This window comes from Aquipuribacter aurantiacus (assembly GCF_051216895.1).
In the GTDB taxonomy this organism is placed as follows: domain Bacteria; phylum Actinomycetota; class Actinomycetes; order Actinomycetales; family JBBAYJ01; genus Aquipuribacter.
Map to the genome: position 1 here is coordinate 378,703 of NZ_JBPKAO010000002.1, position 57,671 is coordinate 436,373.

The 57,671-nt window shown below is 74.5% G+C and carries 47 protein-coding genes (2 of these 47 only partly in view); 22 read left to right on the forward strand and 25 right to left on the reverse strand.

The genetic code is table 11. The features are described from left to right. Positions 1–785, forward strand: partial view of a winged helix-turn-helix domain-containing protein gene (locus tag ACR80Q_RS04530; RefSeq protein ID WP_435376361.1) — the 3' portion only. The gene continues 520 nt to the left of window position 1, outside the view; only the last 785 of its 1,305 coding nucleotides appear in the window; the start codon falls outside the window, past its left edge; it ends in the stop codon at positions 783–785. 25 nt (positions 786–810) lie between these two features. Continuing rightward, positions 811–3,690 (forward strand): preprotein translocase subunit SecA, encoded by a 2,880-nt coding sequence (secA, locus tag ACR80Q_RS04535; RefSeq protein WP_435376362.1) that lies wholly within the window; start codon positions 811–813, stop codon positions 3,688–3,690. 24 nt (positions 3,691–3,714) lie between these two features. Here secA and ACR80Q_RS04540 read toward each other — a convergent pair whose 3' ends face one another. Next, positions 3,715–4,521 (reverse strand): Rv3235 family protein, encoded by an 807-nt coding sequence (locus ACR80Q_RS04540; protein WP_435376363.1) that lies wholly within the window; start codon positions 4,519–4,521, stop codon positions 3,715–3,717. Between the two features lie 10 nt (positions 4,522–4,531). After that, positions 4,532–5,458, reverse strand: a complete 927-nt coding sequence (locus tag ACR80Q_RS04545; protein ID WP_435376364.1) for a LysM peptidoglycan-binding domain-containing protein — start codon at positions 5,456–5,458, stop codon at positions 4,532–4,534. Positions 5,459–5,541: 83 nt separating this feature from the next. Here ACR80Q_RS04545 and ACR80Q_RS04550 point away from each other — a divergent pair, with 83 nt between their 5' ends. Next, entirely contained in the window at positions 5,542–6,102 is a 561-nt protein-coding gene (locus tag ACR80Q_RS04550) for a hypothetical protein (RefSeq protein ID WP_435376365.1), read from the forward strand. A gap of 26 nt (positions 6,103–6,128) precedes the next feature. Here the strand turns inward: ACR80Q_RS04550 and ACR80Q_RS04555 are convergent, their stop codons facing one another. Further along, complete coding sequence (locus ACR80Q_RS04555) at positions 6,129–6,353, reverse strand: helix-turn-helix domain-containing protein (protein WP_435376366.1); 225 nt, start codon at positions 6,351–6,353, stop codon at positions 6,129–6,131. A gap of 103 nt (positions 6,354–6,456) precedes the next feature. On the opposite strand from ACR80Q_RS04555, the gene ACR80Q_RS04560 reads away from it, so the two are divergent. The 6 genes from ACR80Q_RS04560 to ACR80Q_RS04585 are packed head-to-tail and all read left to right on the forward strand — an operon-like array spanning position 6,457 to position 13,767. Beyond that, positions 6,457–7,116 (forward strand): SAF domain-containing protein, encoded by a 660-nt coding sequence (locus ACR80Q_RS04560; RefSeq protein ID WP_435376367.1) that lies wholly within the window; start codon positions 6,457–6,459, stop codon positions 7,114–7,116. Then, positions 7,113–8,699 carry a CpaE/TadZ family protein gene (locus ACR80Q_RS04565; protein ID WP_435376368.1) on the forward strand — a complete coding sequence of 529 codons (1,587 nt, stop codon included), beginning with the start codon at positions 7,113–7,115 and terminating at the stop codon, positions 8,697–8,699. The genes ACR80Q_RS04560 and ACR80Q_RS04565 overlap by 4 nt, the downstream gene beginning before the upstream one ends. Positions 8,700–8,730: 31 nt before the next feature. Further along, positions 8,731–10,155, forward strand: a complete 1,425-nt coding sequence (locus tag ACR80Q_RS04570; RefSeq protein ID WP_435376369.1) for a WS/DGAT/MGAT family O-acyltransferase — start codon at positions 8,731–8,733, stop codon at positions 10,153–10,155. Then, positions 10,152–11,324 carry a patatin-like phospholipase family protein gene (locus tag ACR80Q_RS04575; protein ID WP_435376370.1) on the forward strand — a complete coding sequence of 391 codons (1,173 nt, stop codon included), beginning with the start codon at positions 10,152–10,154 and terminating at the stop codon, positions 11,322–11,324. Before ACR80Q_RS04570 ends, ACR80Q_RS04575 begins: the two co-directional genes overlap by 4 nt. Next, positions 11,321–11,806 (forward strand): DUF6912 family protein, encoded by a 486-nt coding sequence (locus tag ACR80Q_RS04580; RefSeq protein ID WP_435376371.1) that lies wholly within the window; start codon positions 11,321–11,323, stop codon positions 11,804–11,806. The genes ACR80Q_RS04575 and ACR80Q_RS04580 overlap by 4 nt, the downstream gene beginning before the upstream one ends. Positions 11,807–11,844: 38 nt before the next feature. Beyond that, entirely contained in the window at positions 11,845–13,767 is a 1,923-nt protein-coding gene (locus ACR80Q_RS04585; protein WP_435376372.1) for an alpha-amylase family protein, read from the forward strand. Here ACR80Q_RS04585 and ACR80Q_RS04590 read toward each other — a convergent pair. The 3 genes from ACR80Q_RS04590 to ACR80Q_RS04600 form a co-directional block, all read right to left on the reverse strand. Then, positions 13,737–15,257, reverse strand: coding sequence for an SDR family oxidoreductase (locus tag ACR80Q_RS04590; protein WP_435376373.1), 1,521 nt, complete (start codon positions 15,255–15,257; stop codon positions 13,737–13,739). The genes ACR80Q_RS04585 and ACR80Q_RS04590 overlap by 31 nt on opposite strands. Positions 15,258–15,326: 69 nt before the next feature. After that, the gene (locus ACR80Q_RS04595; protein WP_435376374.1) at positions 15,327–16,526 is read right to left on the reverse strand and encodes a mechanosensitive ion channel family protein; all 1,200 of its coding nucleotides are present in this window, start codon (positions 16,524–16,526) and stop codon (positions 15,327–15,329) included. A 22-nt stretch (positions 16,527–16,548) separates the two neighbouring features. Beyond that, positions 16,549–18,744, reverse strand: coding sequence for a prolyl oligopeptidase family serine peptidase (locus tag ACR80Q_RS04600; RefSeq protein ID WP_435376375.1), 2,196 nt, complete (start codon positions 18,742–18,744; stop codon positions 16,549–16,551). A 180-nt stretch (positions 18,745–18,924) separates the two neighbouring features. Here ACR80Q_RS04600 and malQ point away from each other — a divergent pair, with 180 nt between their 5' ends. Further along, a complete protein-coding gene (malQ, locus tag ACR80Q_RS04605; RefSeq protein WP_435376376.1) occupies positions 18,925–21,084 on the forward strand; it encodes a 4-alpha-glucanotransferase in 2,160 nt (719 codons plus the stop codon). A 10-nt stretch (positions 21,085–21,094) separates the two neighbouring features. Here malQ and pepN read toward each other — a convergent pair whose 3' ends face one another. Then, positions 21,095–23,668 (reverse strand): aminopeptidase N, encoded by a 2,574-nt coding sequence (gene pepN, locus ACR80Q_RS04610; RefSeq protein ID WP_435376378.1) that lies wholly within the window; start codon positions 23,666–23,668, stop codon positions 21,095–21,097. Between the two features lie 145 nt (positions 23,669–23,813). On the opposite strand from pepN, the gene ACR80Q_RS04615 reads away from it, so the two are divergent. Then, complete coding sequence (locus ACR80Q_RS04615) at positions 23,814–24,407, forward strand: mycothiol-dependent nitroreductase Rv2466c family protein (protein ID WP_435376444.1); 594 nt, start codon at positions 23,814–23,816, stop codon at positions 24,405–24,407. A gap of 33 nt (positions 24,408–24,440) precedes the next feature. On the opposite strand, the gene ACR80Q_RS04620 is transcribed toward ACR80Q_RS04615, so the two are convergent. After that, positions 24,441–25,244: a DUF429 domain-containing protein gene (locus ACR80Q_RS04620; protein ID WP_435376379.1), complete on the reverse strand. Its 804-nt coding sequence runs from the start codon at positions 25,242–25,244 to the stop codon at positions 24,441–24,443. Positions 25,245–25,253: 9 nt separating this feature from the next. On the opposite strand from ACR80Q_RS04620, the gene ACR80Q_RS04625 reads away from it, so the two are divergent. The 5 genes from ACR80Q_RS04625 (at position 25,254) to ACR80Q_RS04645 (ending at position 30,324) form a co-directional block, all read left to right on the forward strand. Continuing rightward, complete coding sequence (locus tag ACR80Q_RS04625) at positions 25,254–25,730, forward strand: ribose-5-phosphate isomerase (protein WP_435376380.1); 477 nt, start codon at positions 25,254–25,256, stop codon at positions 25,728–25,730. Beyond that, the gene (locus ACR80Q_RS04630) at positions 25,730–26,557 is read left to right on the forward strand and encodes an Fpg/Nei family DNA glycosylase (RefSeq protein ID WP_435376381.1); all 828 of its coding nucleotides are present in this window, start codon (positions 25,730–25,732) and stop codon (positions 26,555–26,557) included. The genes ACR80Q_RS04625 and ACR80Q_RS04630 overlap by 1 nt, the downstream gene beginning before the upstream one ends. Before the next feature lie 127 nt (positions 26,558–26,684). Continuing rightward, positions 26,685–27,797, forward strand: a complete 1,113-nt coding sequence (locus ACR80Q_RS04635) for a PP2C family protein-serine/threonine phosphatase (protein ID WP_435376382.1) — start codon at positions 26,685–26,687, stop codon at positions 27,795–27,797. Positions 27,798–27,811: 14 nt separating this feature from the next. Beyond that, positions 27,812–27,985, forward strand: coding sequence for a hypothetical protein (locus ACR80Q_RS04640; protein WP_435376383.1), 174 nt, complete (start codon positions 27,812–27,814; stop codon positions 27,983–27,985). 68 nt (positions 27,986–28,053) lie between these two features. Beyond that, the gene (locus tag ACR80Q_RS04645) at positions 28,054–30,324 is read left to right on the forward strand and encodes a catalase (RefSeq protein WP_435376384.1); all 2,271 of its coding nucleotides are present in this window, start codon (positions 28,054–28,056) and stop codon (positions 30,322–30,324) included. A 109-nt stretch (positions 30,325–30,433) separates the two neighbouring features. On the opposite strand, the gene ACR80Q_RS04650 is transcribed toward ACR80Q_RS04645, so the two are convergent. From ACR80Q_RS04650 to ACR80Q_RS04665, 4 genes are all read right to left on the reverse strand, one after another. After that, positions 30,434–31,714, reverse strand: a complete 1,281-nt coding sequence (locus tag ACR80Q_RS04650) for a sensor domain-containing protein (protein ID WP_435376385.1) — start codon at positions 31,712–31,714, stop codon at positions 30,434–30,436. A 400-nt stretch (positions 31,715–32,114) separates the two neighbouring features. Further along, on the reverse strand, positions 32,115–33,845 hold the full coding sequence (locus ACR80Q_RS04655) for a SulP family inorganic anion transporter (protein ID WP_435376386.1): 1,731 nt from the start codon (positions 33,843–33,845) through the stop codon (positions 32,115–32,117). Further along, positions 33,842–34,222: an ArsR/SmtB family transcription factor gene (locus tag ACR80Q_RS04660; protein WP_435376387.1), complete on the reverse strand. Its 381-nt coding sequence runs from the start codon at positions 34,220–34,222 to the stop codon at positions 33,842–33,844. The genes ACR80Q_RS04655 and ACR80Q_RS04660 overlap by 4 nt, the downstream gene beginning before the upstream one ends. Before the next feature lie 64 nt (positions 34,223–34,286). Continuing rightward, a complete protein-coding gene (locus tag ACR80Q_RS04665) occupies positions 34,287–35,105 on the reverse strand; it encodes a TSUP family transporter (protein WP_435376445.1) in 819 nt (272 codons plus the stop codon). A gap of 108 nt (positions 35,106–35,213) precedes the next feature. Between ACR80Q_RS04665 and ACR80Q_RS04670 the strand changes: the two genes are divergently transcribed. From ACR80Q_RS04670 to ACR80Q_RS04685, 4 genes are all read left to right on the forward strand, one after another. After that, the gene (locus ACR80Q_RS04670) at positions 35,214–35,759 is read left to right on the forward strand and encodes a hypothetical protein (protein ID WP_435376388.1); all 546 of its coding nucleotides are present in this window, start codon (positions 35,214–35,216) and stop codon (positions 35,757–35,759) included. A gap of 148 nt (positions 35,760–35,907) precedes the next feature. After that, positions 35,908–36,765 carry a DsbA family protein gene (locus ACR80Q_RS04675; protein ID WP_435376389.1) on the forward strand — a complete coding sequence of 286 codons (858 nt, stop codon included), beginning with the start codon at positions 35,908–35,910 and terminating at the stop codon, positions 36,763–36,765. Between the two features lie 113 nt (positions 36,766–36,878). Beyond that, positions 36,879–37,439: a hypothetical protein gene (locus ACR80Q_RS04680; RefSeq protein ID WP_435376390.1), complete on the forward strand. Its 561-nt coding sequence runs from the start codon at positions 36,879–36,881 to the stop codon at positions 37,437–37,439. 509 nt (positions 37,440–37,948) lie between these two features. Beyond that, entirely contained in the window at positions 37,949–38,758 is an 810-nt protein-coding gene (locus ACR80Q_RS04685) for an HAD family hydrolase (protein WP_435376391.1), read from the forward strand. Here ACR80Q_RS04685 and ACR80Q_RS04690 read toward each other — a convergent pair whose 3' ends face one another. The 12 genes from ACR80Q_RS04690 to ACR80Q_RS04745 form a co-directional block, all read right to left on the reverse strand. Continuing rightward, positions 38,759–41,164 (reverse strand): glycoside hydrolase family 65 protein, encoded by a 2,406-nt coding sequence (locus ACR80Q_RS04690; protein WP_435376392.1) that lies wholly within the window; start codon positions 41,162–41,164, stop codon positions 38,759–38,761. Positions 41,165–41,234: 70 nt separating this feature from the next. Then, on the reverse strand, positions 41,235–44,003 hold the full coding sequence (locus ACR80Q_RS04695) for a cation-translocating P-type ATPase (protein WP_435376393.1): 2,769 nt from the start codon (positions 44,001–44,003) through the stop codon (positions 41,235–41,237). Further along, positions 44,000–45,826, reverse strand: coding sequence for a pyruvate kinase (locus ACR80Q_RS04700; protein WP_435376394.1), 1,827 nt, complete (start codon positions 45,824–45,826; stop codon positions 44,000–44,002). Before ACR80Q_RS04700 ends, ACR80Q_RS04695 begins: the two co-directional genes overlap by 4 nt. Positions 45,827–45,928: 102 nt before the next feature. Next, complete coding sequence (locus ACR80Q_RS04705) at positions 45,929–46,906, reverse strand: cytochrome c biogenesis CcdA family protein (protein WP_435376395.1); 978 nt, start codon at positions 46,904–46,906, stop codon at positions 45,929–45,931. After that, positions 46,903–47,664, reverse strand: coding sequence for a DsbA family protein (locus tag ACR80Q_RS04710; protein ID WP_435376396.1), 762 nt, complete (start codon positions 47,662–47,664; stop codon positions 46,903–46,905). Before ACR80Q_RS04710 ends, ACR80Q_RS04705 begins: the two co-directional genes overlap by 4 nt. After that, the gene (lgt, locus tag ACR80Q_RS04715) at positions 47,661–48,641 is read right to left on the reverse strand and encodes a prolipoprotein diacylglyceryl transferase (protein ID WP_435376397.1); all 981 of its coding nucleotides are present in this window, start codon (positions 48,639–48,641) and stop codon (positions 47,661–47,663) included. The genes ACR80Q_RS04710 and lgt overlap by 4 nt, the downstream gene beginning before the upstream one ends. Then, the gene (locus ACR80Q_RS04720; protein WP_435376398.1) at positions 48,638–49,144 is read right to left on the reverse strand and encodes a hypothetical protein; all 507 of its coding nucleotides are present in this window, start codon (positions 49,142–49,144) and stop codon (positions 48,638–48,640) included. Before ACR80Q_RS04720 ends, lgt begins: the two co-directional genes overlap by 4 nt. Next, a complete protein-coding gene (locus tag ACR80Q_RS04725) occupies positions 49,141–49,806 on the reverse strand; it encodes an ArsR/SmtB family transcription factor (protein WP_435376399.1) in 666 nt (221 codons plus the stop codon). The genes ACR80Q_RS04720 and ACR80Q_RS04725 overlap by 4 nt, the downstream gene beginning before the upstream one ends. Positions 49,807–49,936: 130 nt before the next feature. Further along, a complete protein-coding gene (locus tag ACR80Q_RS04730; protein ID WP_435376400.1) occupies positions 49,937–51,670 on the reverse strand; it encodes an FAD-dependent oxidoreductase in 1,734 nt (577 codons plus the stop codon). 64 nt (positions 51,671–51,734) lie between these two features. Then, positions 51,735–51,896: a DUF8730 family Cys-rich protein gene (locus ACR80Q_RS04735; RefSeq protein ID WP_435376401.1), complete on the reverse strand. Its 162-nt coding sequence runs from the start codon at positions 51,894–51,896 to the stop codon at positions 51,735–51,737. A 100-nt stretch (positions 51,897–51,996) separates the two neighbouring features. Then, complete coding sequence (locus ACR80Q_RS04740; RefSeq protein ID WP_435376402.1) at positions 51,997–52,482, reverse strand: universal stress protein; 486 nt, start codon at positions 52,480–52,482, stop codon at positions 51,997–51,999. A 97-nt stretch (positions 52,483–52,579) separates the two neighbouring features. Next, entirely contained in the window at positions 52,580–53,014 is a 435-nt protein-coding gene (locus tag ACR80Q_RS04745) for an HNH endonuclease (protein ID WP_435376404.1), read from the reverse strand. 591 nt (positions 53,015–53,605) lie between these two features. Here ACR80Q_RS04745 and ACR80Q_RS04750 point away from each other — a divergent pair. Further along, on the forward strand, positions 53,606–54,316 hold the full coding sequence (locus tag ACR80Q_RS04750) for a hypothetical protein (RefSeq protein ID WP_435376405.1): 711 nt from the start codon (positions 53,606–53,608) through the stop codon (positions 54,314–54,316). Between the two features lie 136 nt (positions 54,317–54,452). Then, on the forward strand, positions 54,453–56,447 hold the full coding sequence (locus ACR80Q_RS04755; protein WP_435376406.1) for a cation:proton antiporter: 1,995 nt from the start codon (positions 54,453–54,455) through the stop codon (positions 56,445–56,447). A gap of 80 nt (positions 56,448–56,527) precedes the next feature. Here ACR80Q_RS04755 and ACR80Q_RS04760 read toward each other — a convergent pair whose 3' ends face one another. Then, a protein-coding gene (locus ACR80Q_RS04760) for a cation diffusion facilitator family transporter (RefSeq protein ID WP_435376407.1) crosses the window boundary here: on the reverse strand, positions 56,528–57,671 show its 3' portion. Its footprint extends 23 nt past the window's final position; only the last 1,144 of its 1,167 coding nucleotides appear in the window; its start codon lies beyond the right edge, outside the window — the gene reads right to left on this strand; its stop codon occupies positions 56,528–56,530.

The following is a 57,671-nucleotide window of genomic DNA, read 5'->3' on the forward strand; positions in this document are numbered from 1 at the left end:
GCTGGAACTGGAGCGACGTCAAGCGGGCCGTGGAGTTCGCGTTCTGGTCCGGACGGGTGGCCTCGGCCGGTCGGACCGAGCAGTTCGAGCGCCGCTACGACCGGCCCGAGCGGGTCTGGCCCGTGCAGGCGCTGACGACCCCGTGGCCAGGCCCCGACGAGGCCGCCGACGTCCTGGTCGACCTCGCCGGACGCGCCCAGGGCGTGGGGACGCTGGCCGACCTCCGCGACCACTTCCGGCTGCCGCCGGCCCTGGCCCGGGACGCGGTCACCCGTCTCGTCGAGGCCGGTCGGCTCCTGCCGGTCCAGGTCCAGGGATGGGGAGCGGGTGGCGGACCGGCCCCGGCCTGGCGCCACGTCGACGTGGCCCTGCCCCGGGCGTCGTCGGGCTGGGACGGCGCCGGCACCCTGCTCGCACCCTTCGACCCGCTCGTCTGGCACCGGCCGCGGGTGGAACGGCTGTTCGGGTTCCGGTACCGGCTGGAGATCTACGTCCCGGCCGCCCGCCGGGTGCACGGCTACTACGTGCTGCCGTTCCTGCACCGCGGTCGCCTCGTGGCCCGCGTCGACCTGAAGGCCGACCGCGCGCGGGGTGTCCTGCAGGTCCGTTCCGCGTGGGCCGAGCCCGGCGCGGACGGAGACGACGTGGTGGCGCTGGGGCGGGAGTGCGCGCGCCTGGGGCGCTGGTGCGGCTGCGACCGGGTCGAGGTCGAGCCCGTGGGGGACGCGGCCACAGCGCTCGCGGACGCCGTCCGGGCCACGGCGGGGGCCGACGCGTCGGTGTGATCCGCCCCCAGCCTCGGCGTCTACCATGCAGCCCGTGGGATTCATCGACCGGATGCTCAGGGTGGGCGAGGGCAAGATCGTCAAGCGCCTTGCCAAGACCGCCGACCAGGTCAACGCCATCGAGGACGACTTCGTCGCGATGAGCGATGCGGAGCTGCGCGAGGAGACCGACCGCTTCAAGCAGCGCCTCGCCGACGGGGAGACCCTCGACCGGCTGCTGCCCGAGGCGTTCGCCACCGTCCGCGAGGCCGCCCGTCGGACGCTGGGGTTCCGGGCCTTCGACGTGCAGCTGATGGGCGGCGCCGCGCTGCACCTGGGCAACATCGCCGAGATGAAGACCGGCGAGGGCAAGACCCTCGCGGCCACGCTTCCGGCCTACTTGAACGCCCTCACGGGCAAGGGCGTGCACGTGGTCACGGTCAACGACTACCTGGCGCGGTACCAGAGCGACCTGATGGGGCGGGTGTTCCGCTTCGTCGGCATGGAGACCGCGGTCATCCTCAACGGGCAGACCCCGGCCGAGCGCCGGACCGCCTACGCCGCCGACATCACCTACGGCACCAACAACGAGTTCGGGTTCGACTACCTGCGCGACAACATGGCCCAGAGCCTGCAGAACCTGGTCCAGCGCGACCACTACTTCGCCATCGTCGACGAGGTGGACTCGATCCTCATCGACGAGGCCCGTACCCCCCTCATCATCTCCGGCCCGGTCGAGCAGCCGCAGAAGTGGTACACGGAGTTCTCCCGGATCGCGAAGAAGATGGAGCGCGACGTCCACTACGAGGTGGACGAGAAGAAGCGCACCGTCGGCATCAGCGAGGAGGGCATCAGCCTCGTCGAGGACCACCTGGGCGTGGACAACCTCTACGAGGCCGAGAACACCCCGCTCATCGGCTTCCTCAACAACGCCGTCAAGGCCAAGGAGCTGTACCGCCGCGACAAGGACTACGTCGTCGTGGACGGCGACGTGAACATCGTCGACGAGCACACCGGCCGCATGCTGGCCGGGCGCCGGTACTCCGAGGGGATGCACCAGGCGATCGAGGCCAAGGAGGGCGTGGTCATCCAGCGCGAGAACCAGACGCTGGCCTCGATCACCCTGCAGAACTACTTCCGGATGTACGACAAGCTCGGCGGCATGACCGGTACGGCCCAGACCGAGGCCACCGAGTTCAGCCAGATCTACGGCATGGGTGTCGTGGAGATCCCGACCAACAAGCCCATGGTCCGCAAGGACCAGCCGGACTACGTCTACAAGACCGAGGACGCCAAGTACACGGCCGTCATCGAGGACATCGTGGAGCGCCACGGCAAGGGCCAGCCGATCCTGGTCGGCACCACCAGCGTGGAGAAGTCCGAGCGGCTGTCCAAGGAGCTGGCCCGGGTCGGCATCGACCACGAGGTCCTCAACGCGAAGCAGCACGCCCGCGAGGCGCAGGTCGTCGCCATGGCCGGACGGCCCGGTGCTGTCACCGTCGCCACCAACATGGCCGGGCGCGGCACGGACATCATGCTGGGCGGCAACGCCGAGTTCATGGCGGTCGCCGCGATGGCCGACCGGGGCCTGGACCCCAACGAGGACCCCGAGGCCTACGAGGCCGCCTGGCCGGAAGAGGTCAAGCGCGCCGAGGACGCCGTCAAGGCCGACGCCGAGCTCGTCCTCGAGGCGGGTGGTCTGTACGTCCTGGGCACCGAGCGCCACGAGTCCCGTCGCATCGACAACCAGCTTCGCGGTCGCTCCGGCCGTCAGGGTGACGACGGCGAGAGCCGGTTCTACCTGGCCCTCACCGACGACCTGATGCGGATGTTCAACTCGGGCCTCGTGGAGTCGTTCCTCACCCGGGCCGGGATCCCCGACGACACCCCCATCGAGTCCGGGATGGTGTCCAAGTCGATCGAGAACGCCCAGAAGCAGGTCGAGAGCCGCAACTTCGAGATCCGCAAGAACGTCCTCAAGTACGACGACGTGCTCAACATGCAGCGCACCGTCATCTACAAGGAGCGCCGCCGGGTCCTCGAGCGCGCCGACCTGGGCGAGGAGGTCCGTCACTTCGCCGGCGACGTCGTCGAGGGCTACGTCCGCGCGGCGACCGCGGGCTCGCACCCGGACGAGTGGGACCTGGAGCTGCTGTGGCAGCAGCTGCGCGCCCTGTACCCCGTGGGGGTCGAGGCGGAGGAGGTCGAGGCCGAGCACGGCAGCTCGCTGAGCACCGAGAACCTGGTGCAGGAGCTCGTGGCCGACGTGCGTCTGGCCTACGACGCCCGCGAGGAGGAGATGAGCCCGGCGCTGATGCGTCAGCTCGAGCGGCGCGTCGTGCTGGGCGTCATCGACCGCAAGTGGCGTGAGCACCTGTACGAGATGGACTACCTGCAGGACGGCATCGGCCTGCGCGCGATGGCGCAGCGCAACCCCCTGGTGGAGTACCAGCGCGAGGGCTACGACATGTTCCAGGCCATGACCGAGGGCATCAAGGAGGAGACGGTCCGGCTCGTCTTCGCCGCCCAGCTGACCGCGGCGGTCCCTCAGCCGCCCGCAGGGGTCACGGTGGTCGGCGGCGCCGAGGACGAGCCGGTGACCGCCGGCGCGCCGGCCGCGCCGGCCACTGCGGCCGCCGTCACGGCGTCGGCAGGGGCGTCGGCAGGGGCGTCGACGGCTTCGTCCGGCGACGACGACGTGCCGGACGAGGAGGCCCCGGTCGCCCCGTCCGAGGCGGCGGCGGCGTTCAAGGTGCCGGGCCTCGACCAGCGCGTCGGTGAGCTCGAGTACTCCGCTCCCTCGCTGGACGGCGAGGACGGGGCGCAGGCCGCGCCTCGGGCCCGCGGTCGAGCCGGTGGTGCAGGTGACGGGGTCAACCGGGCTCAGCGACGGGCGGCCGCCAAGCGCGACCAGAAGAACCGCTGACCCTCCGGGCGGCGGGTCGCGGCGTCAGCCGATGACCAGCGCCGTCAGGCGCCAGCGGGAGTCCTCCCCGTCGAGCCGGGCGGCCACGGCGCGGGCCCGGGGACCGTCGAGCACCACGGCGGAGACCTCGACGCCCCGCTCGCCCGACGGGCTGGTCCGCAACGACCGGACCACCGGGCGTCGGCCGCCGCCTCGCCCGGCCATCTGCTCCAGCCGGGCCCGTTGGCGCAGCTGGGAGTAGACCTCGGGGGTGGTCCAGCGCAGCAGCTGCGTGGCGGGGCGGTGCCCGCGGACCACGTCGACCGCGGCCTGCACCAGGCGACGGGCCAGCTGCTCGGGGCAGGGCAGGTCCGCCGCGGGGGTCGGCACGGGGTCGGAGAAGGACGGCTCGGCCGCCGCGACGGGCACCCCGTGCAGGACGAAGGCGTGCTGCCCGGCCTGGCCCGTCGAGCCGTCGTCGGCCCCGTCGCTCCTCCCGTCGGCCCCGGCGGGCACGGCGCGCAGGTGGCGGGTCGGCGCGGTGACGCCGGAGGGCGGGGCCCACGGGGCGGGCTGCGGCTGGGGGAGCGCGCGCACCCGCAGGCCGGTGGTGTCGTGGGCCAGGGTCGGCATGGCGTCTCCTCGGGGCTGGTCGGACGGCTGGTTGGACGGCTGGGCGGACGGCGGGGCGGACGGCGGGTTGGACGGCGAGTCGGACGGCGAGTCGGACGGCGGGGCGGACGGCGGGTTGGACGGCGGGGTGAACGGCGGGACCGTCGGTGGCGCGAGCGGTCGACCGGGCGGCGGGCCGGCCGGCGCGGGGTGCGCGCCGGGGGCCACGGCCGCGCTCACCCGTGGGTCCTCACGGCGCCGGGACGACGAGGCGTTGCCCCGGCAGCAGCAGGTCGGGGTCGTCGCCGACGACCGCTCGGTTGGCCTGCCACCACGACGGCCAGGCCCGGGCCACCTCGTCGTCGGTGGCACCCGGTCCCAGGTGCTCCGCCGCCAGGTCCCACAGCGTGTCGCCGGCGCGCACGACCACCTCGGGGTCCCGCTGCAGGGCCGGGCGGGTGGTGGTGCCGGTCACGAGGGCGGCACTGGCCGGGTCCACCCCACGGGGCGCGCGGAACGGCTCGACCGTGGCCGGCGCGGCGGTCGGGTCCGCCGTGGGGGTCGGGTCCGCCGCCGGGGGCGACGGGGCCGCGGTGGTCCCCGTCGTCGCGGCGCCGGTCGCCGGCGGCACGACGGCCTCGGCCAGCGCGGTCCACGTCCCCGGGGCGCGCCCGGCCCGACGGGAGGGTTCGCCCCCCGGGGAGGGTTCCGACGCCGGCGACGTGGCGGTCGCGACGGCGACGGGCGGGGCCCCCGTCGCCGACGCGGTGGCGGGGCCGGCGGAGAGGGCCGCCACCACGAGGGCCGCGACCGTCGCCGCGACGACGTGACCCCCCGTGGGTCGGTGGTCCGGGCCGGACGGCCCGGCCGCGCGGGATCCGGACCCCGGCGCCGGGCCCCGGACGGGCGCCGTCGCCGCGGTCGGACCAGTCCGGCCGGTCGCGGCGGTGCGCCAGCCGTCACGGACGCCGGCGACCGCGGCGGCCGTGCCCCAGACCAGCAGGGCGACGCAGCCCAGGCAGGACAGCAGCAGGAGGGCGTCCGCCCAGTGCGCGGCCGCCGCCCCCGACGCCACCAGCTGCGTGGCCTGCCACCCGGCGGTCAGGGCGCCGCCGGCCGGGGCGAGGACCGCCACGACCGACACGGCCACCGCTGCTGCTCGTCGGTCCGACCTCATGAGACACCCCTCTCGTCGATCAGGAGCATGTTTGATGCAGTTTGACGCTGTCAAGGGTCCTTGGTGCATCTGAGGACATCTGAGTGCCTGCGGCTACAGTGGCGCTCATGCGCTGGGACGACCTCTTCGCGGACCTGGAGGCCCAGCTAGCCGGTCAGCAGCGGGAGGCGCTGGACGCCGAGGTGGCCGAGCGGGTCCGCATCGAGCGCTCGGCGGTCACCCTCGTCGACCGGATGCGGGCGCACGTGGGGGCGAGCCTGACGCTCGACGTCGGCCCGGTCGTCGTGCGGGGTCGCCTGCAGGACGTCGGGGCCGACTTCGTGCTCGTGGACGACGAGGGCGGCGGGCACAGCGTCGTGCCGGTCGCCTCGCTGGTGTCGGTGTCCGGGCTCGGCCGGGCCGTCGCCCCCGCCCCGGGCGCGGTGCTGCGTCGGCTGGGTCTGGCCTCGGCGCTGCGCGGCCTGGTCCGGGACCGGGCCGAGGTGCGGCTGGTGACCGACCGGGCCGAGCTGCGGGGGACGCCGGCCTCGGTGGCGGCCGACCACCTGGACCTCGTCCCGCTGCGGGCCGGGGAGCAGGACCGGGCACCGGTCGTGCCGGTGGCGGTGCCGCTGGCCGCGCTCCGCGTCGTCCGCAGCCGCTGACCCGACCCGACCGCGCCGGTCGTGGGCTACTGCTGCTGCTCGACCTCGCGCTGCTCCCGGGCCTGGCGCTCGGTCTCGGCGTACAGACGGTCGATGTACGCCTCGAGCTCGGCCACCTCGACCCGCCACTGACCCCGCCCGCCCACCTGGATGGCTCGCAGGTCGCCGCGCCGGACCAGGGCGTAGGCCTGAGCGGCGGAGATGCTCAGGGTCTCGGCGACGTCGGCGAGGGGCATAAAGCGTGCGGCCATGGCGATGATGGTGGCAGACGGTGACGCCAGGAGCGGTGCGGTCGTCCACAGGCTCCGCGAGGTCCTCGGCGGTACCTGTCACACCTTGCTAGCGTGCGCGGTCATGGGGGTCCCCACCGAGTCGACCGCGTTCCCGGCCGTGCCCGCGCGCCGGGTGAGACGGCCCTCGTGGCGGGACCCCAGGCTGCTCGTCGGGCTGGTCCTGGTGCTCGGCACGACGGCGCTGGGCGGCGTGCTGGTCGCCCGCGCGGACGACACCGTCCCCGTCCTCGCCGCGGGGGCCACCCTGGTCCGCGGCGACCCGCTGCAGCAGTCGGACCTCCAGGTCGTCAGGGTGCGGCTCGCCGACGTGGGACCGGCCTACCTGCCGGCGGAGACCGGCCTCCCCGCTGACGCCGTGGCGCTGCGCACGGTCCCCGTCGGCGAGCTGCTGCCGGCCTCGGCCGTGGGGCGCGCCGCCGAGCTGGACTCCCGACCGGTGGCGCTGCCGTGGCAGGGACCACGTCCCGAGGGCCTGGTCCGCGGCGCCGCCGTTGACCTGTGGGTCGCCCCGCGCGAGGGCACGTCGGACTTCGGCGAGCCGTCGCTGCTGGTCGAGGCGGCCGACGTGTTCGCCGTGGTCGAGGCCACCAGCGGTCTGGGCTCGACGGGCGGGACGCAGGTGCAGGTCATGCTGGAGCCCGACGGGGTGCAGCAGCTGCTGGCCGCCCTCGCAGCCGAGGACCGGATCGACCTGGTCCTGGTGCCCGGGCCCCGCGGGTGAGCCGACCGGCCGTGGGCCCGCACCGGGGCGGACCGGTCCCGGTCGTCACGGCCGTGTCCGGGCCCACCGAGAGCGCGGTGGCGGCGGCGCTGTCCGGTCGGCGCGACGTCGTGCTGGTCCGCCGCTGCGCGGACGTCGCCGAGCTGCTGAGCGTCGCCGAGGCGGGGCTGGCCTCGGTCGCGGTGCTGGGCGAGGCGTTCCCGCAGCTGGACGCCGACGTCGTGGACCGGCTGCGGCACAGCGGGTGCGCGGTCGTCGGCGTGGTCGACCCCGACCGGGAGAGCTCGGAACGGCTGCGGGCCTGGGGCGTCACCGTCGTCGACCTCGACCCGGTCGCCGGCCCGACGGCGTCCGGACCCGCGCCCGGTCGCGACGCCGTCCTGGCACGGGCGGTGCTGGCGGCCGGGACCCCCGGCGTCCTCCCGGAGGCCCCCTCGGCCCCGGTCGAGGGCCCCGGGGCCCCGCCCCGAGGGCACGACCGGTCGGTCCACCAGGACGACGACCACCACCACCACGACGACCCCCGTGGTCTCCCGTCCGGCGACGCCGAGCCGAGGTCGGGTGGGTACAGCCGTCCCGTCGCGGGACCCGTGCTGCGTCCCGGGACCGCCGCGCCGAGGGCGCCCGGGGCGACGGCGGCCGTCCTGGCCGACGGCGACCCGCCGTCGCCCGGTCCGCAGCGCCGGGGTCGGCTCGTGGCCGTCTGGGGGCCGCCCGGGGCGCCGGGGCGGACCACGGTGGCCGTCGGCGTGGCCGCCGAGCTGGCGGCCGCCGGCGCCGAGGTCCTGCTCGTCGACGCCGACACCTACGCCGCGTCGGTCGCCCAGGTGCTCGGGCTGCTCGACGAGTCCCCCGGTCTGGTGGCCGCGGTCCGCGCCGGGCTGGACGGTCGCCTGGACCCCGCGACCCTCGCCCGGCTGTCGCCCGTGGTGGCCCCCCGGCTTCGGGTCCTCACCGGGCTCACCCGGGCGGCGCGGTGGAGCGAGCTGCGGCCCGCCGGCCTGCAGGCGGTGTGGGGCAGCGCCCGTCGGCTCGCGGACCACGTGGTGGTCGACCTCGCGCCGCCCCTGGAGGAGGACGACGAGCTGTCCTACGACACCGCGGCACCGCGGCGCAACGGGGCCGCGCTGGACGTGCTGCGGGCCGCCGACGACGTCCTGGTGGTCGGCTCGGCCGACCCGGTGGGGCTGCAGCGGCTCGTGCGGGGCCTGCAGGACCTGGCCGTCGCGGTGCCGGGGGTGGCCCCGCAGGTCGTGGTCAACCGTGTCCGCGCCGACGCCGTCGGTCGCAACCCGCGGCTGCGGGTGCGGGAGGCGCTCGACCGTTTCGCGGGGGTGCGGGACCTGCGCCTGGTGCCCGACGACCGCCCGGCCACCGACCGGGCCCTGCTGCAGGGCCGCACGCTGCACGAGGCCGCACCCGACAGCCCGGCCAGCGTCGCGCTGAGGGCCACGGCCGCCGGTCTGGCCGCGGCGGCGGTGCGACGCGCCCGGGACGACGGTCGCGCAGGCGGCCCGGACGCGGGTCCGGACCGGGCGGGCACGGGACGGCGCGACCGGCGACGCCGGGCTACCCGCCGGTAACAACCGGCCCGAGGTGGGTAGCATCGGCTCGATGTCCGACCGCCTGAGCGCTCTGGACGCCTCGTTCCTCTACGCCGAGGAACCGGGCGCCCCCCAGCACGTCGGTACGGTCATGGTCTTCGAGGGCCCGATCGACTACCCCCGGCTGCAGCGCCACCTGGCCGGCCGGATCGCGTTCGTGCCGCGGTACCGCAAGCGGGTCACCCCGGTGCCGGGGCGCCTGGCCAACCCGGTCTGGACCGACGACCCGCGGTTCGAGCTCGGCTTCCACGTCCGCCGCTCCGCCCTGCCGCGCCCGGGCAGCACCGACCAGCTGCGCGAGCTCGTGGCCCGGGTGCACCCGCGCGAGCTGGACCGCAGCCGTCCGCTGTGGGAGCTGTACGTCGTGGAGGGGCTGGCGGGGGACCGGTTCGCCCTGATCAGCAAGGCCCACCACGCCCTGGTCGACGGCGTGAACGGCCTCGACCTCGCCCAGGTGGTCCTCGACTCCTCGCCCGACGTCAGCGAGGCGCCGCCCGACGCCTGGCGTCCCGGCCCCCAGCCCTCGGGCCTGGACCTGGTGACCGGCGCGGTGCTCGAGGCCGCCCAGCGCCCGGCCGCCGCGGTGTCGACCCTGCGCCGCCGGGCCGCGGACCTGCAGCACGTCGCCTCCCGCGCCGCGGGCTCGCTCGGCCGGCTCGCGGTCGTGAGCCGGGCCCCCGGCAGCCCGCTGGACGTGGAGCTGTCCCAGCAGCGTCTCTTCGCGGTCGCCGACCACAAGTTGGCCGACTACCGGGCGGTGGCCCGGCGCCACGGTCGTCCCCGCCCCGGAGCGGTCGCCTCGGTGACGCCCACGGTCAACGACGTGGTGCTCGCGGTCCTGGCCGGGGCGATGCGCACCTGGCTGCAGGCGCGCGGTCTGCCGGTCTCGCCCACGACGCGGATGCGGGCCCTGGTGCCGCTCAGCGTGCGCGGGGCGGACGCCCCCGACGACGACACGCTGACGATCGACGAGGTCTCCTACGGCACCTCGGTGGACGGGCAGCTCGTCGACCTGCCGGTGGGGGAGGTCAACCCGGTGATGCGGCTGCACCAGGTCGCCTACCAGCTCAGCCCGCACCGGGAGGGCGGCCGGGCGATCGCGGCCCGTGACCTGGCCGAGCTCGCCGGCTTCGCCCCGCCCACCCTGCACAGCCTGGGGGTCCGGGTGGCCGGCGGTCTCTCGCGGCGCTACTTCAACCTGCTCGTGACCAACGTGCCCGGCCCGCAGCAGGCGATGTACTGCGCCGGCGCGCGGCTCGCCGAGACCTACCCGGTGATCCCGCTCTCGCAGGGCCACGCCCTGGCGGTCGGCATCACCTCGTACGACGGCCGGGTGTTCGTCGGGTTCAACGCCGACCGGGACGCCCTCGCGGACGTCGCCGACCTGCCCACCTACCTGGCGGAGTCGCTGGCCGAGCTGAAGGCGGCCCGATGATCGCCCAGCGCGACGGCGTCCCCGTGAGCAGCACGTCCGGCGAGAGCCCCGGCGGGTCCTCCGGGGCCCGCCGTCGAGCACCGCGCAAGGGCCGCCCGTCGCGGGACCGGCCCCGCTGGGGGCTGGTCCTCGGTGGGGGCGGGGTGCTGGGCGGGGCGTGGATGGTCGGGGCGCTCACCGCGTACGAGGAGGTCAGCGGCCGGGACTGCCGCGACGCCGACGTCGTCCTGGGGACCTCCGTCGGTGCGTTCGCGGCCGCCGTCCTGGGCAGCGGGGCCTCCGTCGCCGACTGGCGGGCCCACCAGGAGGGCAAGGCCGTCCGTCGTGGCCCGATGGCCGGGCTGGCCTGGGACTACGACGTCGACGCCGGGGGTGCCACCCCGCCGTCCCCGGGCCGGCGGCCCGGTTCGCCCCGCCTGGTGACCGGCAACCTGCGACGGCTGCGACGGCTGCCGCCCACGGCGGTGATGTCGGCGCTCGTGCCCGAGGGGCGGGGGTCGCTGGCGCGCATCGGCGAGACCGTGGCCGCGCTGAGCGGCGGGCAGGGCTGGGTGAGCAGACCGGGCGTGCGGGTGGTGGCGCTGGACTACGACACCGGTCACCGCACGGTCTTCGCGGGGCCCCACGACGAGCCGGGGGCCGACCAGCACCGACGCAACACGTCGGCCGCGGCGGCCATCGAGGACGCCGTCATGGCCTCCTGCGCGATCCCCGGCTGGTACGCACCCGTCACCATCGCCCAGCACCGCTACGTGGACGGCGGCGCCTGGTCGAGCACCAACGTGGACCTGCTCGCCGGCGACGGGCTGGACGAGCTGGTCGTCGTCGCGCCCATGGTGTCCTTCGCCCCCGACCGCCCGCGGTCCTTCGCGCAGATCCTCGACCGGCAGTGGCGTGCCTCGGTGACGTCCCGGTGCCTGCGCGAGGTCTCGGCGGTGCACGCGGCCGGCACGGCGGTCACGGTCATCGGTCCCAGCGCGGCGGACCTGGCGGCCCTGGGCACCAACGTCATGGACCCCGACCGTCGCCTCGACGTGCTGCGGACCTCCCTGGTCACCAGCCGCGAGTCGCTGCGGGACCCCGAGCCCATCCTGGGCGACCCGCCCGCCGACGTACCGACCACCGCCGTACCGCCCGCCGACGACCGAGGAGCAGGGGTCAGCCGATGAGGATCTACCTGGCGACGACACCGGCCCGCGTGGCGGACCTGCGCCGTGACGGGGTCGTGGTCGGCACGGAGGCCTACGCGGCGACCGAGGCGCTGGCCGAGGCGCTCGACCTGCCCGCCCCCGGCGACCCCGACACCGACGACGACCTCGCCGAGGTCGCCGTCGCCACCGCGGCCGAGGCCTCGCTGCTGCTGCTGGCCGAGGACGTCGCCGAGGGCCGGGAAGGACCGGCCCCGACCCGCCGTGTCGTCCTGGCCGCGGAGGCGCGGGCCCGGGCCGTCGGTGGTGACGCCCACCCGGGCGCCGTCGTCCTCACCGCCCCGCTGCGGTTCGACTCGGTCGACACCGTCATGGCCGACGACGAGACGGTGGCCGAACGGGTGGCCCGGGCGGTCGCGTCGGTGGAGACGGACCAGGAGCGGGCCGTCCGGTTGCTGGAGAACACCGCGCTGGGTTGGTTCGACCCGTCCGAGCTGCCCTGACGCGCCCGCGCCCCACCCCGTCGCACTAGGCTCGCCCGGTGGTTGCTGACCCGGCCCCGGACGTCCACGACGAGCTGTTCGACCTGCGGCTGGAGCGCTGGCTGCCGGACTGCGAGGCGGGCCTGCGGGGCGCCTACCGGCCCGACGAGGTGCCGGCGCTGCTCGAGTCGGTCGTGGCCGTCCTGCGCAGCGCCCACGCGGGTCGTCGTCCCGCGCTGCGACGGCTGGACCAACGTCGGCTGCTGCGCCCGGACTGGTTCCAGGACCCGCGGATGCTGGGCTACGCCGCCTACACCGAGCGCTTCGCCGGCGACCTGCGCGGGGTGCACGACACCCTGGGCTACCTCGACGAGCTGGGGGTCACCTACCTGCACCTGCTGCCCCTGCTCACGCCCCGCCCGGGCGACAGCGACGGCGGGTACGCCGTGGCCGACTACCGGCAGGTGCGTCCGGACCTGGGCACCAACGAGGACCTGTCCGACCTCGCGGACACCCTGCACTCCCGCGACATGAGCCTGTGCGTGGACCTGGTCCTCAACCACGTGGCGCGCGAGCACGAGTGGGCGGTGCGGGCGCGGGCGGGGGAGGAGCGCTACCGGCGCTTCTTCCGGTTGTTCGGGGACCGCACCGGCCCCGACGCCTACGAGGCCACGCTGCCCGAGGTGTTCCCGGACTTCGCGCCCGGCAGCTTCACCTTCGACGACGAGCTCGACGCCTGGGTGTGGACGACCTTCAACTCCTGGCAGTGGGACGTCGACTGGTCCAACCCGGACGTCTTCGTCGCCTACCTCGAGGTGGTGTGCCACCTGGCCAACCTGGGCGTGGACGTGCTGCGCCTGGACGCCATCGCGTTCCTGTGGAAGCGGTTGGGCACCGCGAGCCAGAACGAGCCGGAGGTGCACGCCCTCACGCAGGCGCTGCGGGCGGCGCTGCACATCGCGGCCCCGGGGGTCCTGCTGAAGGCCGAGGCGATCGTCGGGCCCCGCGACCTGGTGCCGTACCTGGGCACGGGACGCCACCACGGCCGGGTGAGCGACCTGGCGTACCACAACAGCCTCATGGTCCAGGTGTGGTCGATGCTCGCCAGCCGCGACGTCGGGCTGACTGTCCACGCCTTGCGGCAGTTCGACCCCGTCCCCACGACGACGTCGTGGCTGACGTACGTGCGCTGCCACGACGACATCGGCTGGGCCGTCGACGACGGTGACGCCGCGGCCGTCGGGCTGGACGGGCACGCCCACCGGGCGTTCCTGTCGGACTTCTACTCCGGCGGGTTCCCGGGCGGGTTCGGGCGGGGGCTCGTGTTCCAGCACAACGAGGAGACCGGGGACCGGCGCATCTCCGGCACGGCAGCCAGCCTGGCCGGGCTCGACGCGGCCCTGGAGCTGCCCGAGGGCCCGGCGCGGGTCGCGGCGCTGGACCAGGTCGTCGCCCGGCTGCTGCTGGCCCACGCCGTCGTGATGGGCTTCGGCGGGATCCCGGTGCTCTGGTCCGGCGACGAGCTCGCCCTGCGCAACGATCCGGACTGGGCCGAGGAGCCCGGTCACGCCGGGGACAACCGGTGGGCGCACCGACCGCGGCTGCCCTGGCGTCTCAACACCCTGGGCGAGTCGGCCGAGGACCGCCACGACCCCTCGACGGTGACGGGGCGGGTGTTCCAGGGCCTGCGAGAGCTGGCCGCGGCTCGTCGCGGGATCGCGCAGCTGCACGCCTCCGGCGGCACCGAGGTCCTGGACCCGCCGCACCCCGGCGTCCTGGCGCTGCTGCGGCGCCACCCCGAAGGCCCGATGCTGGGGCTGTACAACGTCACCGGGACGACGGTGCACGTGACCGGCTGGCTGCTGGGCCTGCACGGGCTGCACGACTGCGTGGACCGCCTCGGCGGGGAGCGGGTGCTCGTCGACGACGGGGGCAGCGTCGAGCTGGCCCCCTACACGGCCCGCTGGCTCGTGGCCGGCTGAGCGTCGCCGGCCTGCTCGCGCGCCAGCCGTTCCGCGGCCAGGGCGACGTTGGCCTGCATCCCGCCGAAGACGAACGCGTGGAACGGCGTCACGGCCGCCCAGTAGGCGTGGCCGGCCAGACCGCGCGGGTGGAACAGGGCCCGCTGCCGGAACAGGGTGCGACCGACCGGGTCCTGCTCGACCAGCAGCTCCAGCCAGGCCAGGCCCGGGGCCTTCATCTCCGCGCGCAGCCGCAGCAGCTGCAACGGACGGACGTCCTCCACCCGCCACCAGTCCAGCGCGTCGCCCACCGCGACCCGGCTGGGGTCGCGTCGGCCGCGGGTCAGGCCCGGGCCGCCGGAGAACCGGTCGAGCCAGCCCCGGACCGACCACGCCAGCGGCCACGAGTACCAGCCGTTCTCGCCGCCGATGCCCTGGATCACCGCCCACAGGTGCTCCGGCGAGGCCCGGACGGGGGTGGCCCGCTCGTCGACGTACAGCGAGCCGCCCGCCCAGTCGGGGTCGCTGGGGAGCGGGTCGCTGGCGGTGCCGGGCACGCTGGCCGAGGACCACCGGGTGAGCACGGCCGCCTCCTTCACCCGCTGCAGGGCCAGGCCGACGGCCCGGTCGAAGCCGATCCGGCCCTCCGGGGGGTCGGGGACGTAACGCTGCACGTCGTGCTCGCTGCAGACCACCTCGTGGACCAGGCTCGCCACCAGCGGGCGCGCCAGGCGGTGCGGGACCGGGGTCACGATGCCCACCCAGTGCGCGCTGAGCCGGGGCGTGAGCACGTTGACCGGCATGATCACGCGCCGCGGCAGCCCGGCCACGGCGGCGTAGCGCTGCATCATGTCCAGGTAGGTCAGCACGTCCGGTCCACCGATGTCGAAGGCCCGGTTGACCTGCGGCGGCAGGGCCGCGACCCCGACGAGGTAGCGCAGCACGTCGCGGATGGCGATCGGCTGCACCCGGTTGCGCAGCCAGCGCGGCGTCACCATGACGGGCAGCCGCTCGGTCAGGTAGCGCAGCATCTCGAAGGACGCCGAGCCGGAGCCGATGATGACGGCGGCGCGCAGCACGGCCGTCGGCACGCCCGAGGCCAGCAGGATCTCGCCCACCTCGCGCCGGGACTCCAGGTGCGGCGTCAGGTCCTCGTCGTCGGGGTACAGCCCGCCGAGGTAGACGATCCGCCCGACCTCGTTGTCCCGGGCCGCCCGGGCGAACACGCGGGCGGCGGTGCGGTCGGTCCGCTCGAAACGTCGCCCGGACCCCAGGGAGTGGATGAGGTAGTAGGCGACGTCGACGCCGACCAGGGCCGCGTCGACGGCCTCGGGGTCGAGCACGTCACCGCGGACCACGTCGACCCGGTCGTGCCAGTCGTGGCCCTTCAGGCGCTCGGGGTGGCGGGTGAGCGTCCGCACCCGGTAGCCGGCGTCCAGCAGCTCCGGGACCAGGCGACCGCCGATGTAGCCGGTGGCGCCGGTGACGAGGACGAGCGGGGGCGGGGTCATGCCCTCAGTGTCCGTTCGGGCCGGTCGGCGCGCACGCGGGGCTGCTGTCGTCGGTCGGCGGAGCGGGTGCTAGCGGCGCTGGTCGCGCGGCGGCTCGTCGGAGGACCCGAACGGTTCGCCCGAACCGGGCTCGGGGGCGTCCTCGGCGGCGACGTAGGCCTCACCCCGCGTGGACTGCGGGGCGGGCGGGATGTCCGAGCCGCCCTCGGGGCCCTCGTCGTGGGCGCCGGGCCCCTCGGTCCGCACCCACACCGTGCGCTGCGGGAACGGGATCTCGATGCCCAGGGTGTCGAAGCGGTACTTGATCCGGCGGCGCATCTCACGGGCCACCACCCACTGCTCCAGCGGCACCGTCTTGATGATCATGCGCACGGTGATGCCGTCCGCGGCCAGGGCCTCGACCCCCCAGACCTCGGGCTCGTCGAGGAACTTGTCGCCCCAGTCGGGGTCGGAGCGCATGTCGTGACCGAGCTCCTTGAGCGTCTCCATCACCTGCGTCAGGTCCTCGCCGTAGGCCACGTCGATGTCGAGCACGGCCCGGGACCAGCCCTGGCTCATGTTGCCGACCCGGACGACCTCGCCGTTGCGGACGTGCCACACGGTGCCGTCCACCGCCCGCAGCCGCGTCGTGCGCAGGCCGACGGCCTCCACCACCCCGGTGGCCTCGCCCATGTCGATGACGTCGCCCACGCCGTACTGGTCCTCGGCGATCATGAAGATCCCCGACACGAAGTCCTGCACCAGGGTCTGCGCGCCGAAGCCCAGGGCGATGCCCACGATGCCGGCCCCGGCGACCAGGCCGGTGATGTTGACGCCCAGGGTGGGCAGGATGACGAACACCGCGGCGGTCCACACCGCGATCGACACGACGGCCTGCAGGATCGAGCCGATGGCCTTGGCCCGCTGCACCTTGCGGGCGCGGCTGATCGGGTCGGTGGGCTCGAAGAGGTCGATCCGGCCGCGGCGGGCGGGGTCGTCGGCCTTGATGCGGTCGACGAACCGGCGGATCACCCGGTGCAGGACGTAGCGCAGCACGAACGCCACCACCACGACGGCCAGGACGAACAGCGGGATGCTGATCAGGCCCGAGACGAACCGGGCCTGCTCGATGTCGCCGATCACGTTGTTGATCAGGCCGCACAGGCTCGCGTCCTGGGTGCCGCAGTTCTGCTCGGTCACCACCCGCGCGATGCCGTCCGTAACGGGGGTGCTGGGGGTGTCGCCGGGCTCGGGCTCGACGGTGGACGTCAGGGGGTTCGTGGCTGCCATCGCGGGTCAGGGTAGCGACGGATCATGAGTGCGACCTGGGTGCGGCGTCCGACCAGACCAGGCCCGTGTGGTGGGCCAGGAACAGCAGCCCGTCGGTGGACAGCCCCACGGTCCGGCTCAACGAGCGGGCGCCGTGGCCGACGTCGGCCTCCCGGCGCAGCAGGACCGGGCGGTCCGGCAGCGGGCTGCTGGTGGCGTGCTGCAGGGCGGCCGCCAGCTTGCGGGCGTGCAGCGGGTCGACGCGGCTGTCGCCGTCGAACACCGTGAACAGCACCGCGGGGTAGGCCGTGCCCTCGTGGACGTGGTGGTAGGGCGAGTACGACAGCAGCCAGCCCAGCTCGGTCGCGTCCGCGGCGGTCCCGTACTCGTCGTTCCAGGTGATGCCCAGGCCGTGCTGCTCGTAGCGGACCATGTCCAGCAGCGGCGCGGAGCACAGCACCGCGGCGTAGGCCTGCGGCCGCTGGGTGAGCGCGGCACCGACCAGCAGCCCGCCGTTGGACCCACCGGACACGGCCAGCTGCGCCGGGGTGGTCCAGCCGTCGGCGACGAGCCGGTCGGCCGCGGCGTGGAGGTCGTCGAACACGTTCTGCTTGCGGTCCCGGTAGCCGTCCCGGTGCCAGTCCTCGCCCTCCTCGCCGCCGCCGCGCAGGTTGGCGACGACGTGGACGCCGCCCGCACGGACCCAGGTCAAGGTGGTGGCGGAGTAGCCGGGGTTCAGGCTGATGCCGAACCCGCCGTAGCCGTACAGCACCGTCGGGGCGGGCGCGGCGGGACGGCCCTCGAGCAGGGAGTCGGTGCGGGCGACGACCACCATCCGCACGACGGTGCCGTCCGCGCTGGTGTACTCCACCTGCCGGGCGGTGACGTCGGGCCCGGGCGGCGGCTCGCCGGGCGGCAGCTCCCAGGTGCTCAGCCCCAGGGTGCGCCCGTCCAGGAGCAGCACCCGAGGGGGCAGGGTGTGGTCGGTGTAGGTGAACCAGGCACGGTCCCGCTCGGTGAGCGGGGGCACCAGCGCCCCGACGGACCCGACCCCGGGCAGGGCGACGTCGCTCAGGTGCCGGCCGTCCAGCAGCCGGTGGACCGCGACCTCGCCGACGGCGTGGCGGGTCCGCGAGACCAGCAGCAGCGGCTCGGCCAGGTCGTCGTGGTCGAGGACGGCCACGTCGGCCAGGACGGCCTCGGGGTCCTCCGGCACCAGGTCGACCCAGTGCTCGGGGGTCGGGGTCGCGGGGTCCGTGACGCACAGGCGACCCCGCGGGGCGTCCAGGTCGGTGTGCACGTACAGCCGGCCGTCGCGCCCGACCCAGGCCCCGTGCTCGGCGTCCAGGCCGACCGCGACCGCGCGCAGGTCCGGTCGCTGCGGCGAGGACGACGCGAGGTCCGCCAGCCAGACGTCGGTGCGCGGCGCGGTCCCGGCCGAGGCGGACACCAGCAGCCAGCGGCCGTCGTGGCTGGTGCCCACGCCGTAGTAGTTGGTCATGTCCAGGCCGTCGCCGAACACCTCGACGTCCTCGGTGGTGGGGGTCCCCACGACGTGCAGGTACACCCGGCGGTGGTACTGCGTCTCGCCCTGAGGGAGCAGCTCCGGCGGCAGCCGCCGGACGTAGAAGAACCGGCGGGTGCCGTCGGCGCCGACGGGCAGCCAGGCCACGGGGGAGTAGCGGGCCCGGTCGACCGGACCGTCGACGTCCTCACCGGTGTCCACGTCCATCACCCGCAGGACGCTCTCCTCCGAGCCGCCCTCGCTGACCTGGTAGGCCAGCAGGTCACCCTCGCGGGACAGCGACCACGCGTCCAGGGTGGTCGCGCTCGTGGGGTCCAGCTCGGCGGGGTCGACCAGGACGCGCTCGACACCGGTGCCGTCCTCCGCGCGGGTGCGCAGCAGCAGGACCGCGTGCTCGGCGGTGGGCTCGCGACGCACCAGGACGTGCTGGTCGACCGCGTCCTGCCCGGCCCGGTGGCGACGGCGGACCGCCGGGACCCCGACGGACCCGGTCGCCAGCAACGACGTGACGCTCGCGCTGACGTGGGCCCGCCCGGGCCAGCGCGCGGCGTGCTCGGCGAACAGGTCGTCCTGGGCGGCCGACCACGCCCTGCTCTGCGGCGAGGTCGGGTCCTCCAGCCAGCGGTACGGGTCCGCGACGGACCTGCCGTGCAGCTCGTCGACGACGGGGCCGCGGGCGGCGGGCGGGTAGGCGTGAGACTGGTTGTCCGGCACCCGGGCGACCCTAAGGGGTGGAACCGGACATCTCGCCGTGCTGTCCACAGGTGTCCCCCCGGAGGCTCCTGCCGTGCGAGCCGGGGCTGGCCACCTGCCGCGCTTCTGGGAGACTCGTCGGCGGTCGACGACCGACGTCGGCCACCGACGGGCGTGGCAGCCCAGTTACGGAGCACTCGCGTGGACGACGGGGCGACACAGGAGCACGGTCCGGAGGAGGACCTGGTCCGGCTCGCCGAGGCCTACGGGGTCGCGACCGACTACTGGGACTGGCAGGGCAACCACGTCCAGGTCCCGCGCAGCACCGTGCTCGCGGTGCTGGCGGCGCTGCAGGTCGACGCCGGCACCCCCGAGGCCCTCGCCACGGCGTTGCGCGACGCGGAGCTGCTCGGCTGGCGCCACCCGGTGCCCGCCACGACGGTCACCCGCAGCGGGCGCGCGGCCACGGTGCTGGTGCACGTCCCGGACGGCTGGACCGCGCGCGTGGTCGCCGAGCTGGAGGACGGTGGGCAGGTCGACCTCGACCAGGTCGCCCACGAGGTCGGCCCCCGCGACGTCGACGGGCAGCAGGTCGGCGAGGCGGCGTTCGCCCTGCCGGAGGACCTGCCGCTGGGCTGGCACCAGCTGCGGCTGGTGGCCGAGGACCTCGCCGGCGGCGACGCCCGTGAGAGCACCGGGGTCCTGGTGGTGTCGCCCGACCGCCTGGAGCTGCCCGCGGCCCTGTCGGAGCGCCGGCAGTGGGGCTTCATGACCATGCTGTTCCAGGTCCGCTCCGAGGACTCCTGGGCCTTCGGGGACCTGGCCGACCTGGCCGAGGTGGCCGGCTGGTCCGCGCGCGAGCACGGCGCGGGGTTCATCCTGCTCAACCCGCTCCACGCCCCCGACCCGGTCCCCCCGATCGAGGCCTCGCCCTACCTGCCGGCGACCCGACGCTTCGTCAACCCGCTGTACCTGCGGGTCGAGGACGTCCGGGAGACCGCCTACCTGTCGGCCGCCGACCGCGCCGTGGTGGAGTGGCACGCCGAGGAGCTGCGCGAGCTCAACCGCGACGACGTCCTCATCGACCGCGACCTGGTGTGGGAGGCCAAGCGGGCCGCGCTGGAGCGCGTGTTCGCCGTCCGCCGCTCCCCAGCGCGGGAGGCGCAGTTCAGCGCCTTCAAGGAGCGCGAGGGCCAGGGCCTCGTCGACTGGGCGACCTGGTGCGCGCTGCGCGAGTTCTACGGCACGCCGTCCTCGCAGTGGCCCGCCCACGCGGGCAGCCCCGGCACCGAGGCCGTCGCGCAGCTGCGCGAGGAGCTGTCGCACCGGGTCGAGCTGCACTGCTGGCTGCAGTGGCAGATGGACATCCAGCTCGCCACCGCGCAGCGCAGCGCCGTCGAGGCGGGGATGGGTCTCGGGATCATCCACGACCTCGCCGTCGGGGTGCACCCCGACGGCGCCGACGCCTGGGCGCTGCAGGACACCATGGCCCGCGGCGTCAGCGTCGGTGCGCCGCCGGACGCGTTCAACCAGCAGGGCCAGGACTGGTCCCAGCCGCCGTGGCGGCCCGACGCCCTGGCCGAGGCCGGCTACGCGCCGCTGCGCGACATGCTGCGGGCGGTGCTGCGCCACGGCGGCGGCATCCGCATCGACCACATCATCGGCCTGTTCCGGCTGTGGTGGATCCCCTCGGGGGCGGGCCCGGCCGACGGGACCTACGTCCGCTTCGACCACGAGGCGATGATCGGGGTGCTGGCCCTGGAGGCGCACCGCGCCGGGGCCGTCGTCGTCGGCGAGGACCTGGGCAACGTCGAGCCGTGGGTGCGCGACTACCTGCTGGAGCGCGGCGTGCTGGGCACGTCGATCCTCTGGTTCGAGAAGGACGCCGACGGGGCCCCGCTCAAGCCGCAGCGGTGGCGGGAGCTGTGCCTGGCCACCGTGACCACCCACGACCTGCCGCCGACCGCCGGGTACCTGGCGGGCGAGCACATCGAGGTCCGCGAGCGGCTCGGTCTGCTGACCCGCGACGTCGACGAGGAGCGCGCGGCCGACACGGCCGACCGTGCCGCCTACCTGCGGATGCTGACCGACCTGGGCCTGCTGCCGGACCAGCCCCTGGAGCGGCAGACGGTCGAGGCGCTGCACCGGCTGCTGACGTGGACCCCCAGCATCCTGCTGGGCGTCGCGCTGCCGGACGCCGTCGGCGACCGCCGGGCGATCAACCAGCCGGGCACCTACCTGGAGTACCCCAACTGGCGGCTGCCGATGGCCGACGGCGTGGGCGTCCCGGTCCTGCTGGAGGACCTGGTGCGCTCGCCGCGCGCGGCCAGCCTGGGCCGGGTGCTGCGCGAGGGCGTCTGAGGCTCCTCGCTCAGCCGAGCAGCTCCCGCTCCTGCGCCCGCAGCGAGCGGGCCGTGCTGTCGCGGTTCTCCAGCACGAGGCGTCGCAGTCCCGCCGGGGCGTCCGGGTGGGCCGCCAGCCAGGCGTCGCCGCGGCCGACGAGGTCGGCGGTGACCAGGGCCGACGGGTACGTCCCGGTGACGACCTGCTGGGCCATCTCGTTGGTCCGGGCGTGCCACTGCGGCAGCAGGGCGTCGAAGTACCGGTCCAGGAAGCGTTCGAAGAGCTCGGGCTCGGGCGACCGCGAGAACCCCGAGATGGTGGCCGCCGACACCGCGTTGGGCAGGTCGCCCGACATGATGCGCGACCAGGCCTGCTCCTTGGCCTCGACGGTCGGTCGGGCGGCGAGCGCCGCCGCGGCGGCCCGCTGGCCCGAGGCGGTGTCGTCGCGCGCCTGCTCGGCCTCGACCAGGTCTGCCGAGCGCAGCGAGGAGTCCTCGTCGGCGCTCGCGACGGCCGCGACCAGGTCCCAGCGCAGGTCGGTGTCGACCGTGAGACCGGGCAGCTCCAGCGTGCCGGACAGCAGCCCCCGGACCACCTCGACGTGCTCGGCGCTGCGCACGAAGCCGCAGAACGCGCGCACCGCCTGCAGCTGGATGTCGCTGCCCGGCGGGGCGGCCCGCGCCAGGTCCCACAGCCCGTCGGCCACGCGCTGGGCGGTGGCGCCCCGGTTGGGGGGAGCGGTGAACAGGCGGGCGGCGCTGCTGAGCTGGCGCACCAGCGTGAGCACGACGGACGACTCCGTCTCCGCGGCCACGTTGCCCAGCACCAGGTCGACGAACTGCCCGGCGCCGGTCTCGGCGTCGCGCAGCATGTCCCACGCCGCCCCCCACACGACGCTGCGGGCCATGGACGAGCCCAGCACCGACAGGTGGTCGGTGGCGGTGGCCAGCGAGTCGGGGTCCAGACGGACCTTGGCGTAGGCCAGGTCGTCGTCGTTGAGCAGCAGCAGCGCCGGCCGTGACCGTCCGGCCAGCCCGGGGACGTCGGTGCGCTCGCCGTCCACGTCCAGCTCGACCCGGTGGGTGCGCACGAGGGCACCGTCGACGAGGTCGTAGCAACCGACCGCGAGGCGGTGGGGGCGCAGCACGGGGTGGTCGGCCGGTGCGGTCTGCACGAGCGTCACCCGGCGCATCGTGCCGTCGCCGGCCTCGTCGACCTCGGCGCCGATGGTCGTCACGCCCGAGGTCATCAGCCATCGCTGCACCCAGTCGTCCAGGTCACGGCCGCTGGCGGTCGACAGCTCGCCCAGTAGGTCGCCGAACACGGTGTTGCCCCAGGCGTGGGCCCGGAAGTACGCCCGCAGCCCCTCGAAGAACTCCTCGCGCCCGACCCAGGCCACCAGCTGCTTGAGCACGCTGGCGCCCTTGGCGTAGGTGATGCCGTCGAAGTTGACCTCGACGTCCTCCAGGTCGCGGATGTCGGCGATGACCGGGTGGGTGGTGGGCAGCTGGTCCTGGCGGTAGGCCCAGGACTTCTCCATCGCCGAGAACGTCGTCCACGCCTGGTCCCAGCGGGTCGCCTCGGCGGTGGCCAGCGTGGACGCGAACTCGGCGAACGACTCGTTCAACCACAGGTCGTCCCACCACCGCATCGTCACCAGGTCGCCGAACCACATGTGGGCCAGCTCGTGGAGCACCGTGACCGCGCGCCGCTCGTGGAACGCCTCCGGGGTCTTGGACCGGAACACGTAGGTCTCGGTGAACGTCACGCAGCCGGCGTTCTCCATCGCCCCGGCGTTGAACTCCGGCACGAACAGCTGGTCGTACTTCTCGAACGGGTAGGCCTGGTCGAAGCTCGCCTCGTAGAAGGCGAAGCCACGTCGGGTGATGTCGAGGATCTCCCCGGCGTCCAGGTACGGCGCGAGGGAGGCGCGGCAGAACACCCCCAGCGGGACGGTGCGGCCGTCACGGCTGACCAGCTCGTCGCGGACCACGTGGTACGGCCCCGCGACCAGGGCGGTGACGTAGGACGACAACCGGGGGGTCGGGGCGAAGCGCCAGGTGGCGCTGCCGTCCCGGCCCGGCTCCGGCTGCGGCGTGGGTGACACCGACGTGACCTGCCAGTGCGCCGGGGCGGTCACCGTGAAGGCGAACGTGGCCTTGAGGTCGGGCTGCTCCAGGACGGCCAGCACCCGGCGGGAGTCGGCCACCTCGAACTGCGTGTAGAGGTAGACCTCGCCGTCGACCGGGTCGACGAAGCGGTGCAGCCCCTCGCCGGTGTTCATGTACGGGCAGCGGGCCCGGACGGTGACCTCGACGTCGCCGGCGGGCAGGTCGTGCAGCCACAGCCGGGAGTCGTGGTGGACGTGCGCCGGGTCCAACCGGTAGGTGCGCCCGCCTGCCCGGACCTCGACCTCCTCGACGTGCTCGGCGATCAGGTCGAGCCAGGTCGAGCCGGGCTCGCGCAGCCGGAAGCGGGCCACGGTCCGCGACACGAACCACTCCTGGCCCGTGGTCAGGTCGAGGTCGACGTCGTAGCTCTGGGACTCGACGAGAGCGGCGCGGGCCTGCGCCTCGTCGCGCGTGAGGTTGGTTCCGGGCACGGGCGAATCCTGTCACGTGCACGCGGCCCGGGACGGAATTCCCCCGGCGACCACGCGGTTGGCACCGACCGTGACGACCACCGAGGACACGACCGACCGAACGACCGACCCGACCGCTGCCGGCACGGCCCCCGCGAAGGCGGCCGTGGCCGACTTCTGGTTCGACCCGATCTGCCCGTGGGCGTGGATGACCTCGCGCTGGATGGACGAGGTCGAGAAGGTCCGCGACGTCACGGTGCGGTGGCACGTGATGAGCCTCGCCGTGCTCAACGAGGGCAACGACGTGGCCGAGGACTACCGCCAGATGATGACCCGGGCGTGGGGCCCGGTGCGGGTGGTCGTCGCCGCGCAGCAGGCCCACGGCGACGAGGTCGTCAAGAAGCTGTACGACGCCATCGGCACGCGGATCCACCCCGGCGGGCGCAAGGACTGGGACACGGTCGTCGTCGAGGCGCTGGCCGAGGTCGGCCTGCCCGCCGCGCTGGCCGACGCCGCCGAGGGCAACGAGCACGACGAGGCCCTGCGCGAGAGCCACGCCGCCGGGATCGGGCTGGTCGGCGAGGACGTCGGCACCCCGGTCGTGGCGTTCGACGGCACCGCGTTCTTCGGTCCCGTCGTCACCCCGGCCCCCCGGGGCGAGGCCGCCGGCCGGCTGTGGGACGGGGCCCTGCTGGTGGCGGGAACCCCCGGCTTCTACGAGCTCAAGCGCAGCCGGTCGCAGGGCCCGGTCTTCGACTGAGGGCCGCTCGCGGCCGTCGCACCACGGTGCCGGTCACACCACGATGACGGCGCGCCCCGGGGCGGGCGTGCCGTCGGACCACACGGCCGGAAGGCCCGCTCCGAGCACCCGGGCCTGCCCGTAGGCGTGGCGCAGGGCGGAGCAGGCCGCGGCCAGGGCGTCCAGGGCGTCGTCGACCGGGACCCGGTCCCGGGCCGACGTCCCGACCGGTACCGCGGCCAGCGCCGCCACCACGTCGAGGCCGGGGAGGGTGCGCTGCAGCAGCCCGATGCGCTGGGCCGCGCCCGGGGCGGACCGCTTGGCGGCGGCCGGCGGCAGCCGGAAGTGCTCCGCCATGACCGCGAACGAGGTCTCCGGGTGCACCTCGACCACGCGCCCGCCCGCCGGGCCGAGCGCCCGGACGGCGTCCTCGACCTCGAGGACCTTGGCCGCGATCATCCAGGACTGCGTCGAGACACCCCCACCGCCGGCGGCCCGGGACGCCGCGTCGGCGCTCGGTCGCACCGCCGGGGCGAGCGCGCGGCCGGGCTCCAGGTGCGCCCGGGCCACCCGGAAGGCCGCGGCGGGTGCGGTCGCGAAGATGCTCCCGGCGCTGCGACCGAGCAGCCGTCGGGCCTCGGCCTCGGCCGGACGGGGACCGTGCTCGAGGAGCCCGACGGGGATGTCGACCCCGAGGCCCACGACGTCGGGCTCCCCGACCACGGCCAGGACCTCGCTCGCGAGGCCCACCGACCAGGTCGTGGTGGGGGGTCGGTCGCCGTCCGGGTCCAGGCTCAGCGCCGCCGACAACCACCGTTCGCGCACCCCGTCGACCCCGATGACCCGCACATCGGCCACAATGCCACCGTGCGCGTCCACATCGGTTCCGACCACGCAGGCTTCGAGCTCAAGACCCACCTCGTCACGACCCTGGCCGCCGACGGCCACGAGGTCGTCGACCACGGTCCGGCCGAGCTCGACCCGCTCGACGACTACCCGGCGTTCTGCCTGCGGGCCGCCCTGGCCGTGGTCGGTGACCCCGGCAGCCTCGGCGTGGTCGTGGGCGGCTCCGGCAACGGCGAGCAGATCGCCGCGAACAAGGTGCCCGGGGTCCGGGCCGTCCTGGCCTGGAGCGAGGACACGGCCCGGCTGGGGCGGCAGCACAACGACGCCAACGTCATCTCGGTGGGCGGTCGGATGCACGAGGTCGAGGTGTCCACCGGCTTCGTCCGGACGTTCCTGGCCGAGCCGTTCAGCGGGGACGAGCGGCACCAGCGCCGGATCGACCAGCTGACCCGCTGGGAGTCCGACGGCGAGCTGCCGCCGCTGCCCGACGGCAGCTGATGCCGGAGGGCCACACCGTCCACCGGCACGCCCGACAGCTGGCCGGGTTGTTCGCCGGCGACCCGGTCCGGCTCGACAGCCCCCAGGGCCGCTTCAGCGCCGGCGCCGCGGCGCTGGACGGCGTGGGGCTGGCGGGCACCGAGGCCTGGGGCAAGCACCTGCTGCTGCGGTTCGACGCCCCGCCGGGGTCGGACCGGTGGCTGCACGTGCACCTGGGGCTGTTCGGCACATGGGCGTTGGGCCACGGCCGCCCGCCGGAGCCCCGTGGGGCGCTGCGGCTGCGGCTGGTCGGCCCCGACCGTGGTGAGGACGGACCGGCGTGGGCGGAGCTGCGGGGGCCGACGGCGTGCGAGCTGCTCGACGACACCGGCCGGGCGGGGCTGCTGGCCCGGCTCGGACCCGACCCGTTGCGCGACGACGCGGTCCCGGACGACGCGTGGGCCCGGATCAGCCGGTCCAGGCAGAGCATCGCCGCGCTGCTGATGGACCAGAAGGTCGTCGCCGGCATCGGCAACGTCTACCGTGCCGAGGCGCTGTTCAGGGCCAGGCTGTCCCCCCGCACGCCCGGCAGGGCCGTGGCCCACGAGCAGTGGCAGGCCGTGTGGGACGACCTCGCGGTGCTGATGCGCGCGGGGGTGCGGTCCGGGCGCATCGTCACCACCGAGCGCGAGGACCGGGCTCGCCGCTCCGGCGCGGCCCGGCGCGAGGACGCCTACTACGTCTACCGCCGGCACGGCCGGCCGTGCCGGCTGTGCGGGACGACGGTCGAGGTCGCCGAGCTCGTCGGGCGACGGCTGTACTGGTGCCCCGGCTGCCAGCCGGGCTGACCCGACGCGACCGCCCGGCCCCCGGGAGGTCCTGCGACGGGGCGTGACCCACGATCGTGACCGGCGTTGCTCCGACCGTGGCGACGGTGTAGCTGCGCCGGGTGCACGCCCCCTACGCTCAGCCCTCATGGTGCGCTCCCGCTACGCGACGGTGCGTGGCTGGATGGGCGGCTGGCCGCGCAACCAGCCCGCGGTCCTCGTCGTGTTCGTCGCCGCGGCGCTGGTGTTCGCCCTGGCGAGCGGCATGCACGCCCGCTGGGTCCCGGCGGCGTCGGCCGTGCTGCTGATCCTGCTGGCCGCGTACTTCATGCAGCTGCGGTACCTGCTCTCCTACTACCTCGTGCTGATCGGCTCCGTGGTCGTGTCGGCCGTCATCCGGGACGACGAGATCGCGCCCGGGGTCGTCATCGTGCTGATCCTGACGGCCGCCCTGCTGGCGTTCTTCGTCCGCACCCGCGAGGTCCTCGGCGTCCAGGGCAACACCGGGCAGGACATGCTCGTCGACCTGCGCGACCGGTTGCGCGCCCAGTCGCTGCCCGCCCGGATGCCCGACGGGGTCCGGATGGAGGTGGCCCAGCGCTCGGCCAACGGCGAGGGCTTCTCGGGTGACTTCGTCCTGGCGTCGGTGCGCGAGCAGGCTCACGTGGCCCAGCCGGTCGGGGGGCGGACCACGGACTGGCCGGGAGCCCTCGAGGTCGCCGTCGTGGACGTGTCCGGCAAGGGCCAGGCCGCCGGGACCCGGGCCCTGCTGCTGTCCGGCGGGCTCAGCGGGCTGATGTCCGGGTCGCGGGTGGAGGAGTTCCTGCCGGCCGCCAACGCCTACCTGCTGCGTCAGGAGTGGGCCGAGGGGTTCGCGACGGCGGTGCACCTGGTCCTGGACCCCTGCACGGGTGCCTTCGCCGTGCGCAGCGCCGGGCACCCGCCGCCCGTGCAGCACCAGGCCGGTTCCGGCAGCTGGCGGGTGCTGTCGACCAGCCCGGAACCGGCGCTGGGTCTGATGGTGAACGGGACCTACGCCGAGGTGCGCGGCCGGCTGGGGCGCGGCGACGCCCTCGTGGTCTACACCGACGGGGTCGTCGAGGCGCGGGGCCGCGACCTGAGCTACGGGGTCGACCGGTTGACCGGGCAGCTCGCCCGGCACGTCCGCCAGGGGTACCGGGGTGCGGCCGCGGCCGGGGTCGACGCGCCGCGCGGCAACGGGGACGACGACCGTACGGTTGTCGTGGTCTGGCGCGAGTGAACCGAGGAGGGTCCATGGCACGCAAGGACAAGGTCGGGTTCTGGTACCGGGTGCGGTGGAACGTGCAGTACGCCCTGCTGTCGGTGGCCGGGCCCGCCCACCTGGACGAGAGCCAGGACCCCCGCACCCGGATGCGGGCCGAGCGCGCGGCGCGGGAGCGTCGGGCCGCGGAGGGCGAGGACCGCTGACGCGCGGCGGGTCGCAGCGGTGGCGGGGCCGGCCGTTTGTCGCGTCCGCCCGGGGGTAAGCCCCAGGCATGTCAGCCAGGAAGAACCCCGTCCGCGCCACCAAGGACGCCGTCGCGGCCGCCGCGCACGCCGTCGCCGACGCCGTCACCCCGCCGCACGTCCCCGGGGTCCCCTCCAGCGAGCCCCCCTCGCTGGAGGAGCCGACCACCCCGCGCGACCCGCTGCCCCCCAAGCCCGACCAGCGGGAGCCCGCCCCGTTCTCGCCGACCGGCAAGGACACTGGCGCACCGCCGACGGCCCGCGCCCAGGCCTGCCCCTACCTGACGACGGCCCAGGGCGTCCGGCTCCCGGACACCGACCACTCGCTCAAGGCCGGCGCGCGTGGGCCCGTGCTGCTGCAGGACCACCACCTGCGCGAGAAGATCATGCACTTCGACCACGAGCGCATCCCCGAGCGCGTGGTCCACGCCCGCGGCGCCGCGGCCCACGGCGTGTTCCGCGCCAACGGCGCCGCGGCCTCGGTGACGAAGGCCGCGTTCCTGGCCAAGGGCGTCGAGACCCCGGTGTTCACGCGCTTCTCCACCGTGCTGGGCTCCCGCGGGTCGGCCGACACGGTCCGCGACACGCGCGGCTTCGCGGTGAAGTTCTACACCGAGGAGGGCAACTACGACCTGGTCGGCAACAACATCCCCGTCTTCTTCATCCAGGACGCCATCAAGTTCCCGGACGTCATCCACGCGGCCAAGCCCCACCCGGACCGCGAGATCCCGCAGGCGCAGAGCGCCCACGACACCTTCTGGGACTTCGTGTCGCTGCACACCGAGGCCACCCACCACGTGATGTGGAACATGTCCGACCGCGGCATCCCGCGCTCGTACCGGATGATGGAGGGCTTCGGCGTGCACACCTGGCGCCTGGTCGCCGAGGACGGCAGCACGACCCTGGTCAAGTTCCACTGGAAGCCGGCCGCGGGGGTGCACTCCCTGGTGTGGGAGGAGGCCCAGCTGCTGGCGGGCAACGACCCGGACTTCCACCGGCGCGACCTGTACGACGCGATCGAGGCCGGGGCGTACCCGCAGTGGGACCTGGGCATCCAGACGTTCCCGGACACCGAGGACCAGATGTTCGAGGGCATCGACCTGCTGGACGCGACCAAGCTGGTGCCCGAGGAGCTGGCCCCGGTGCAGGTCATCGGGACCATGACGCTGGACGCCAACCCGACCAACTTCTTCGCCGAGACCGAGCAGGTCGCCTTCCACGCCGGGCACCTCGTGCCGGGCATCGACGTCACCGACGACCCGCTGCTGGCGGGCCGGCTGTTCTCCTACCTGGACACCCAGCTCACCAGGCTCGGCGGGCCCAACTTCTCGCAGATCCCGATCAACCGGCCCCACGCGCCGGTCAACGACATGCTGCGCGACGGTTTCCACCAGCAGGCCGTGCACGGCGGGGTGGCGCCGTACCGGCCCAACTCGCTCGACGGCGGGAACCCGTTCGAGGCCACGGAGGAGGAGGGCGCCTTCGTCGAGGTGCCCGCACCGGTCGCCGCGTCGCACAAGGTCCGGCAGGCACCGCAGTCCTTCGACGACCACACCAGCCAGGCGCGGATGTTCTGGCTGTCCATGTCGCCGGTCGAGCAGGCGCACATCGTGCAGGCCTTCACCTTCGAGCTGGGCAAGTGCTACGAGCAGACCATCAAGGAGCGTGAGCTGCAGGTGCTCGCGGACGTGGACGCCGGGCTGTGCGCCGCGGTGGCCGCCGGTCTGGGTCTGCCCGCCCCCGAGGCCACGACGCCGCCCGCCGACGTCGTCCTCAGCCCGACCCTGTCCCAGCTCGGCCGCACCTGGCCGACCGAGGGCCGCATGATCGGCATCGTGGTGGACCCCGCCGTGGGCCTGGCCGGGGTGCGCGAGGTGCGTGACGCAGTCCTGGCCGCCGGCATGGTGCCGCTGGTCGTCGCCCCCGTCGGGGGTGAGCTCGGTGACGGCGAGGGCGGTCCGGTCACGGTGCAGCGGTCGTTCCTGACCGCGCGCTCCGTCGAGCTGGACGCGGTCCTGCTGGCGGGCTCACCCGCCCCCGGGCCGGACGCGGTGGCCCCCCGGGACGCCCGGGCCGGGCAGCCGGGGGACCCCTCGGTCGACCCGCGGGTGACGCAGATGCTCGGCGAGATGTTCCGGCACGGCAAGGCGGTCGGGGCCTGGGGCTCCGGCGGTCACGCCCTCGCCACCGCCGGGCTGAGCCCGGAGGACCCGGGCGTGGTCCTCGGCGACGACGCGTCGGCCGTGCTGGCGCAGGTCGTGGAGCTGCTGCGCGAGCACCGGGTGTGGGACCGGCTCTGAGCGGTCGCACCACCCGGATCTCGCGGGCCCGGGTCGGCGCGGGCGGGGACTGCGGTCCCCGCCCGGCGCCGGCCCGGGCCGTCCGGGCCCGGGCCCGCTGCCCTTCGCGTCAGCGGCCGAAGACCCCGACCTGCCCCCGGCCGTCGGACTTCGCGCGGTAGACGGCGGCGTCCGCCGAGCGCAGCAGCGCGTCCGGCTCGACGGGCGGGGAGACCGCCACACCGATGCTGGCCGAGATGAGCAGGCGGTGCCCGTCGACCTCCAGCGGCTGGCGCACCGCGGCCAGGAGCCGTCCGGCGATGGCGTCGGCCGTGACCGCGTCGGTGTCGGGGAGCAGCGCGACGAACTCGTCGCCGCCGAAGCGCGCGACGGTGTCGTCGTCGCGGAGGACGCTCGCCAGGCGCGTGGCGGCCTCCACGAGCACGCGGTCGCCCAGCAGGTGCCCGGCCCCGTCGTTGACGTCCTTGAAGTGGTCGAGGTCGACGAACAGCAGGGCGAGCGGTGTCCGGTCCCGCCGGGACGCCGCCACCGCCTGCTCGAGCCGGTCGGTGAGCAGGGCCCGGTTCGGCAGCCCGGTCAGCGGGTCGTGCGTGGCCTCGACCTCGAGCATCTCGATGAACCTCGCCTCGGTGGCCCGCTGCTCGGTGACGTCGGTGTTGACCGCCAGCACGCCCTTGGGGCTGCCGTCCGGGTTCCGGAGCAGCGTCCACCGCGACTGCACGAGCCGCGCCGAGGAGGTCCTGCCGGTGCAGCGGAGCTCGCCGCTCCACTCACCCCGCTCGCGCACGACCGCCATGGCGGCGGCGATCTGGTCGCGGTCCCGTGTGATGAGCTCGTCCACCCGACGGCCCACGGCCTCCTGCGCCGACCACCCGTAGACGAGCTCCGCCCCGTGGTTCCAGTACACGGCGCGACCGTCGAGGTCCTCCACGAAGATGGCGTCCGTGGCCAGGTCCAGCAGCTGGGCCTGCTCCTGGATCCGCACCTGGGCCTGCTTGAGCTCCTCGATGTCGGTGCAGGTCCCGAACCAGGAGACGACGTCCCCGGCCGCGTCACGCAGCGGCGTGGCCCGGCCCAGCATCCAGTGGTAGGTCCCGTCGGCCCGACGGAGCCGGTACTCGATCTCGTACGGCTGCTCCGTCGACGTGGCCCGCTGCCAGCGCGCCGCGGCCCGCTCGCGGTCCTCGGGGTGGAACGGGGGGTTCCACCCGTGCCCGAGGCTCTCCTGGACCGTCAACCCCGTGAAGTCGCACCACTTGCGGTTGAAGTAGGTGTGCCAGCCGTCCGGGCGCGCGATCCAGACGATCTGCGGCATCGTCTCGACCACGAGCCGGAACGCGGAGTCGGTGGCAGCGCCCGCGTCCCGCACGCTGCTCGGGAGCTCGGACACGCACGACCTCCTGCAGGCCTGGTCGACCGGGAGCGGCCGGGGCCCGGTGCCCACGACCACGGGGTCCGACCCTAGGCGACGGTCGGCTCCCGGGGGTGTGCTTCGGCGGCGGCACACCCGCCACGACGTCACGTCACCCAGGTCACCTCGCCTCCGGACGGGCGATCATGCCGGAGCTCAGCGACGTCTACGCGCGGAGCGACCCGGCCCGCCGCAGCGCGGCGGCCAGCGACCCACCCACCGCGGGGGTCGCGGGGAACACGTTCTCGGTGCCGCACCGGTCCGGGGACAGGGTGCGCACCCGACGGGCCCCGCCCACCTCAGCCGCGGAGGACGAGCCCGACGCCCGACCTGGCGAGCGGTCGGAGGTGGTGCCGCTCGGCCACGGACAGGCGGGTGCTCACGTCAGGTCCCCCGTGGTGGCGGTGCTCGCGTGCTCGAGCGCTGACCGGTCCCGGGTGACGTGCTTGCGGGCGTGGGCGACGGCGCCCGGCAGGTCGGTGAACACGTGGTGGCGGGCCAGGGCGGGGGCGAGGGTGCCGACCTCGTGGAGCAGCCGGGTGTGCTCCGTGCCGGCGCCCTTCAGGAGGACCGTGATGTCGCGCCGGGCGAGCTGGTCGACGATCTCGCCGAGCGCCCGGGCGCCCGTCGCGTCGAGCACGCCGATGGAGCCCAGGCGCAGGATGACCACCCGGACGTCGGTGACGGACGTGAGCTCGGTGAGGAAGCGGGCGGAGGCGCCGAAGAACAGCGGGCCGTCCAGGCGGTAGGTGAGGACGTGCTGGGACAGCAGGGCATGCTCCTCGGCGTCGCCCACGCCGTCGTCGACCAGGGCTTCGGGCACGGCCTGGGCGGTGCGGGCCAGGTGGGCGAGGGCCAGGACGGCGGCCACGGCGAGGCCGATCCCCACGGCGAGGACGAGGTCCAGGGCGATGGTGGCGCCGGCGGTGAGGACGAGCACGGCGGCGTCGCCGCGGGTGGAGCGCAGCACCGATCGGACGTGGTGCCGTTCGACCATGCGGTAGGCGGTCACGATGAGGACCCCGGCCAGGGCCACGAGCGGGATGGTGCTGACCAGACCGGACGCGGTGTAGACGATGACGGTGAGGACGCCGGCGTGGGTGAGGGCCGCGAGCCGGGTGCTGGCCCCGGCGCGCGCGTTGACGGCGGTGCGGGCGATGGCGCCGGTGGCGGGCATCCCGCCGAAGAACCCGGAGGCGACGTTGGCGAGGCCCTGGCCGAACAGCTCCCGGTCGGGTTCGTGGCGGGGGGCGTCGGACATCCCGTCGGCGACCCGGGCCGAGAGCAGGCTCTCCAGACCCGCCAGGAAGGCGATGGCCAGGGCGGGGGCCAGCAGCGTGCCGAGACCGGCCAGGTCCGGCACTGCGGGGGCGGGCAGCGAGGACGGCAGGGTGTCGATCCGGGTGACCTGCCCCGGCAGCAGCTCGGCCACCGCGGTGACGACGACCACCGCGATCAGGCTGGAGGGCAGCGCTCGGTGCAGCCGGGGCAGGCCGGCGGTCAGCACGACCGCGAGCACGAGGAGCGCGACCACCGCCCACTGCGGGTCGACGGCGAAGGAGCGCACGGCCAGGGCCGCGGCGACGACGGCGTTGTCGACGTCGGGAGCGGGGACGCCGAGGGCGTTGGGCACCTGCTGCGCGGCGATGACGACCGCGATGCCGACGGTGAACCCCTCGACCAGCGGCCAGGGCACGAAGTCCAGGAGCCGGCCGAGCCGTAGGAGGGCCGCGGCGATCACGAGCACCCCGGCCATGATCGCGACGGGGTAGACGACCTCGGGTCCTCGGGTGGCGACCAGCGGGACGAGGACCACGGTCATCGCCCCGGTGGGACCGGACACCTGCAGGTGCGAGCCGCCGAACACGGCGGCGACGGCGCCGGCGACGACGGCGGTGACCAGGCCGGGGGCGGCACCCACGCCGGTCGCGACCCCGAAGGCCAGGGCCAGCGGGAGGGCGACGATGCCGACCGTCACCCCGGCCGCGAGGTCGCGGGGCCAGGAGCGGCGCAGCCCGCGGTAGTCGCTGCGCCGGGGCAGCAGGCCTCGCACCAGCTGCACCCCGGAGCGGCCCGCACGCCGCAGGGCCGGTCCCTGGCGGCCCGTCACGCGGAGGCGCTCCCGGTGTCCGCCGCGGAGACGGCGTCGTCGGCGTCGTCCAGCGCGCGCTGCAGGGCCTGGTCGTGGTGCAGGTTCGCGCGGATCAGGCGTCGGGCCACCGCCAGCAGCTCGGCGGTCTGCGGGTCGCGGAGGGTGCAGACCACGGTCGTGCGGACGCGCCGGCTGTCGACGATGCCGGCCCGGCGCAGCGTGGACACGTGCTGCGACAGGTGCGAGAGCTCGAACCCCGACGACGCGGCCAGCTCACCCATCGTGTGGTCCCCCTCGGCCAGGAGCTCCAGCACCCTCACGCGTGCGGGGTGAGCGAGGGCCTTGAACAGCTCGGCCTTGGCCTCGGCCAGGGGGCGACCCTCGGTGAACGGCATACCAGCACCCTACCTGAGAACTTGACAACATAGTCAAGTAAGCAAGTTGCCCCGACGGGGTGCGTCAGCGGTGTCGCCAGACCCTCCCGGCCGACCAGATCAGCAGCGCGGCCAGCAGCGGCACCAGCACGCCCTCCGGGACGACACCCAGCAGCAGCCCGCCCAGCACCGTGCCGGCGACCGACCCGGCCGCCATCAGGACCACGAAGCGGACGTTGCGGCGCAGCACGACGAAGCTGCCGTCCCGGCTGTAGCGGGCGAACGCGACGAGCATGGTCGGCAACGACACCACCAGGGACAGGCTGCCGGCGAGCGTGACGTCCACCCCGTGCAGCAGCGTGATCGTCGGGATCAGCAGCTCCCCGCCGGCGACGCCCATCAGGGCCGCGACCACGCCGATGCCGAAGCCCGCGACGACCCCGGCCACGAGCTGCACCGGCAGCGGCAGCGCCAGGGGCGGCACGACCGAGAGGTGCGAGCCCACGAGCACCACCGCGATCAGGACCAGCAGCACCGCCAGGACGCGGTACAGGGTCGCGGCCCGCATCCGTGTCGCCCAGTGCGCCCCGGCCCAGGCGCCGAGCAGGCTGCCGGCGAGCAGGTTCAGGACCACCGGCCAGCCCGCCAGCACGTCGCTGAGGGGGACGTGGACCAGGCGGGCGGGGAGCGCGGTGAGGACGACCACCAGGCTCATGGCCTTGTTGAGGATGACCGCCTGCAGGGCGGCGAAGCCGAACAACCCGATCAGCAGCGGCAGTCGGAACTCCGCCCCGCCCAGCCCGATCAGCCCCCCCAGCAGACCGACCAGTGCGCCGACACCGAGCACCAGCCACCACGGACGCTCCGGCACCGGGGTCGACGGTTCGGTCCGACGCTGCGCCATGGTCACCGGCCGGACGCTACGCGCCCATCCGGACCCGGGCCCGGCCCGAGGTCCTGGGGGTGCGGACGTGCCGGTGAGGCGCGCCGACGGCGGGGCTACCGTGGTCGGGTGCACCAGGGCGTGAGCACCGGCGTGGGGGCGCTGCGGGCTGTCCTGCTGGCGGCCGCGGTCGTCGGCCTGGCCGGCGCCGGTCACCTGCTGTCCGGGGGAGCCGCGCCGCCCTGGCGGGCCGTCGTGCTGTCGCTCCTCGTGGTGTCCGTGCTGTCCACGGCGACCGCGTCGCGTCGGGTCTCGCCGTGGCGGCTGGCCGTCGTGGTGGGTGGCGGCCAGGTCGTGCTGCACCATGCGCTCTCCTCGGGTGACGGCGGTCACCACCCGTCCCTGCTCGAGGCGACCACGTCGCCGGACCTGAGCATGGTCGCCGCTCATGCCGTGGCCACGGTCGTCACGGTCCTGGCCGTCCAGCGGGGCGAGGGAGCGGCGCGCGCCCTGCTGGCCTGGGCGGGCGCGAGGCCGATCACCCTGCCCCACGGGGTGATCCCCTCCGCGAGCGTGCCCCCGCCCGTGCGGGCCCTCCTGCTCGCCCCGGGCCGGCGGGTGGTCGACGCCGATCCCGCGCGAGGCCCGCCGGCGGGGTGCGCGCTCGCCGTCTGAGCACCAGCTCGTCGCTCGGCGCGATGCGCGACCGGTCACGCCGGCCCGAGCCGGCGTGCCTACCCGACCCGTCGACGGAACCCGTCGCCGGGACGACATGACGAGAGGTCGTGTCCTCCGGCGGCCGGCAGAGCAGGACTGGAGTCCCATGAGCCCGAAGAAGAACAGCGCGAAGAACGGCCCGACGAGCAGCGCGAGCAGCAGCGCCCGCAGCGGCGACAGGGCAGGCGGCCGTCCGACCGGTGGCGCCCGGTCCGTACCCAGGAGCGGTCGGGGCACCCCGCTGGGCGACGCCCGCCGGGGCAGCAGGGTGGTGCTGGCCGTCACGGCGGTCGTCGTGGCGGTCCTCGTCGGGGTGACGGTGACCGCCGTGGTGGTGGCCACCCGGCAGCAGGCCGACCTGGCCAGCACCGATCCCGACGTCGTCCAGCAGCAGGCGTTCCCGGGCACACCCGCCGAGGGGCAGGACGAGACCGGGGGCGTGGTCGTGGGTGGGACGGGGCCGGTGGTGCTGACCCTGTACGAGGACTTCCTCTGCCCCGCGTGCCGGCAGCTGGAGGAGACCAGCGGCGCCTACCTGGCCGAGCTCGAGGCCGGCACCGAGGTGACCGTGGAGTACCGACCGATCGCGATCCTGGACCGGCTGAGCGCCGGGTCCGACTACTCGACCCGATCCGCCGCCGCCGCGATGTGCGTGGCCGAGCACGACGGCGACGCCACGTTCCGCGCCTACGTCGGCGCCCTGTTCGCCGCGCAGCCGTCGGAGGGCGGCCCCGGCCCGGACGACGGGGCGCTCGCCGGCCTGGCCACCTCGGTCGGGGCCGGGGAGCAGACCACCGCCTGCATCGACCAGGGCCGCTTCACCGGTTGGGTCACCCGCAGCACCCAGCAGGCCCAGCAGCTCGGGGTGGGCGGGACGCCCACGGTGTGGGTGGACGGCGAGGCGAGCGAGGCCCGCACGCCGGAGCAGCTCGCGGCCGCGGTGGCGGCTGCGACGGGCTCGTAGCCCGGGCGCAGCAGCACCGGTCGGCGGGCGTCGCAGGAGCCCCTCGACCGGGTCGACGAGCCACCCGCCCAGGACGGCTGCCGGTGCCCGCGTCCCTCGGATACCGTCATCTCGTGCAACGGGACCGGTGCGTCGCCGCAGGAGCGCTGCGTGCTGCTGTGTCGGCCTCGGCGGTCGTCGGTCTGGCCGGGGCCGGGCACCTGCTCGCCGGTGGGGGCACCCCCTCGGTGCGGGCTCTGGTGCTGGCGCTGCTCGTGGTCGTGGTCCTGTCCACAGCCGTGGCGTCCCGTCGGGTCTCCGCCCGGCGGCTGACCGCCGTGGTCGCCGGCGGGCAGCTGGCGCTGCACCACGCGTTCGCCTGGGTCCCCGGCAACCACGGCGCGGTGGCCGACCCGTCGGTCGCCGGGCACGCGACGCTCTGGTGGGACCCGACCATGCTCGGCGCGCACGTGCTGGCCACCGCGGCGACCGTGGTCCTGCTGCGTCGCGGCGAGGCCGCCCTGGTGGCGCTCGGCTCCTGGGCCGGCCCGCTGCTGCTGCTGGTCGTGACACCCGCCCCGGTGGGTCCCGCGCGCCCGCTGCGCCGGGACGTCGAGCCGATGCCGCTCGGCGCCCCCCTCGCCGCCGCCGACCCCGTCCGGGGCCCGCCGCGGTCGTTCGCGCTCGCTGCCTGAGCTGCCGCGCGGGACCACGCCGCCCATCCGGGCGGTGCCCGGTGCTGCGGGCGTCACGTCCGTGGTCCTCGCGGGTCTCCGGACCCGTCGGGAACGGCGCGGACGCGCATTGTTCACGGGCATCGTCCGACCCAGGAACCGCTTTTCCGGATCAAAGGTGAAGCGGCGTCCGGTCATGCCTTCTCACCATTCTTGGCATGGTGTCGAAAAGCCAGAAGAATACGTCGAGCGGATTGACCCGCCCGCATTCTTCTGTATTCTTTGTCCCGGTGGTGATCCGGGAGAGCAGCCACCACTCGTCGACTGTCAAGGGGTAGGACGAGGTAAGGGAGTCGTGCGGTCCGCCCTGCCTGATGGGCGGGCCGCACGATCCGGATCACGGGGGTGACCGGCCGCAGGACTCCGCCGGTCGACGCCGCGCACGCGGAGGGTGTCCCTGCGGTGCGACCGTCACCCGTCTGCGACGAAGGTCCCGGGGAGGGGGTCCCCCGGGTGGGGACCATGGCGGCATGGCTGAGCGACGTACCGGTGCTCGTCGGACCGCAGCTCGCGGGGTGGCCCCGGTGACGGTCCCGGGTCCGTCCTCCGGCTCGGTCGCCGGTGTCGTGCTCGACCTCGACGGCGTGCTGACCGACACCGCGGCCCTTCACGCCCGGGCCTGGACCCGCCTGTTCGTGGACGTCTTCGCGCGGCACGGCGACGGCCGGGAGGTCGAGCCGTTCGGGCCTGAGGACTACCTGCGCCTCGTCGACGGGCGCCCACGTCTGGACGGTCTGGTCAACGTGCTGCGGTCGCGCGGCATCGTGCTGCCCCCCGGTCGTCCCGGCGACCCGCCGGACACCGAGACCATGCAGGGCGTGGCCGAGCGCAAGGACCGGTTCTTCGTCTCGCAGCTGCGTGACGGCGTCCCCGTGTTCGACGCCAGCCGACCCCTGCTGCAGCGGCTCGTCGGTGCGGGCGTACCGGTCGCGGTCGTGTCCGCGAGCCGGCACGCCGCCGAGGTGCTCGAACGGACGGGCCTGAGGCAGTACGTCGCCGTCCTGGTCGACGGCCAGGAGGCGCAGCGGCTCGGGTTGCCGGGCAAGCCTGACCCGGCCACGTTCCTGCTGGCGGCGCGGCGCCTCGGGGTGGAGCCGGCGCAGGCCGCCGTGGTGGAGGACGCGGTGGCGGGGGTGCAGGCCGGTCGGCGCGCCGGGTTCCGGCTGGTCGTGGGCGTCGACCGGCACGGTGACCCGACCGGTCTGGAGGAGGCCGGGGCCGACCTGGTGGTGGCCGACCTGGCCGACCTGGACGCCGCGCTGCTCGTGGCCCCCGGGTAGTCACGTCGCGGGAGGTCGGCGGCCGCGGGCGACCCCCTCGAAGACGAGCCGGCCGCCGCCGGGCAACCGGCGGCGATCACCCCGGACGTCGACCAGGACGTGGCCGGCGCTCGGCTCGGACTCCACCTCGAGGTCCTCGCCACGGATGGCCACGGTGACCCACCGTCCCCGGTAGCGGACGCGGAAGGTGAGGTGGTCCAGTCCCGGGGGCAGGTTCGGTCGGAGGTTCAGGACCCCGTCGAGCGCCCGGAGGCCGGAGTACCCCCTCAGCAGCATGTCCACGGTGCCGGCCATCGCCCCGAGGTGGATGCCCTCCGCGGTGGTGCCGCCCTGGACGTCGGAGATGTCGCTGTCCAGGGCCTCCTCGAGCAGCCGCAGCGAGGTGCCGCGCTCCACCCGGGCCAGCACCCAGGAGTGGACCAGGTTCGACAGCGTCGACCCGTGCGAGGTCCGCCCGACGTAGTAGTCCACCGTGCGCCGGAGCAGGTCCGCGTCGTAGGCGTACCCGAGCCGGGCGAGCAGACCCTTGAGCTCCTGGTAGGAGAAGAGGTAGCCGAGCATGAGCACGTCGGCCTGCTTGGAGGCCTTGTAGCGGTTCACGGTGTCACCCTCGGCCTCGAGGATCCGGTCCAGCCGGGCGATGTCGCCGTACCGCCGCCGGTAACCGGCCCAGTCCAGCTCCTCGAGGTCCTCGTAGCCCTCGAACTGGCTGATCATGCCGTCGGCGTGGAACGGCACGGTCAGGCGCCGGCTCACCGTGTCCCAGCGCTGCAGCTCCTCCGGTGCGAGCTCGAGCCGGTCCCGCACCGCGCGGTGGTCGGTGGGCGGCAGCTGGTCCAGCAGCGGGGGCGCCACGGCGAGCAGCCAGGCGGCGAGGACGTTGGTGTAGGTGTTGTTGCGCAGGCCGGGCCCGGGCCACGCCGGGTCCGCGTCGTGGAACTCGTCGGGGCCCATCACCCCGTCGATCCGGTACCGGTCGGTGGCGGGGTCGTACGTGGCGAGGTCGGCGAAGAAGCGGGCGACCTCGACGAGCAGGTCGGCCCCGGCTCCGGCGAGGAACTCCTGGTCGCCGGTGACCTCGTAGTAGTGGTGGACCTCGTAGGCGATGGCCAGCCCCACGTGCCGTTGGCGCCACGACTGGTCCGGCAGCCAGCGCCCGGAGCGGGGGTTGAGGTGCAGCAGCTGGCTCTCCTCGCGGCCGTCGCTGCCCGACTGCCACGGGAACATGGCACCGCGGTGCCCGTCCGCCCGGGCCGCCCTGCGCGCTGCGGGCAGCCGGCGGTGCCGGTAGCGCAGCAGGGACCGGGTGAGCTCGGGTGAGCGGTAGGTCAGCAGGGGGGTGACGAAGAGCTCGTCCCAGAACACGTGACCGCGGTAGGCCTCGCCGTGCAGACCGCGCGCCGGTACACCGACGTCCAGGTCGGCGGTGTGGCCGGACAGGGTCTGCAGCAGGTGGAACTGGTGCAGTCGAAGGGCCCGGCGGGAGCGGACCGAGCCGTTCACGTCCGTGTCGAAGCGCTCCCACAGGGTCCGCCAGGCCCGGGAGTGCTCCCGGAGCAGGTCCGGCAGGTCCCCGGCGGCCCGGACGAGCTCGACCGCAGCCGCGCCGGGCTCGGAGACGGCGGCGTGCCGGGAGGTGACGAGGGCCACCACCTTCTCGACCCTCACCGTGGAGCCGGCTCGGGCCACCACCGTGCAGTCGGTGCCCACGACGCCGTCGGCCTCGACGTGGACCCGCTCCACGGGCAGCTCCTCGTGCTGGGGCACCAGGCGGGTGCGTGCGGCCAGCGCGACCTCGGTGCGGGACTGCAGGGTGCGGCTGCGCAGCAGGACCACCTCGTCGTCCACCCGGGACCGGTCGAGGGTCTCCAGGTGACGGTCCTCGAGGTCCCGGTACCGAGGGACGCCGTCGTTGCGGACCGAGCCGTCCAGGGCGGAACGCAGCGTCAACCGACCGGACCAGTTGTGCGGTCGGACCGTGGTCTCCAGGGCGGCCAGGTGGGGCGAGCCCATGTGCACCAGGCGCCGTGAGGTCACCGACGTCCGACGTCCGGCGTGGTCCAGGAGCACCATCCGGCGCTCCAGCACGCCGGTGCGCATGTCGAGCACCTGCTCGTACCCGAGCAGCTCCGCCGTGCCGGGGTGCAGCCAGTCGTCCTCCCCCACGCGGAGCATCAGCGGGAGCCAGCTCGGGGCGTTGACGAGGTCCTCGTTCTCCACCTGTCGACCGGCCAGGGTGGTGGTGGCGCGGTCGTACAGCCCGGCCACGTAGGTACCCGGGTGGTGCGGGGCGCCGGGCGGGGCCTCCGGCGCCGCCCCCCGGGTCGCGAACAGGCCGTTCCCCAGGGTGCACAGCGCCTCGCGGAGCGGTTCCTCCGCGGGGTCCCAGCCGGTGTAGGTCAGCAACCACGGGTCCTCACCGGGTGGTCCGGCGCGCGTGGGGTCCGGCCGCGCATCCTGCGGGGACGTCACGGCCTCAGGCCCCTCGCCCGTGGTGGGGCGCCGCGCCGGTCCCGGCGCCGAGGTGTCCAGGAACGGTGGTGCGGCGGTCCCACCTGCGCAACAGGTCGATCAGCCCGAAGCAGAGCGCTGCGTAGCCGAGACCCACCACCCAGGGCAGCCAGCCGACCGGCGCGGTGTCGAAGAGCAGGTGCATGAAGGGCGCGTAGGTGAAGAGCAGCTGGAGCCCGACGGCCGAGGCGATCCCGCCGAGCACCCACGGGTTGCTGCGCCAGCCGATCTCCCGCAGCGGACGGTCGAAGGAGCGGCAGGTCAGCAGGTAGGCCACCTCCACCAGGATGAAGACGTTCACCGTCGCGGTGCGGGCCTCGGCCGGGTCGCTGCCGCCCATGGTCAGCAGCTCGAACGTCCCGAACGCGCCGAGCAGGAGCAGCACCGAGGTGAGGACCATCCGGCGCACCTGGCGCCCTCCGACCAACCGGCTGCCCGCCGCCCGCGGGGGGCGGGTCATGATGCCGGGCTCCTTGGCCTCCATGGCCAGCGGCAGGCCCAGGAGGACGGCGGTGGTCAGGTTGACCCAGAGGATCTGGACCGGCGTGATGGGCAGCGTCGTGCCGAGAAGGATCGCGGTGAGGATGACCAGGCCCTGCCCGAAGTTGGTGGGCAGGGAGAACGTGAGGAACTTGACGAGGTTGTCGAAGACGCCGCGGCCCTCCTCGACCGCGGCCTCGATGGACGCGAAGTCGTCGTCGGTGAGCACCATGTCGGCCGCCTCCTGCGCGACCTCGGTCCCGCCGCGCCCCATGGCGACGCCGATGTCGGCCTGCTCCAGGGCCGGCGCGTCGTTGACGCCGTCACCGGTCATGGCGACCACCTCGCCGCGGGACTGCAGGGCCCGGACGAGTCGCAGCTTGTCCTCCGGCGACACCCGCGCGAAGACGTCGGTGCGCTCGGCGAGCTCCGCCAGCTCGTCGTCGGGCACCTGGGCGAGCTCCTGGCCCGTCATGACGACCGGCTCCCCGTGACCTCCGCCCAGCCCGACCTGTCTCGCGATGGAGCGGGCGGTGGCGGCGTGGTCGCCGGTGATCATCTTCACCCGAACACCGGCGCGGAGGCAGGCGGCCACCGCGCTGACGGCCGCCTCCCGCGGCGGGTCGGCCATGGCCACGAGCCCCACCAGCTCCAGGTCGACGGCGTCGAGCTGACCCGCCGACAGGCCCGCGCCGCCGACCGGGGCCCGGCCGCTGGCGCAGGCGAGCACCCGGAGGCCGTCCGCGGCCAGGGCCTCGACCGTGTCGTGCCAGTGCCGGGCGTCCAGCGGCTCGCTGCCCCCGGCGCCACGCTGGGTGCCGCACCGGGCCACGACCGCCTCGGCGGCGCCCTTCACGTGGACGACGTCGGGGCTGCCGTCCTCCTCGCCCCGGTGGCGGGTGGCCATCAACCGACGCTCGGAGGTGAACGGCAGGGTGGCCGTGCGGGGTGTGCGCCCGAGCAGGCCACGCACGTCGAGGCCGTCCAGCTCCGCCGCCGTGAGCAGGGCGGTCTCCGTGGGGTCCCCGACGAAGCCGGCGTCCGGTGCGGGGCGGGCGTCGTTGCAGAGCACGCCGGTCAGCAGCACGTCGTGGGCCGGTTCCCGGGTCCGCGCCGCGTCCGACCGCTCGTCGCTCCCCGGTCGGTGCGGGCCGGCTGTCGTGACGACCCGCTGGACGGTCTGCTGGTTCTGGGTGAGCGTGCCCGTCTTGTCCGTGCAGATCGTCGTCGTGCTGCCGAGGGTCTCCACCGCCGGCAGCCGGCGGATGATGGCCCCGCGCCTGGCCATCCGGGTCACCCCGATCGCCAGCGTGATGGTGACGACGGCGGGGAGACCTTCGGGGATGGCGGCGACCGCGAGGGCGACCGCCGCGGTGACGATCTGCTCGAGGGGTTCGCCGCGCAGCAGGCCGACGAGGAACGCGACGGCCGCGAGCCCGAGGATGACCACCGTCAGGAACCGCCCGAACTGGGCGAGGCTGCGGGTGAGCGGGGTGGCCAGCCGGTCGGCGGTCGTCATCAGCCGGTGCACCCGACCCAGCTCGGTGTCACCGGCGTGCGCGACCACCAGGCCGCGGCCGCTGCCCCGGGTGACGAAGGTGCCCGACCAGGCCATGCTGGTCCGGTCGCCGAGCACCGCCTGGTGCGGCACCTGGTCCGAGGCCTTCGTCACCGGTAGCGACTCCCCGGTGAGGGTGGACTCGTCGACCGACAGCTCCTCGGTCACGGTCAGGCGCAGGTCGGCCGGCACCCGGGCGCCCTCGGCGAGCAGCACGACGTCGCCGGGGACGACGTGCTCGGTGGCGAGCTCGTGCGTCTGGCCGGCCCGCACGACGGTGGTCGTCCTCTCGACCATCGCGGTGAGCGCGTCCAGGGCGCTCTGGGCCCGCTGCTCCTGCACGAAGCCGATGACCGTGTTGACGACGACGACGGCCGCGATGACCGTCGCGTCGACGACCTCGCCCAGCAGGGCCGCGGCGACGCCGGCGGCCGCCAGCACGTAGATCAGCGGGTTGTTCAGCTGCGCCAGGAAGCGCACCACGGCACTCTGCCGGCGTGGCTCGGGCAGCCGGTTGGGACCGTGCAGCTGCAGGCGCCGCTCCGCCTCCTGCGGGCTGAGCCCCACCTCGACGTGGGTGTCCAGCAGGACGACCACCTCGTGGACGGCCATGGCGTGGTGCTTGCGGTCCGTGTCCGCCGTGGCTCCTGCCCGGGGGAGCGGCGGGGTGGTGGTCTCGTCGTCGCCGCGGTTCATGACGTGCCGTCCCAGGAGTGGATGTGACGCATCAGGGTGCGGCTCTTGCGCTGGACCACGCCCATCCGGGCCAGGATGTCGGCGAGGGTAGCGATGGCGAGGGTGACGTGGGGGCCCTTGTTGAGCATCACGCACTCGGCGCGCTGACCGGCGGCGGCGTCGGTGATCTCCGCCCGGGTGGGTTGCCCGGTCCGGGCCAGGGTGTCCAGCACCTGGGTGGCCCAGATGCAGGGCAGGTGGGCGGCTTCGCAGAGGGCGAGGATCTGCCGGGGGACCTCCGACATCCGTTCGTAGCCGATCTCGACGGCCAGGTCGCCGCGGGCGATCATGACGGCCACCCGGGGATGCCGCATGGCCACCAGCAGGATCTCGGGCAGGTTCTCGAAACCCTGGCGGGTCTCGATCTTGAGCACCAGCCCCAGGTGCTGCGCGTCCGCCGCGGCGAGCCGGTCCAGGACGTGCTGGACGTCCCCGCCGGTGCGGACGAACGAGACGGCGACCAGGTCCGCGTGCGCGGCGACGAACGGCAGCTGGGCCTCGTCCTCGGCGGTGAGCGCGGGCAGGTCGAGCACGGTGTCGGGCAGGTTGATGCCCTTCTGGGCGCCGAGCCGCTGCCCGCCGGGCTTGGTCCGGTCCACGCGCAGGGTGGCCTCCGCGGGCGCGACGGACTCCACGGTCGCCGCGACGGCGCCGTCGTCGAGCAGCACCGCGTCACCGGGTGCCATCGCGGCGACGGCCTGGGGCAGGGTGCAGCCGATCCGGGCCACCTCGCCCGCCGCGGGCAGGTCGACCGGGGTCAGGTCGGTCGTGAGCACGAGCGTGTCTCCGGCGGCGAGGCTGAGTCGTCGCAGCACAGGGGTCAGGCCCGACGCGGTGGTCCGGTCGCCGTCGCAGCGCAGAATCGTGCCGTCGGTGAGGTACGCGCTGCGGGGACCCTCGGCGAGCACCCCCTCGGGTCCGGCGTGCGTGACGGTGAAGGTGCGGTCCCGTCCTCGGGTGTCCCGCAAGGAGATGACGTCACCGGTCGAGCGGGCGGAGAGCCAGGGGCCGTCCACGCCGACGGGCAGCACCGCCCTCGTGCCCGGCGGGTCCTGGACCGGGGCGGGGGAGGGCCGGCCGTGGGGGGTCAGCCACAGGCGCGCCGGGGTGACGGTGCTGCCCTCGTCGTCGCGGGTGACGCGGGCTCGGCCGCGAGGCGGGCCGGCCGAGATGGGGCCGGTCCGCAGCTTGGGGCCGGGCAGGTCCATCTCGACGAGGACCTCTCGGCCCGCGGCCGCGGCGGCCCGACGCACGTGCTCCGCCATCCGGGTCCACGCGTCGGGGCCGTCGTGCGCGCAGTTGATGCGGGCGACGTCCATGCCCGCCGCGACGAAGGAGTCGACGAGCGTGGGGTCGTCGGCCGCCTCGCTGGGGAACGTCACCATGATCCGGGTCGGGCGTCCCGGACGGGTCGGCCCGAAGACGGCCTCGGTGTTGGTGTCCAGGAGGTCGTCGCCGCGGTCCAGGGCCGTGTTGGTGGCCTCGAGGTCCCATGGTCCCGGGTCCCCACGCAGGGCGCACAGCACGTCGCGGGCCGCGCCGACCTTGGCCAGCACGTCGGCCTCCGCCGTGGCCAGGGAGGTGACGCCGATGTCCATGAGGTCGTTCTGGAGCGCGCGACGGTCGTGCTGGCGCAGGGCCGCGTACCGCACCAGGTTGACGGCGCCCGCGCGGTGCTCGTCGCAGACCGCGGCGATGGCCTCGGCCTGGCTCCTCTCCGCCCCCGCCATCTCCTCCAGCAGCAGGTCCAGGGACGTGATCAGGTCGTCGAGGGTCTGCGGCATCGTCGGGGCTCCAGGTGGGGGTGGCCCGGGACACGCGTGAGCCACGGGTCAGCAGCGGTCGTGCCCCGAGTGTCGCCCCGGGCAGGGAGGCACGAGCGGGACCTAGGTCCGCCCCGCCCGCGGCCCACGTCCGGCGAGGCCGGGGGGTGACGGTGGCTGCTCCGCGTCGGCGGTCGCCTCGACCTCGACCGGGTGGTCGTCCCGGCCGGCCCGCCGGACCGGCCCGTCCGCCGCCTGGCGACGCAACCGGACGAGGCGCGTGAGGGCGACCGTCCCGATCACGGCAGCGGCAGCGAGCAGCACCGGCAGATCGGTGGCGTACCGGCCCAGGCCAAGCACCCAGGCCTGGGCGTCGTGCTCCAGGTCGGTCGTGTCGGCCAGACCCAGCGCGCCGGTCAGGGCGGCGGTGCCGTCGTAGCGGAGGAACAGCGCACCGATGACGACGAACAGCGCCCCGGACACCATGGACGTCGAGTGCAGCTGCAGCCGACCGACGCGGACCTGGCGGCCCCGGAGCCACCCGCGACGGCCGAGCTCGTAGCGGTCCCACAGCAGGGCGAGGACGAACATCGGCGCGGCCATGCCCAGCGCGTAGACCGCGAGCAGGCCGCCGCCGACCCAGGCGTCGTCGCTGGTCGCGGCGATGGTCAGGACGGAGCCGAGGATGGGTCCGGCGCAGAACCCGGCCAGGCCGTACACCGCCCCCAGGCCCAGCACGGGCAGCCAGCCGCCACGGGCTCCGGCGCGGCCGCTGAGGCGGGCCTGCAGGCGGGTGACGAACGGCAGCTGGAACCCGCGCCCGAGCAGCTGGAGCACCCCGAGGGCGATGATCGACCAGCCCGCGACCAGGATCAGGGTCTCGCGCTGCCCGTAGAACAGGGACGACACCAGGCTCGAGCCGACACCGAGCGGCACCAGGGTCAGGCACAGCCCGAGGTAGAACACCGCGGTGCGACCCAGCAGCTGGGTCGGCCGGGAGAACGCGTAGGCGAAGAACGACGGCACGAGCAGGGCGCTGCACGGGCTGAGCAGAGCGAGCACCCCGCCCAGGAAGGCGGCGACCAGACCCAGGTCGCTCATCCGGCCTGCTCCGCGGCGGCCTCGATGGTCTGCCGGAACGACTCCAGCGGCTGGGCCCCGACGACCGGGACGCCGTTGACGAGGAACGTGGGGGTGCCGGTGACACCCAGCTGCTGGGCCTCGGTGAAGTCGGCCTCGACGGCCTGCCGGGCGGCGGGGTCGGCCATGGTCGCGGCGAACGCCGCGCCGTCCAGGCCGGTGTCGACCGCGATCTGCTGCAACCGCTCCGCGTCGAGCTCTCCGCTGTTGGGCGGGATCTCCAGGTCGTACAACGCCTCGTGGAACGGCCAGAACATGTCCTGCTCGGCCGCGGCGCGTCCGGCCAGCGCGGCCGTCGTCGACTGCTCCCCCAGGTAGGGGAAGTCCCGCCACTCGATCCGCAGGACCCCGGTCTCGACGTACTCCTCGACGAGGGCGGGCTCGGTCTCGCGGGCGAAACGCCCGCAGAACGGGCACTGGAAGTCCGACCAGGCGATCATCACCACGGGTGCGTCCACGTCGCCGCGGGCGTACGGGTCGTCCGCCTCGCGCCGCGCCAGGCCGCTGAGCGCCTCCCGCGCGGCCGACTCCTCGCTGGAGACGGCCGTGGGCACGGCCTGACCGGTCGCCGCGGCGCCGTCGCCCGCTCCGTCCCCCTCGCCTCGGGTGAGCAGGACGACGACCACCAGCGCGATGACGGCGACGAAGGCCACCAGGGGCACGAGGACCTGGACGGTCGTGACGGGTGTGGTCGGGGTGCTGCTCGCGGGTCGGCTCATGGGTGCGCTCCTCGGTGCTCGGTGGGGTCGGCGGGGTCGGCGGGCTCGGCGGGCTCGGCGGGCTCGGTGGGGTCGGTGGGGTCGGTGGGGTCGGTGGGGTCGGCGGGGTCGGCGGGGTGGGCGGGCTCGGCGGGTTCGACCGTGTCCTCGCGGCCGGGGCGTAGTCGGGCGCTGACGGCGATGTACAGGACGGCGGCGAGGACGACGGCGAGGGCGGTGAGCTGGTTGACCCGCAGCCCGAGCAGGAGGTTGGCCTCGTCGGTGCGCAGCAGCTCCAGCAGCGCGCGCCCGGTGCCGTACAGCGCGATGTACAGCGCGAACGCGCGGCCGTGCCCGAGCCGGAACCGGCGGTCGACCCAGACCACCACCCCGGCCACGCCCAGGCTCCACAGCGACTCGTAGAGGAACGTCGGGTGGAAGGTCTCCGCGTCGCGGTAGGCCTGCGGTCGGTTCTCGGGGTCGATCCGCAGCCCCCACGGCAGGGTGGTCGGGGTGCCGAACAGCTCCTGGTTGGCGTAGTTCCCCCACCGGCCGATGGCCTGGCCGACCGCGATGCCGGGGGCCAGGGCGTCGGCGAACGCGGGAAGGGGGATCCCTCGCTGTCGGCAGGCGAACCAGGCCCCGAGCGCCCCGCCGAGCAGACCGCCGAAGATGGCGAGCCCGCCCTCCCACACCCGGAGCGCCGCCCAGGGGTCGGCCCCGGCGCCGAAGTAGTCCTGCCAGCGGGAGAGCACGTGGTAGACCCGCGCGCCGAGGATGCCGGACGGGACCGCCCACAGCAGCACGTCGGCCACGGCGCCCGCACGGCCACCGCGGGCGGTCCAGCGCCGCTGCGCGACCCGGGCCCCGACGACGACCCCCAGGATGATGAGCAGGGCGTAGGCCCGTACCGGCAGCACCCCCAGGTACCAGGTGCCCTGGTCGGGGCTGGGAATCCCGGGCCAGGCCTGCACGGCCAGCCGGTGCGCCGAGATCACGCCGGCACCAGCGCGCAGGACCGCTCGCCGACGAGACGTCGGTTCAGCGCCCACGCCAGCACGGCGATCGCGACGACCTGCAGCACGGGCTGGACCGGTTCGAACCAGCTCATCGCCCCCGCCGTGCCGAGCGCGAGCAGCACCAGCTTGTTGCACACCGGGCAGCCCACCGCGAAGAACGTCAGCGCCCCGCCGACCCAGCCGCCGCGCGAGGGCCCGGCCGGGGCCGTCCCGGCGGTCGTCGACCCGGCCTGCGCGCGGGGGTCGGCCACGTACGTGGCGGTGAGCAGCCCGGCGAGCACCGAGCTCAGCAGCAGGGCCGGCCACGTCCACACCGGGGGCGGGATCTCGCGCCAGAACCACCCGGTGTCGATGAGGTCGGTCGGGATGGCGATGACGAGCACGTACACCACCGCGGACGCCCCAGCCACGACCCACCGTCGCGCCGACCATCCGCGCAGTCCGCCGACCGCATCCATCAGGGTGGGCCGCGGGGTGCTCACGCGGTGACCTCGACCGGCAGGCCGTCGACGCGCCACTCGAGCATGCCGCCCTCGAGCCGCCTGGCCCGGCGACCCCTGTCGTGGAGCAGGCGGACCGCGTCGCTGGCCATGACGCAGTGCGAGCCCCGGCAGTAGGCCACCACGCCGTCCTCGGGCAACGTGTCCAGCGCGTCGGCCAGGTCACCGAAGGGGATCGACCGAGCGCCCCGGATGTGCCCGGCGTCGAACTCCTGCGCGGGGCGGACGTCCAGCACCACCACCTGGCCGGTCCGCAGCAGGTCGGCCAGGTCCCGACGCGACAGCTGCTCGACGTCGTCCACCGAGCCGGTGCCCAGGTAGGCCTGGAGCGCGCGGCCCACGTCGGCGGAACGGGTGCGGGCCACCAGGCCGAGCTGTGCGTACAACGCGGCCACGTCGTCACCGGCCAGCCCGTAGTGGATCTTCGTGCCGTCACGGCGGGTCGACACGACCGCGGCCGTCTTGAGGATCTGCAGGTGGGCCGAGGTCGTGCTCACCCCGAGCCCGGCCTCCCGGGCCAGCGACTCCACCGTCCGCTCTCCCTGGGCCAGCAGGTCCAGGATCTCCAGCCGCCGGGGGCTCGCGAGGGCCCGTCCCACCACGGCGAGGCGGTCGAAGAGCTCGCTGCGTTCTGCCTGTGTCATCTGATCCTCCAAAGATCTTTGGAGGAGCGTAGGGCATGGGTCGCCGGGTGGGGCACGACGGGGGGCAGGATCCTTCAGGCGTGGAGGGTGGGTGCGCGAGCGGGCCGCTCGGCGGGGTCGGTCGCCGTCCTCACACGTGGTCGAGGGAGCCGGGTCGCTGGGCGAGGTCGTCCTCGGCGTGGGCCACCACCGGGGTCCCGCCCTGTCCGACCGTGAGGTCCGTGCGGTGGTGGCCGTGGTAGGTCATGGCCCCACCGGACAGGAACTTCGTACCCTCGAAGCCGTTCTGCCTCAGGACGCAGTAGGCGATGTAGCTGCGGAAGCCCGAGCGGCAGTAGGCGTACACCGGCTTGTCCCGGGGGATCTCCGCCAGTCGTCGGCGCAGCTCGGTGTGCGGCACGAGCATCGCGCCGGGGATGTGCCACGCGTCGTACTCCGCCTGCGTCCGGGTGTCGAGCAGCGTGACCTCGCTCAGCACCTCGGGGAACTCCTCGGGGTAGCAGAGGTCGATGTCTCCCCGCAGCAGGTTCGAGCCCAGGAACCCTGCCATGTTGACGGGGTCCTTGGCCGAGCCGTAGGGCGGGGCGTAGGACAGCTCGAGGTGCTCCAGGTCGTACACCGACATCCCGGCGCGCAGGGCGACCGCGAGCACGTCGATGCGCTTGTCGACGCCGTCCCATCCCAGCACCTGCCCACCCAGCAGCCTCCCGTCGCCGGGTGAGAACAGCACCTTGAGGTACAGCGGTGCCGTGCCGGGGTAGTAGGCCGCGTGGCCGTTCTGGTGGGTGTAGACCTTGCGGTACTCCGTCCCCGCCGCCAGCAGCTCCGACTCGGTCATGCCGGTGCCGCCGGCCGTCATGTCGAAGACCTTGACCACGGCGGTCGCCTGCGTCCCCCGGTACGCGCTGCTGCGGCCGGCGATGGTGTCCGCGGCGATGCGGCCCTGCCGGTTGGCGGGCCCGGCGAGCATCGAGAGCACGGGCTCCCCGGTGAGCAGGTGGGTGGTCTCCACGGCGTCGCCGGCCGCGAGGACGTCCGGGTCCGAGGTGCGCATCTGCGGGTCCACCACGATCCCGCCGCGAGGGCCGATCGTCAGGCCGGCGTCCCGGGCCAGCGCCACGTTGGGGCGCGCCCCCACGGCCATGACCACGACGTCGGCCTCGATCGTCGTGCCGTCGGACAGGTCGAGCGCGAACCCGTCGTCCGCCGTCCGTCGGACGGCCTGGGCCGACGTGCCGAGCCGCAGCTCGACGTCGTGCTCACGCACGTGCAACTCGAGGATGCCGGTCATCTCGCGGTCGAGCCACGGCATCAACCGGTCCGTGCGCTCCACGACGGTGGTCCGCAGACCCCGGGCCCGGAACGCCTCGGTGAGCTCGAGCCCGATGTAGCTGCCGCCGACCACGACGGCGCTGGAGGCGCCGGCGTCCAGGTCGGCGATGATGCGGTCCATGTCCGGGATGTTGCGCAGCACGCCCACCCGCGGGTCGTCCGCCCCCGGGATGGGCGGGCGGACCGGCTCGGCGCCGGGGCACAGCACCAGCGTGTCGTAGGACTCCAGGTAGGTCCGTCCCTGCTGCTCGTCGCGGACCTCGACCACCTTGGCGTGCCGGTCGATGCGGAGCACCTCCTGCCCGGTCCGCACGTCCAGGGCGAGGCTGTCGGCCAGGCTGCGCGGCGTCTGCAGCAGCAGGCTCTCGCGCAGGGGGATGTCGCCGCTGATGTGGTAGGGCAGGCCGCAGTTCGCGAACGAGACGTAGGGGTCCCGTTCCAGGACGACGATCTCGGCCGTCTCCACGAGGCGCCTCAGGCGTGCCGCGGTGGACGCACCCGCCGCGACCCCTCCGACGATCACCGTCTTCATGGTCCGTCCCTCCGTCGTCGGGTCCCTGGGCCGGCGGGTGCCGGTGTCGACGTGGTGCGTCGGCTCAACGCCCCAGGAGCCGGGCGAAGAAGCCCGGGCTCGGGCTCTTCTCGTGGCCGGCGCACCGCTTGTCCCGCGGCACCCCGGCCAGCACCTGGTCCACGTGCTGGCCGCAGCCCGCCCAGGTGGTCTTGCCGCAGGTCCGGCAGGTGGCGGCTCGGCACATGGGGGTCTCCTTCGATGGGTCGGACGGTCGACTCCTGGCGGGCGGTCGCTGTGGCCGTCACTGTGTCAGATACCCCGTGGGGTATACAAGTCAGGCGACCTCAGGGTTGGTCGACCGCGTGCGGCCGGTGCTCGTCGTGCGGCCCGCCGTCCCGGTAGACGAGCACGGGGCAGGGGGCGTGGTGCACGCAGAACCCGGCGACCGACCCGAGGTGGAGCCCGGCCAGGTCGTGGCTGCCGTGATGTCCGTGGCTGCCGACGACGAGCAGAGCCGCGCCCCGCGCCGCGGCGGTCAGGGCACGCGCCGGCCGCTGGTTCACCAGTCGGAGGTGCACCCGCGCGTCCGGCTCGGGCCCGAGGGCGTCGGCGACGGAACGCTCGAGCACGTGCCGGGCGTCGCGCGCGTAGTCGGCCTCGGTGTACGTCGGCACGACCATGATCGAGAGCGGGATGTCGTAACCCGTGACGACGTCCACGGTGGCATCGGTGAGCCGCGCCTGGTCCACGGCCCAGCGCAGGGCCCGGACGCTGAGCGGGGAACCATCCACCCCGACCACGATCCTCGGGTGCACTGCCGTCTGCTCCATGCAGCCGAACGTATCGACGTCTCGGCGGCGGCGACCGGGCCCTTGGTCCCATGACCTCCGCACCACCGGAGGGACGTCAGCCGTGGTGCGCCTCGGCTCACGGCGTGCGAGCCGGCGCGTCCGTCCCCTCGGTCGCCTCGGTCGCCTCGGTCGCCTCGGTCGCCGACGCCACGAGAAGGTCGAGGCCGAGCGGGCCGCGGGCCAGGCGGGCGCGGACGTCGGCGTGGCGGAGCAGGAAGGCGCCCTCGTCGAGACCCTTGCGGCGAAGCCACGAGGTCACCTCCGTGCTGCACTTGCTGGCGTTGCACGGCCCGCACGCCGGCACCACGTTGTCCAGCGTGTACCGGCCCCCGCGGGAGATCGCCAGCACGCAGTCGCGCTGGAGGGCGCGGTCATCGGCACCGCAGTAGGCGCAGCCGCCCCACGCGGCGCTGAGCAGGCGCCACTCCTGGTCGGTCAGGTCGTTCTCGACCCGGCCCAGGCGACGCCGTCGTCGGCGAGCTGCCCGCGTGCGACGCACTCCGGTAGCCATCACGACAGGGTAGGTCTGAGCCGCTGCCACGCCGGGACGAGCCAGAGCGCGCCGTCGGACGACGTCGGTGCAGACCAGGATGTCGGCGAGGGTCGCGATGGCGAGAGCCACGTGGGGGATCAGGCGAAGCCGGGCCCCTGGCGCGTGGTGGTGGACCGGACCTCGCGCGAGGCCGGTGCTCGACGGTCTTCCGGTCGAGCCACGAGACGGACGCGCTGACCGCCTCGGCGGGAAGGCCGTACGCGGTGATGTCGCCGGGTGCAGCGTCATCCGAAGGGGATGAACGGGGGAGCCTGGGTCGTGCCGGGCGGTCGCGGTGGCCGAGGACACCGTCGGCGTCCCCTTCACCGGGCCCGTTCATTCATGCCGGGTGATGCTCGTCGTGGGGAGTCGTCCTTTACTCCGGATGGCGGTGGACCCATGGGCCGGGTCGACCTGTGGGGGCCGCCCGGAGGACAGGAGAGCGCCATGACCACCGCGACCGGTGTGCCCCCGGCGTCAGCCACGGTGACGACCGGTGCCCCCGGCGTGAACGCGCAGGTCGCAGGCGTGACGCTGTGAGGCGGCAGGAGCGTCGGAGGAGGACCCCGGATGTCGGCCCCCGCACGAGAACCGTTGACCGGGGCGCGGCTCCGGACGCCCCGCGCCGCCGCGGTGGCGGGCATCGCCTTCTCGGTGCTCCTCGCCACCGCCTTGGTCCTCATCGCGCTGGCCTCACCCGAGGACCCCGCCACGGTCGGCGCGTGGCTGACCGAGTCCCCCCGTCGGAACGTGATCCGGGTGGCGCTGGCGCTTGTGCCGTTCGCCGGCATCGCCTTCCTGTGGTTCATCGGCGTGGTCCGGGACCGGGTCGGGCAGCGGGAGGACCGGTTCTTCGCCTCGGTGTTCCTCGGCAGCGGCCTGCTGTTCGTCGCGATGCTGTTCACGGCCGCCGCGATCGCCGGTGCCCTGGTGACCGACGAGTCGCTGCGATCCGGCGTCGAGCCCGGCCCCACCGTCCTCGCGCTCGGTCGACGGGTCGTCGGCCTGCTGCTGCAGGACTACGCGATGCGGATGGCTGCGGTGTTCACCATGAGCACGTCCGTCATCGCGCTGCGGACACGGGTCGCCTCCCGGTGGGTCGGCCGGCTCGGGGTGGTGGTCGCGGTCGTGCTGCTGGTGAGCGTGGGCACGACGCCGTGGGTGGAGCTGCTCTTCCCGGCGTGGGTGTTCCTGCTGAGCCTCGACATCGTTCACCGCGAGCCGGCCAGGGCGGTCGGAGGGGGCCAGGGGTCCGCCCCGGACGGGGGAGCAGCCAGGTGACGGTGACGGGAGGCAGCGGTGGCTCCTGCGCCGTCGTGGGTTCGTCGTGGCGCTGCGGGTGCGGTGGTGTGGCACCTGGCAGGCCGGGCCACGGCGCACCGGGCGGACGTCGTCGCTCGAGCCCGGGGTCCCGTCGATGAACTGGGCGGAGGTCCAGTCCACCCCGGCGTTCAGCTTCACCGTCGTCGGGCTCGTCGTCGTCTTCGGGCCGATCATCGCCGAGCGGCTCCGGCTGCCGGGTCTGCTGGGGTTGCTCCTGCTGGGCGCCGTCATCGGGCCCAACGTGCTGGACCTCCTGCCCCGGGTCGCCGGTCTCCAGGCGGTGGGGAGCATCGGCGTGCTGTACCTGATCTTCCTCGCCGGCCTCCAGCTCGACCTCGAGACCTTCGTCCGCTACCGCGCCATCTCGGGCGTCTTCGGCCTCCTCACGTCCGTGATCCCGATGGTGCTCGGGACCGGCGCGGCGCTGCTGCTCGGGATCGGGCTGCTCCCCGCGCTGCTCATCGGCTCGTTCTGGGCGTCGTTCACCCTCATCGCGTACCCGACCGTCGCGAAGTACGGCCTGACGAAGACCCGGCCCGTCGCCGCGGTCGTCGGGGCGAGCGCGATCACCGACGCCGTGTCGCTCGTCATCCTCGCCCTCGTCGTCGGCGCCGAGACCGGCGACGCGGGCGGTGCTCGCCTCCTGCTCCAGATCGGCCTCGGGTTCGTCCTGCTGGGGCTCTACTGCTTCGTGGTGTTCCCGGCCATCGCCCGGTGGTTCTTCACCGGGCTGGGTCAGGAGCGGACGCTGCGGTTCATGCTCGTGTTCATCGGCCTGACGTCATCGGCGGCGGTCGCCGAGCTGGTCGGGGTCGAGCCCCTGCTCGGCGCCTTCTTCATGGGCGTAGGCCTGAACCGGCTCGTGCCCAACGCGAGCCCGCTGATGGGGGTGACCGACTTCGTCGGCAACGCCATCTTCATCCCCACGTTCCTCATCTCGGTCGGGCTGCTGTTCGATCCCGAGGTCATGTTCGTGTGGTCGACGATCCGACTCGCCCTCGGCTTCGCGGCCGCGCTGATCATCGGGAAGGCCCTCGCGGCCTGGCTCACGGGCCGCATCTTCCGGCTCGACACCCCAGAGGTCGGGGTGCTGTTCTCGGTGTCGGTGGCACAGGCGGCCGCGACGTTGGCCGCGACGGTCATCGGCTTCGAGATCGGGCTGTACGGCAGCGACATCGTCAACGCGGTCATGGTCGTCGTCGCCGTGAGCCTGGTCCTGACCTCGATCGGCACCAACACGTTCGCCCGCGAGATCCCGCCACCCGTCGTCGACCGGAGGCGGGCCGGTGAGACGGTCCTGGTTCCGGTCCTCGGCGACGTCGACGGCTGTGCGGACCTGCTGCGGCTCGGCCTCGACATCGCTGCCCCGGCCGGCGGCATCGTCCGGCCGCTGGTCCCGGTGACGTCGTCGGGCCCCGGTGACATCCCGGCCGGACGAGCGAAGCAGGTCGAGGTGGACCGGGTCCTGCGGGAGCTCGGCGGCGACGCCGAGACGGTGCTGCGCCTCAACCGATCGGTCGCCACCGGGCTGAACCAGGCTGCCCTGGAGACCGAGGCGTCGCTGCTCCTGCTCGGCTGGCCCGGCCCCACGGACCTCCGGGCGCGGATGGTGGGTGCGAACTACGGCGAGATCGTCGCGGCCACCTCCGTCCCCGTCGCCGTCGCCGCTCTGCTCCCCGGCACCGACCGGCGGCGCGTGGTCCTGTACTCGGGCGCTCGGGACCTCGCGCCTGGTCAGCTGTCCAGCATCGCGCTGGGGCTCGAGCTGGCGGCCACCCTGTGCACCAGGGGCTCGGACCTGGTGATCGGCCCGGTCCAGCCGTCCGCGCTCACTGCCGCCGGCCTCACCCTCCCGTCGACGGTCGAGCACCGCGACGGCGAGCAGGACCTCGAGGCGTGGGCGGCATCGGCCACCGACCCGGGGGACCTCCTCGTCGTCCCGTTCCACGACACGTCCGTCACCGCGGCTGCCGACCGGGTCCACCGGACGCGACGATCGGTGCTCGCCGTGAACCACAACCCGGAGACCTCGCCCGACAAGGCCGTCAGTCCCATGAACCTCGCCGTGGGCCGGTCCTTGGGGGCCTGACCCGGGCGGCCGGGCCACCCACCAGGCCCACGCCGGATCAGGGTCGACGCAGGCGACCGGACGACCTCCGCGAGGACCCGTCAGGGGGCGTCCGGGGCCGACGTGGGGGAGGACAGACGGGCCCGGTAGGTGTTCCGTGCCTCGACCGAGGCGTGGTGCCCGGACAGGTCGTGCAGGCCCGGGGGCACCTCGGTGCCGACCGTGGGGTGGACGTGGACGGTGACCCGGTCGAGGTTGGGGACGGCGTGCAGGAGCTCGTGCTGGACCAGCTCGGCCAGCTCATGGGCCTGCGGCAGGGTGAGGTCGGCGCTGACCCCGATCTCGGCGTCGCCCTCCATGCGGTGCCCGGACCAGCGTGCCCTGACCTCGCTGACCAGGTCGACGCCCGGGACGGCCTCGGCGGCGGAGCGCATCCGGTCCAACACGGCCGGTTCGATGCCGTCCATCAGCCGCCGGACGATGATGACGAGGGAGTTGACGAGGATGCCGGCGATGGCGACGGCGATGAGCAGGCCGGCGACGGCGTCGGCGCGCGCGAAGCCGAGCCACACGCCGACGACGCCGAGCACGACCGCGATGGACGTGAACCCGTCGGCGCGGGCGTGCTGGCCCTCGGCGATCAGGGCGGCGGACCCGATCCGCCGCCCGGTGCGGATCCGGTACATCGCCACGACCTCGTTGCCCAGGAACCCCACGACGCCGGCGGCGAACACCCAGCCGAGGTTCGTCAGCTCGCGGGGGTTGATCAGGGCGTCGATCGACTCCCAGACGATGAGGACGATGGTCGCGATGATGACGAGGGAGATGAACAGCCCGACCAGGTCCTCGGCGCGGCGGTAACCGTAGGGGTACTTCGCGGTCGGGGCCCGACGGCCGAGTCGGAACGCGATGATGAGCGGGATCGTGGTGGCGGCGTGGCCCAGGCTGTGGATGGTGTCGGCGAGCAGGGCGATGGACCCCGAGATCGCGACGATGAACACCTGCACCGCGGCCGTGGCCATCATCCCGGCCAGGCCGATCCAGGCGGTTCGGATGCCGTCCCTGGCGGACTCCTCCGCGGTCTGGATGGCGTCGTTGGCGTCATGGGCGTGCGGGACGACGGCGTGCTTCACCCGAGCCAGCCACGAGCTCCCCTGCTGGTGCACCTCGTGCTCGTGGGCGTGCTCACCGTGGTCGTGGTCACCGTGGGCGTGCGCACCGTGGTCGTGCCTCCCGGCGTCCGGG

What these genes read in the sequence shown, in the direction of transcription:
- ACR80Q_RS04740 (WP_435376402.1), bottom strand. Translation starts at nt 52,482, where the DNA reads ATGGAGCAGACGGCAGTGCACCCGAGGATCGTGGTCGGGGTGGATGGT.
- ACR80Q_RS04695 (WP_435376393.1), bottom strand. Translation starts at nt 44,003, where the DNA reads ATGAACCGCGGCGACGACGAGACCACCACCCCGCCGCTCCCCCGGGCA.
- ACR80Q_RS04595 (WP_435376374.1), bottom strand. Translation starts at nt 16,526, where the DNA reads ATGGCAGCCACGAACCCCCTGACGTCCACCGTCGAGCCCGAGCCCGGC.
- ACR80Q_RS04590 (WP_435376373.1), bottom strand. Translation starts at nt 15,257, where the DNA reads ATGACCCCGCCCCCGCTCGTCCTCGTCACCGGCGCCACCGGCTACATC.
- ACR80Q_RS04725 (WP_435376399.1), bottom strand. Translation starts at nt 49,806, where the DNA reads ATGACACAGGCAGAACGCAGCGAGCTCTTCGACCGCCTCGCCGTGGTG.
- ACR80Q_RS04555 (WP_435376366.1), bottom strand. Translation starts at nt 6,353, where the DNA reads ATGGCCGCACGCTTTATGCCCCTCGCCGACGTCGCCGAGACCCTGAGC.
- ACR80Q_RS04545 (WP_435376364.1), bottom strand. Translation starts at nt 5,458, where the DNA reads ATGAGGTCGGACCGACGAGCAGCAGCGGTGGCCGTGTCGGTCGTGGCG.
- ACR80Q_RS04685 (WP_435376391.1), top strand. Translation starts at nt 37,949, where the DNA reads ATGGCTGAGCGACGTACCGGTGCTCGTCGGACCGCAGCTCGCGGGGTG.
- ACR80Q_RS04700 (WP_435376394.1), bottom strand. Translation starts at nt 45,826, where the DNA reads ATGCCGCAGACCCTCGACGACCTGATCACGTCCCTGGACCTGCTGCTG.
- ACR80Q_RS04710 (WP_435376396.1), bottom strand. Translation starts at nt 47,664, where the DNA reads ATGAGCCGACCCGCGAGCAGCACCCCGACCACACCCGTCACGACCGTC.
- ACR80Q_RS04750 (WP_435376405.1), top strand. Translation starts at nt 53,606, where the DNA reads ATGTCGGCCCCCGCACGAGAACCGTTGACCGGGGCGCGGCTCCGGACG.
- ACR80Q_RS04630 (WP_435376381.1), top strand. Translation starts at nt 25,730, where the DNA reads ATGCCGGAGGGCCACACCGTCCACCGGCACGCCCGACAGCTGGCCGGG.
- ACR80Q_RS04570 (WP_435376369.1), top strand. Translation starts at nt 8,731, where the DNA reads ATGTCCGACCGCCTGAGCGCTCTGGACGCCTCGTTCCTCTACGCCGAG.
- ACR80Q_RS04730 (WP_435376400.1), bottom strand. Translation starts at nt 51,670, where the DNA reads ATGAAGACGGTGATCGTCGGAGGGGTCGCGGCGGGTGCGTCCACCGCG.
- ACR80Q_RS04705 (WP_435376395.1), bottom strand. Translation starts at nt 46,906, where the DNA reads ATGAGCGACCTGGGTCTGGTCGCCGCCTTCCTGGGCGGGGTGCTCGCT.
- ACR80Q_RS04645 (WP_435376384.1), top strand. Translation starts at nt 28,054, where the DNA reads ATGTCAGCCAGGAAGAACCCCGTCCGCGCCACCAAGGACGCCGTCGCG.
- ACR80Q_RS04560 (WP_435376367.1), top strand. Translation starts at nt 6,457, where the DNA reads ATGGGGGTCCCCACCGAGTCGACCGCGTTCCCGGCCGTGCCCGCGCGC.
- ACR80Q_RS04735 (WP_435376401.1), bottom strand. Translation starts at nt 51,896, where the DNA reads ATGTGCCGAGCCGCCACCTGCCGGACCTGCGGCAAGACCACCTGGGCG.
- ACR80Q_RS04635 (WP_435376382.1), top strand. Translation starts at nt 26,685, where the DNA reads ATGGTGCGCTCCCGCTACGCGACGGTGCGTGGCTGGATGGGCGGCTGG.
- ACR80Q_RS04745 (WP_435376404.1), bottom strand. Translation starts at nt 53,014, where the DNA reads ATGGCTACCGGAGTGCGTCGCACGCGGGCAGCTCGCCGACGACGGCGT.
- ACR80Q_RS04660 (WP_435376387.1), bottom strand. Translation starts at nt 34,222, where the DNA reads ATGCCGTTCACCGAGGGTCGCCCCCTGGCCGAGGCCAAGGCCGAGCTG.
- ACR80Q_RS04755 (WP_435376406.1), top strand. Translation starts at nt 54,453, where the DNA reads ATGAACTGGGCGGAGGTCCAGTCCACCCCGGCGTTCAGCTTCACCGTC.
- ACR80Q_RS04640 (WP_435376383.1), top strand. Translation starts at nt 27,812, where the DNA reads ATGGCACGCAAGGACAAGGTCGGGTTCTGGTACCGGGTGCGGTGGAAC.
- secA (WP_435376362.1), top strand. Translation starts at nt 811, where the DNA reads ATGCAGCCCGTGGGATTCATCGACCGGATGCTCAGGGTGGGCGAGGGC.
- ACR80Q_RS04580 (WP_435376371.1), top strand. Translation starts at nt 11,321, where the DNA reads ATGAGGATCTACCTGGCGACGACACCGGCCCGCGTGGCGGACCTGCGC.
- ACR80Q_RS04675 (WP_435376389.1), top strand. Translation starts at nt 35,908, where the DNA reads ATGAGCCCGAAGAAGAACAGCGCGAAGAACGGCCCGACGAGCAGCGCG.
- ACR80Q_RS04665 (WP_435376445.1), bottom strand. Translation starts at nt 35,105, where the DNA reads ATGGCGCAGCGTCGGACCGAACCGTCGACCCCGGTGCCGGAGCGTCCG.
- ACR80Q_RS04575 (WP_435376370.1), top strand. Translation starts at nt 10,152, where the DNA reads ATGATCGCCCAGCGCGACGGCGTCCCCGTGAGCAGCACGTCCGGCGAG.